Source organism: Pseudomonas sp. DF11, assembly GCF_058148565.1.
Map to the genome: position 1 here is coordinate 115,344 of NZ_JBYVYN010000011.1, position 44,586 is coordinate 159,929.

Consider the following 44,586-nt stretch of genomic DNA (forward strand, 5'->3'; position numbering starts at 1 on the left):
TTCATCGGCCACGACAGCAAAACCACGGCCTTGCTCGCCCGCTCGTGCCGCCTCGATAGCAGCGTTCAGTGCCAGCAGGTTGGTCTGCTCGGCAATGCCGCGGATCACTTCGAGCACCGCACCGATGCTGGAGGTTTCCTGGGCCAAAGCTTCGATGGTGCCCGAAGCGCTCTCCACTTCCTGGGCCAACTGACGGATCGATTCGATGGTGCTGCTAACCACCTCGGTGCCATCGCGAGACTGACTGCTGGCTTGCTGCGCGGCGTCCGACGCGTTCACGGCATTGTGTGCCACCTCATGCACCGCGGCACTCATCTGGGTCGCGGCGGTACTGACTTGGTCGAGCGCCGCGTGTTCGCTGCTGATCAGTTGATCATTGGTCGCCGCCATATTCGCCATGGCGCGCGCCGCGGCATCGACCTCCCCGGTCACCCGGCCCACTTCGGCAATCAGCGGTTGTAGCTTATCGAGGAAGCGGTTGAACGCACTGCCAAGCTGACCCAACTCATCAGCCGAACGCACTTCGAGACGCCCCTTCAGATCGCCACCGCCCTCGGCGATCTGTTCGACACGGTGCAGCAGTCGACGCATTGGACGCAGCACCACCATCGGCAAGGCTACGACCAGCAGGATGCAACCCAGCAGACCGAGCAACAAGATACCGCCCTGCTGCACCCCAACAGCCTGGCCATGATCAATCGCCGCCTGCCCTTCGCGCAGCGACGCTTCGTCTTCCAGCTCACCCAACTTATCGATGGCATCACGCATGGTGTCGAACTTACTTTCGCCGTCACCAAAACTCAGCGCACTGGCCGCCTGCGGATTGCTCGCGGCCTGCTCGACGACCTGCCGCGAAACCTGCGACCACTGTGCAAAACGATCATTGAACTGACTGACCAGCGCCAACGCCTCGGCGCTGGGTTGCATCGCGGCATATTTCTGCACACGATCATAAGCTTGCTTCAGATTATCCCGATGACTGGCCCGCAGTGCCTCGGAATGACTGCCCGCATTCCCCCCAAGCAGGCTGCGCTCGGCGACAAAGGCCTGGTAGAGATCGCGATCGGCGTTGAGCAACAGGCTAATGGCCGGCAGATAGCGCTTGGTCAGTTGCGTGCTGGACTCCGTCACCTGGCCGATGCCCCGCATGCCCGACCACCCCATCAGCACCAACAGCAGCGCCAGGAACGCAATGGGCAGGGTGATTTTCCAGCGGAAGCCTAGATCGGCGAAAAACCGCAACATGGGGTGACACTCCTTTCATGGGATTAGCTTGCCTATCGGCAGCCATGCCTTGAGCTATAGACCATTAGTCCAATTGTTACAAAGCTTTGGGTGTTGGGAAGGCTGTGTCCATACAGATCGCGGAGTGTGTTCGGCGGGATAAAAAGATGGGCTGGACGCAAGCGTACCGGGGGATTTTTCTGATATCGCCCGCGTCACATTTGGCTTCAATTGCTACCAGTGATGCGAACGTTACCTTCCTCATGATATTGGGGGTAATGAGTAATCAATCCCCAGCTTTCGACGCTGTGTTTGCGGCCAAACGCATTCATCGGCGAATCAGGCGTGACGAAGACGGTGAGCGTGTTGTCGGCTGGACCATTGAACGGCTGTACACGCGCATAGATTTGCATCGTTCGTTGTTTTCCAAGCCCCTTTGGCAGCTGACCATGAACAACCGTATTGGGTAACGGACCGGTGCCATAGAACCCCGTTCCAGCCTGAACCCGCTGATGCAGGTTGATGACATATTTGGGATACAGGACGACACAGCGTCGAACATTGTCCCACTCCACCGGAAGATGATCAGGCAAGGTTGTCAGTGACTGAATCGCCAACCGCAAATCGCTATAGGCTTCTGTTCGCTGCGCTTGCGCAAGCCCCCGTTGAACGCCTGCGGCATGAAGGAACAGCGCTTCGGCCTCGGCACAGGCATCCAGGTTAGGTTTGAGCAAGCGACGCGTCTTGGCAAGCGCGCTGGTCATTGCGACATGGACCATCCGCAACGACTCGAAAAACACATCCTCGGAGGCAAAACGCGAACTGACACCGCTGGTTGGAGCCGGCTCACCCTCCGGATCGAGGCCGGTCAACAACCTGTCCATCAGTTGCTGGTCCGTCAGGGATGGATGATGCCGGGCCAGGACATGACCGCTCTCGCCCTGTCGGGCCCGCACGTTGGCACGCACGCGCAACGCCCGGACTTCTCGACTGACGAGGGCCTCCTGCAAGCTGAGGGCAGCCGGAACAACGTTCATGTTCATGACGTTAAGTCCGTTCATGGGCGGCGGAGGCGGAAACGGGACACCGTTGAGCCCCGCATTCTGCGGGGGTATGACAGCATTTTGCTGAATGCCTGGGGCCTGCTGCTGGACATTCAGATGGCCACCACCTTGCACCACTTGGGCACGTACGGGTGCCGCGCCACCGGCATTTTCTGGAGGGGTCATGTTATTGCCCGTCGTCAGCCAGTTATAGAACTGTTGTACGTAGGCCAAAACTCCATAGATCATCGTTGAGCCCCCAGGAAAATCCTTTTAGACCGTCGAAAACACCTTGCCGGGCGGTTGTCCGTTAACGAGTGCGTTACCAATCAGACTGCCCGCTCTACCCCAATGACCATGCGCAAGCCAAGCAGATGACTGGCTTAAACGCAAATAAGGGAGGATTTCTTTGCTTGTCGGCTCGTGCGCCAAATCCTGGGCTACGTGAAAAAACGGGGGTGAGGTAGGAATCCCTCAGGGACGGACCACGACTTTGAGTTCACATAATCGCCCCGTCTCATAATTGTGGTCTGTCTCACTGTTTTCCCGGGGATAAAAAGTGAGGGACGCAATTGCTGCAGCAGGGAATCTTCTTACGCCAACAAATGACATGCAAAGCTACAAGGCAGGCACTCTGGCGTAGTAGACAGCCGGAGCGGGCCTGGAGCGGACTCAGGTACACACGAATCTGCCTTAAAAAAGCCCTAATCAATGTGACGAAAACGAAAAAGCCCCTGAAATGTTCAACCATTTCAGGGGCTTAGTCACACACAATGATGGCGGAGAGATAGGGATTTGAACCCTAGGTACTGTCGCCAGTACAACGGATTTCGAATCCGTCCCGTTCGGCCACTCCGGCATCTCTCCAGTGGCGCGCATCATACCAGCACATTCGCCGGAAGCGAACCCCCGAGCGAAATTTTTTCCGTGCTATCAGATGCTTGCGTCGATTACAGCGGTACACCCAGGCGATGGGCGACTTCTTCGTAGGCTTCGATGACATCACCGAGGCCTTGGCGGAAGCGGTCCTTGTCCATCTTCTTCTTGGTGTCCTTGTCCCAGAGGCGGCAGCCGTCCGGGCTGAATTCATCGCCCAGGACAATGGAGCCATCGCTGAATACGCCGAATTCAAGCTTGAAGTCCACCAGCAGCAGGCCGGCGTCGTCGAACAGCTTGGTCAGCACTTCGTTGACCTTGAGGGACAGCTCCTTCATGCGGGCCAGTTGCTCGACGGTGCCCCAACCGAATGCCACGACGTGGGATTCGTTGATGAACGGGTCGCCCTTGGCGTCGTCCTTCAGGAACAGCTCGAAGGTGTAGGGGTTGAGCTTCATGCCCTCTTCCACGCCCAGGCGCTTGACCAGGCTGCCGGCGGCGTAGTTACGCACGACGCATTCGACCGGGATCATGTCCAGTTTCTTGACCAGGCATTCGTTGTCACCCAGCAGCTTGTCGAACTGGGTCGGCACGCCGGCGGCCTCGAGCTTCTGCATGATGAAGGCGTTGAACTTGTTGTTCACCATGCCCTTGCGGTCGAGCTGTTCGATGCGCTTGCCGTCGAACGCCGAGGTGTCGTTGCGAAACAGCAGGATCAAGCGGTCAGCGTCGTCGGTCTTGTAAACCGACTTGGCTTTGCCGCGGTAGAGTTCTTCACGTTTTTCCATGATGGGCTCCGCTTGCTAAGTAGTGGGCTAGGCGATATGTCGCCAGTCGAGCCCTGAATCTTGATCGGCCAATTGTAGCCAGTCCGGGTCGCACCCGAGGGTGTCGACAAAACATTGCCGGGCCAGCTGCGGCAGGTTGTTCTTGCTGCTCAGATGGGCCAGGACCAGGTGTTGCAGGCCTTGCCAGCCCAACTCGGCCACCAGGAACGCTGCCTGGTGGTTGTTCAAATGTCCGTGCTCCCCGCCTACCCGCTGCTTGAGAAAGTACGGGTAGTAACCACGGGCCAGCATGTCGCGGCAGTGGTTGGACTCGATCATCAATGCATCGAGGTCCCGGTAACTGTCCATGACCCTGTCGCAGTACGAACCCAGGTCGGTCAACAACCCGAAACGTCGCTCACCGTCGCTGAACACATACTGCGTCGGTTCCCGGGCATCGTGTGCCACGCTGACCACACTGATATCCAGGGCGCCAATGCGCAACTGCTCGCCACCGGCCACGAAACCGGCCGGCTCGATGGGTTTGCGCAGGCCCTCCAGCGTTCCACGGCTCAGGTACACCGGCAGATTGTAGCGCCGAGACAGCAAACCCACGCCATGCACATGGTCGGCATGTTCGTGGGTCACGAGTATCGCGCTCAGTTGCGCTGGGTGCACGCCCAGGCGCAACAGGCGCTTCTCGGTTTCCCGCAGGGAGAAACCACAATCGACCAGCACATACGTACCAGCGCTGGCTACCAGCGTGCCGTTCCCTTGGCTACCGCTGCCGAGAACGGCAAAACGCATCGGATCAGCCCAGGTTGTCCTGAATCACACTCAACACCTTGCGGGCCACATCGGCCGGCGCCACGGTGTTGATGTTCTTCTCGACGGTGACCTGGACGTTATCGCCAACCTTGCTCAGGCGAACCTGATAGCGCTCGGCGCGGGCTTCGATTTCTTCCTTGTCCGGCTTGCTACCGAACAGGCTACCGAAGAAGCCAGGCTTCTCGTCTTTCTTCTCGGCTTTCTCGGCCAGGTTGATGTAGTACAGGCCCAGGCTGCGGTTGATGTCTTCAACGCGCCATTCACCCTGTTCCAGGGCACGACCCACGCTCGACCAGGCACGGTCCAGGTCAGAGCCGACGTTGAGCACCGGGTTGCCGCTGCCGTCTTCGCTCAGGCTGACACGGCTCGGCGCATCGAACTCCTTGGATGCCAGCATCGAGACCGAACCACCCTGCTCCGCGGTACGGCTCATGCTGGCAAGCATGTCGTCCACCAACGCAGCGTCCAGGCCGGTATTGACCGAGCGGTTGGTGAAGGCCACGTCGGCGGTGCTGCCGGCAGGACGCTCAGCGCTGACTACGTAGATTTCACTGGTGTTGCGCTGCACGCCCGGCTCGATACGCACCCGCACGCGGGTTTCGCTGTCGGCCGCGACACCGGCGGCGCTCAGGCGCTTGGCCATGGCGGCGGACAGTTCATCGGAACGCTGCCAGGTGGTGGTGAATTCGCCAGTTTGCGGGCGCTGTTCGTCCAGGCGGAAACCGTTGTCCTGGAAGAACTGGATCGCCACGGGCCAGACTTCGGCCGGTGGATGCTGGCCCATGACCCAACTGGAATCGCCACTCTTCTGCAGGGTGTAGTCGCTGGCGTCGGCCACGGCCGACAGCGGCTGTGGACGCGGGACGATGTATTCACCCTTGACGCTGTCGTCGGCTACGTTGCGCGGGATCGGCAGCAGCGGATCCAGGCGCTTGGCGACGTTGACGTCTGGCGGCAGTTGCATCGGTGCAGTCTGTTGCGCTTGCAGGTAATCGCTACCCCGGTCGCGGAAATAACCTTCCGGCCCCCAGATCCATCCGCAGCCGCTGGTGCTGGAGATAATCAAGGCAAGTGCGGAAAGTCCGGCCATTCGCTTCATGCGTTGTACTTCCTCAATTAAACCAGGACGCCGGACTGGCGCATGGCCTGCCGCAGCGGTTCGTGATAAGGGGTGCTCAGCCAGGTCAGTGGCAGGCGGATGCCTTCGTGCATCAGGCCCATTTCAACCAAGGCCCACTTCACCGGGATCGGGTTGGCTTCGAGAAACAGGTTTTTGTGCAGCGGCATCAGTTTTTCGTTGAGTGCCCGCGCAGTCTCGGCGTCGCCCTTGAGCGCGGCCTCGCACAGGTCGGCCATTTCGCGCGGGGCAACGTTGGCCGTGACGGAGATGTTGCCCTTGCCGCCCAGCAGGATCAGCTCGACCGCGGTCGGATCATCGCCGGACAGTACGATGAAGTCCTTGCTCACGCCATCGAGAATGGCCTTGGCGCGCTTCATGTCGCCGGTGGCTTCCTTGATGCCGATGATGTTCGGCACGGTGGACAGGCGGATCACGGTCTCGGCCTGCATGTCGCAGGAGGTGCGGCCGGGAACGTTATAGAGGATCTGCGGGATGTCGACGGCTTCGGCAATGTGCTTGAAGTGCTGGTACAAGCCTTCCTGGGTCGGCTTGTTGTAGTACGGAACGACCAGCAGGCAGGCGTCGGCACCGGCTTCCTTGGCGTTGCGGGTCAGCTCGACGGCCTCGCGGGTCGAGTTGGCGCCGGTGCCGGCGATGACGGGGATGCGACCGTTGACCTGCTTGACCACGGCACGGATGACTTCGATGTGCTCATTGACGTCGAGGGTTGCCGACTCGCCGGTAGTACCGACGGCGACAATGGCATGGGTGCCGTTCTCAAGGTGGAAGTCCACGAGTTTGCTGAGGCTGGCCCAGTCAAGATGCCCTTGTGCATCCATGGGTGTGACCAGTGCCACCATACTGCCCGCAATCATGAAACCGCTCCTGCCGGAAAAAGAGAGCGGTAATGGTACTGGCGCCAAGATGCTTGTACAAGCGAACTACCATTCCCCTTGGCGATGGTTTTCGCTACCCTTCAGGCTTTGATCGGTACTGATAAGCTCATTCACCGGTTCCCAGCCTCCGTTTTCGTCGCCACAAGCCCCGATCCTGCGTTTGTCCTGGTGCATTCCCGCCGTCCTCGGAATGCAGCGCAACCCCAGGCACAGGGCTTGAGCCGTTCGTTTATCCGGGCCTGACGCCGTGTCGAGCTGCAAAAGTACCGACCGCTCATCGCTTTAGGAATGCTGCATGTCCACCCCCACAGTCCGCGAACAATTCCTTGTTATCAGTGCCCTTGGCGCCAACCCCATGGAGCTGACTAACGTCCTGTGCCGCGCCAGCCATGAAAATCGCTGCGCCGTCGTAACTTCACGCCTGACCCGTCATGGCGAATGCAGTGCGCTCGTGCTTGAGATCTCCGGCAGCTGGGACGCCCTGGCTCGCCTGGAAGGCAGCCTGCCGGTGCTGGCCAAGAAGCATGCCTTCACCGTCAACGTGGTGCGTAGCGCCGCGCTGGAGAACCGTCCCCAGGCCCTGCCCTACGTAGCCTATGTGAGCTCGGCCTACCGCCCGGACATCATCAACGAGCTGTGCCAGTTCTTCATGGACCATCACGTCGAGCTGGAAAACCTGACCTGCGACACCTACCAGGCCCCACAGACCGGCGGCACCATGCTCAATGCCACGTTCACCGTGACCCTGCCGGCCGGTACCCAGATCAGTTGGCTGCGCGATCAGTTCCTGGATTTCGCCGATGCGATGAACCTGGATGCCCTGATCGAACCGTGGCGCCCACAAAACCCAATGTAAGGAAGCGTTCATGGCCGTTGCCGTAGACCAGCCGGTTACCGATTTCCAGGCACCCGCCACCAGCGGGCAAACCGTCAGCCTCGCCGCCCTCAAGGGCAAGCAGGTGGTGATCTACTTCTACCCCAAGGACAGTACTCCCGGCTGCACCACCGAGGGCCAGGGGTTTCGCGACCAGTACGCGCAGTTCCAGGCCGCCAACACCGAAGTGTTCGGCGTCTCCCGGGATAGTCTCAAGTCCCACGAGAACTTCAAGTGCAAACAGGAGTTCCCGTTCGAACTCATCAGCGACAAGGACGAAGCCGTCTGCCAGTTGTTCGACGTGATCAAGCTGAAAAAACTCTATGGCAAGGAATACCTGGGCGTTGATCGCAGCACCTTCCTGATCGACAAGAACGGCGTGCTGCGCCAGGAATGGCGCGGCGTGAAGGTACCGGGGCATGTGGATGCGGTGTTGGCGGCGGCCCAGGCCCTCAACAAAGGCTGAAGTTTTCGCTGCCTGGACTGGCGGCTCGCCCCCACAGGGGCTCTATGGTGCGCCATAGCATTTGTGGGAGCGAGCCTGCTCGCGATGAGGCCAGAAGCCCCACCCCATAGCTACAGCAACGGCGCCACCACCGGCTCCTTGCTCGGCCACGCATCCAGCACAGCCTTGAACAGCGTCGCCAGGGGAATCGCAAAGAACACCCCCCAGAACCCCCACAGCCCGCCAAACAGCAGCACCGCACAGATGATCGCCACCGGATGCAGGTTCACCGCCTCGGAGAACAGCAGCGGGACGAGCACGTTACCGTCCAGCGTCTGGATGATCCCGTAGACCGCCATCAGGTAGATGAACTGATCGCTCCAGCCCCACTGGAACAGCGCAATCAAGGCCACCGGCACGGTCACCACCACGGTGCCGACATAAGGCACCACCACCGAAATGCCCACCAGCAGCGCCAGCAGGGCAGCGTAATTGAGTCCCAGGGCGACGAAGCCGATATAGGTCACGCCGCCACAGATGAAAATCTCGATGACTTTGCCGCGGATGTAGTTGGCGATCTGCCGATTCATCTCCTGGGCCACCCGGGTGATCAGCGCCCGCTCGCGCGGCAGGTAGCCACGAACCCAACGCCCGATCATTTCCCGGTCCTTGAGGAAGAAGAACACCAGGATCGGTACCAGCACCAGGTAGATCATGATGTTGACCAGAAGCGGCAGGCTGGACAGCGAAAACGTCAGCGCCCATTGGCCGAACTTGCCGATCTCACCGCGCACCACTTCGATGGTCTGCAGCACTTGTTCATCGGACACCAGGTGCGGATAGCGCTCAGGCAACAGCAACAGCAGGGACTGCCATTTGGCGAGCATCCCTGGCAACTCATTGAACAAGGTCACCAGTTGATGCCAGAGCAGCGGCACGATCACCACGACAAACACCACCAGCCCACCCATGAACAGGGCGAACACCAACCCGACCGCTGCGGTGCCGGGGAGCCGCAGACGCTCCAGCGTCGTGACCAACCCTTGCATCAGGTACGCCAGCACCATCCCCGCCAACACCGGTGCCAACATGCCACCCAGGGTGAGCACGGCAGTAAAGGCCAGGAACAGCAGCACAGCCAGAACCACAGCCTCTTCATCGGAGAAGTAGCGCTGAATCCAGTCGCGTAACACTTTGAACATTAAAAATCCTTAAGAGACGCTGTTGGTTTTTCAAGCCTTTTTCAGCCAGTAACGGTAGACGCCGTTATCGTCCTCTTCACGCAGCAGCGTATGACCGGCCAATCGGGCGAAGGTGCGGAAATCACGCTGAGAGCCCGCATCCGTGGCAATCACCTTGAGCACACTGCCACTGGCCAGGCGATTGAGCTCCAGCTTGGCCTTGAGTAGCGGCAACGGACAGTTCAGGCCGCTGGCGTCCAGTTCGGCATCGTGGGCTACAGCATCAGTCATGGGTTCACTCCGCGGCAGGTCGTTGAGCGGCCTAGAATATCTGGTCCCGGGCCCGGTGTCCGGCTACAGTAAGGTCTTTGTCGACTAAGGCTTCGTGCATGACATTTCTGCGCCCCACCCTGCTGACGCTCGCTTGCCTGCTTGCCTCACCGGGCTTCGCCGACGACCTGCCGTCACTTGGCGACGCCAGTTCTGCCATCGTCTCGCCGGAACAGGAGCACCAACTGGGCCGCGCCTGGCTGGCCCTGCTGCGCAGCCAGGTTTCACAGCTCAACGATCCACAGCTCAAGGACTACGTCGAATCCAGCGTCTATAAGTTGGTGGAGACCAGCCAGGTCAACGACCGGCGCCTGGAATTCATCCTGATCAACAGCCCGCAGCTCAACGCCTTCGCCGCACCGGGCGGCATCGTCGGGGTCAATGGCGGCCTGTTCCTCAACGCACAGACCGAAGGCGAATACGCCTCGGTCATGGCTCACGAACTCGCGCACTTGTCGCAACGCCACTTTGCCCGCGGTGTGGAAGCCCAGCAACGCATGCAGGTACCGATGATGGCCGCACTGCTGGCCGGCATCGTGATTGCCGCCGCCGGTGGCGGTGACGCCGGGATCGCGGCCATTGCCGGGACCCAGGCCGCCGCCATTCAAGAACAACGGCGCTTTTCCCGTCAGAACGAACAGGAAGCCGACCGTATCGGCATCCAGAACCTGGAGAAAGCCGGCTACGATCCGCGCTCCATGCCGACCATGTTCGAGCGCCTGATGCGTCAGTACCGGTTCGACGCCAGGCCGCCGGAATTCCTGCTGACTCACCCGGTGACCGAGTCCCGGATCGCCGACACCCGCAACCGCGCCGAACAGGCCAAGCCGGGCGGCATCGAGGACAGTGTGCGTTATCAACTGATTCGCGCTCGGGTCCAGTTGATCTATGAAGAAACCCCGGGCCTGGGCGCCAAGCGCTTCCGGGCACAGCTGGATGAGAACCCAAAGAACGACGTGGCGCGCTATGGCCTGGCGATCGCGCAGATCAAGGGCGGCCAGTTGAATGAAGCACGGGAGAATCTCAAGCCGTTGCTGGCCAAATCACCCAACGAGATCATCTACAACCTCGCCCAGGTGGACCTGGACATCACCAGTAACAAGCTGGCCGACGCTCAAGCCCGTGTCGACCGGATGCTGAGCCAATACCCGGGCAACTATCCGCTCAACCAGGTGCGCGTCGACCTGCTGCTCAAGCAGAACCGCCCTGCCGATGCCGAGAAAGCCCTGGAAACCTTGCTCAAGACCCGCCCGGACGATCCGGACGTCTGGTACATGGTGGCCGAGACCCGCGGGCTGTCAGGCAACATCATTGGCCTGCACCAGGCCCGTGCCGAGTACTTCGCCCTGGTGGGCGATTACCGTCAGGCCATCCAGCAACTGGACTTCGCCAAACGCCGCGCCGGCACCAACTTCCCCTTGTCGTCACGCATCGATGCCCGTCAACGGGAGCTCATGGAGCAGGAACGCATGGTCAAGGACATGATGGGCTGAGCATTGGCCAGGCAATAAAAAACCGCCTCTCTCGAGGCGGTTTTTTATGAGCCGCTAACCGGTCATTCGGCCAGCTTGAAGGTAATGAAGCTCGCACGTCCCTGGCGCAGGACCCGCATCGACACCGAACGATTCTTCGGCAACGCCTTGGCAATGTCGGTGAATTCCTTGGCGGAACCGATGGCCTGGTTGTTCAGGTGCGTGATGATGTCGCCTGGCTGAAGGCCGATCATCGCGGCAGGACCATCCTGCACTTCCTTGATCAACACGCCGCCCTGCAGTTCCAGGGTGCGTTTCTGCTCTTCGGTCAGTTCGGCCACCGCAACACCCAGACGGTTGCTGCTACGCTCGACGCCAGACTTGGGCAGCGAATCCAGCTCCTTGCCTTCTTCAGGAATGGCCCCAACGGTCAATTCGACGTTCTTGCGCTTGCCTTCGCGAATCACTTCCAGATTGGCCTTGGCACCGGCCTTGAGGGCACCCACCAAGTGCGGCAGGTCGGCGGACATGACGATCGGTTGACCGTTCATGCTCAGGATCACATCACCCACTTGCAGACCGCCCTTGGCAGCCGGGCCACCTTCCTGGATCTGCGCCACCAGTGCACCGGCAGGTTTCTCCAACCCGAACGACTCGGCCAGGTCCTTGTTCACTTCCTGGATCACCACACCCAACCAGCCACGGCTGACCTTGCCTTCGCTTTTCAGTTGGTTGGAGACATCCATGGCAACGTCGATCGGAATCGCGAAAGACACCCCCATGAAGCCGCCCGAGCGGGTATAGATCTGGGAGTTGATGCCGACCACTTCACCCGCGAGGTTGAACAGCGGGCCACCGGAGTTACCCGGGTTGATCGGCACGTCGGTCTGGATGAACGGCACGTAGTTTTCGTTCGGCAGGCTGCGACCGATGGCGCTGACAATCCCCTGGGTCACGGTGTGGTCGAAGCCGAACGGCGAACCGATGGCCACGACCCATTGGCCGGCCTTCAAGTCCTGGGATTTGCCCAGCTTGAGCACTGGCAGGTCCTTGCCCTCGATTTTCAACAGCGCCACGTCGGAACGTGGATCGGTGCCGATCAACTTGGCCTTGAGCTCACTGCGATCGGCCAGGCGCACCAGGATTTCGTCAGCATCGGCGATCACATGGTTGTTGGTCAGGATGTAGCCGTCAGGCGAAATGATGAAACCCGAACCCAGGGATTGCGCTTCACGCTGGCGACCGCCGCCAGGGGAACGTGGCTGCTGCGGCATTCCGCGCTCGAAGAACTCCCGCAGCATCGGCGGCAAGCCTTCCAGGTCCGGCATCTGCTGGTCCGATACACGGCGATCCGGCAGTTTCTGGGTGGTGCTGATGTTCACCACAGCGGGCGACGCCTGCTCGACCAGTTGCGTGAAATCGGGCAATTCGACCGCCACGGCAGGAACGGCCTGGCCGAGCACAAGCACGGTGGCAAAAATGGAGAGATAGGTTTTCAAGCGTGGTATCGACATACGGCTCCCGTTACGACGAGCATGGTTAAGCGATATGGAGCAAGGAATACCAGGGAAAGATACGCCGGTATTTTTGTTCCGGGAACAGACAAGGCCAGGGCCGAGCGGCTCTGACCTATAGAAAAAAAGCTGGGATTTTGCAAATGAAAATGCTGACAGGAAGTTTCGGCATTTCGATCAAGCCCTGGCATCATCAGCCTCTCGCGCAATCGAGCCACCCGTGCAGTCAGCAGGCTATTGGGTCGCCGTGACGTCGGAACGCATGGAAAGCGCGATCCGTTCCGCCGTACCGATAGGAATCTCACCGACCACCGTGACCATCATTTCGCCTTGGGGCGTCGTGAGTCTACGGGAGACGGCAGCCGTCGGGCCGAGTTGAGTGCGGGTATCGGTGGCGTTGGCACCGTTCAACGGCTCCAGGAACACCGAAAAGCGCGCCAGGCCATCATCGTACATCAAGCTGTTGACTTGGATCTGGGTGTCCGGGTCCTTGCGCGCAGCACTGCTAATCAGTTCAAAGCCAGGCGGAAGCCAGTCAGAGTGCCAGGCGGTTTTCACCGCGACGGCCTTGCCCGGATCCTGCGCGACAGCCTTGCATTCGGCGCTGACTTGCAGATCACCGTCTGTCGGTGCGCCAACGTTCAAGCGGGTGAATTGGAAACGTTCGAGCAACTGGCCCTTGTCATTGAGCAACAGGGATTTGAGCGGCAGGCCGGTCTCCTTATCCAGGTGCAGCTCGAAGCCATAGCGATGCTGGTCCTTGGGCGTCAACGCAACAATGACCGCTTGACGCCCGGCCACGCGCGACTTGCCGATGACGGCAAGGTCATACCAATTCTTGAGTTTCTGCGGATCGAGCGTACGTGAGGAGCCATCAGGTGTATTGCCCAGCCCCGCGATCAAGGAGCCGCTGACGCATTGAGTATGCCCATCAATGCGCAGGACTTCCTGTGCCGAGCCGTCGAGCTGGAGTAACCGCTCGCGGACTTTGCCATCCTGGACACGATGCCAGATGTTATGGGTAGAGAAACTACCGTTGCGCTCATAAACAAAAGTGCCCTGGAAGCTCTGCTGTTGCTCGGCTTGACTCAGGCGGTTCAACCAATCCTGCGCCTCATCGGCATAGGCTGGAATCGCACACCAGCCACCAAGCAGAAGCGTGAATAGAGGTATGGCGCGCAATGGTTTTCCTTATTAACGGTTTTCCAGGCTGGCTGCACGGGCGTAAGGCAGCGCGCTTTCAGTACCTTTCAGGGCAGCTTGCTGAGCATGCTGACGCAGGTAGTTGGGCAGACGCTGATCATGCCAGCCAGGTTGGCCTTGCAGGACACCATTGACCATCGGGCCTGCGGTTTCCGAGCTCTCGCTGTAACCGGCCAGTACCGCTGGGCCCTTGACCTGTGGAGCGGCCAGGCTTGGCTGGTTGGACTGCTGCGCCATCTGCACGCCGGCAATCTCATCCTGATTGTACAGGCGCACACCGGCCAGCACGGCCACGGTGACCGAAGCGGCTACCGCCAGGCGACCCAGGCTGCGCCATGGTCCGCGAGAAGCTTTTGCCGGTACGGCTTCGTCAGCCAATGCAGCAGAAACGGCCGCAGCGATGTCCAGGCGTGGAAGCAGCAAGTCCTTGTGCATCACCGCCCGGGCGATCTGGTAACGAGCCCAGGTCTCACGGGTTTCAACATCGTCGAAGGCATTCAATACCCGACGCAATTCCAGTTCGTCCGCTTCGTTATCCATCACCGCGGACAGCGATTCCTGCAGGGCTTCACGACTCATGGCGTTCCTCTCTTGGCTGTCGCCGCTGTCTCTAGTTTTCCTGCAACAAAGGTTGCAGGGCTTTATCAATGGCCTCCCGAGCGCGGAAGATCCGGGAGCGCACGGTGCCTACAGGACATTGCATGACGCTCGCAATGTCTTCGTAACTCAGACCGTCGAACTCACGTAAAGTTAAAGCCGTACGCAAATCTTCGGGCAGTTGCTGGATAGTTCGATGGACAGTGCCTTCGATCTCATCCCGCAGCAACGCACGTTCCGGTGACTCGAGATCCTTGAGGCCATGATCGCCATCATAGAACTCGGCATCCTCAGAACTTACATCGCTATCCGGCGGCCGGCGGCCGCGTGAAACCAGATAGTTTTTCGCCGTGTTGATGGCGATGCGGTAAAGCCACGTGTAAAACGCGCTGTCCCCGCGAAAATTACCAAGTGCGCGGTAGGCCTTGATGAAGGCTTCCTGAGCGACATCCTGCGCTTCATGGGTGTCGTGCACGAAACGCACGATCAACCCGAGAATTTTGTGCTGGTATTTCAGCACTAGCAGATCGAAAGCTCGCTTGTCGCCGCGTTGAACGCGCTCGACCAGCTGCTGATCCTCTTCCTGGGTTAGCATGAACACTCCTCGATAAGCTCGAAGGAGGCTTGCATTACTAATTGTCCGGGCTTGCAAACATAGACTCGGGCTTTTCGCAAAAGTTCTCCCCCTTTCAAGCAAGTTTCCGGCGCGCTCTGATCTCGGCACGCACGAAAAACGCAGCAGGAGATTCCCCGGCTGCGCGAATAATCTGTCACCGGGCCTGTTGGCAGAGATTCCAATCGAAATCTTGCACCAACCCGACGCTGCTCCCTTTTGCAGACAACCGTCTATTGAACGTAGGCGGTTGGCAAAAGTTCCCACTATTTATAGCGTTGTGCACTGAATATCAGGCAACCGTGACGAGATAAACGGTGTTCTGTCCTCGAAACGGCGGCCTCATCGACCTTGCACCAAAACCGGCAATCCGACGAAACGTGTCGCTTTTCTGTCACGCTGGTTTCACATTGCCATGAATGCCCGGCTATTGTGCCGATCCCCCCCTCTATATACTAGTGGGCTGCGTGGCTGCCTGACCCGTTGAAGCGGTGTCTTGCGCCAACCCCGACCCGGGTCGCCTTGAGCGGAAACCATTCGAATGAGCCAACAGTTTCAACACGATGTTCTGGTAATCGGCAGCGGAGCCGCCGGATTGAGCCTTGCCCTGACCTTGCCTGCACATTTGCGCATTGCAGTACTGAGCAAGGGCGACCTGGCCAACGGTTCGACCTTCTGGGCCCAGGGCGGCGTCGCAGCCGTGCTGGACGATACCGACACCATCGAATCCCATGTCGAGGATACCCTCAACGCCGGCGGTGGCCTTTGCAATCGGCAAGCGGTGCGTTTCACCGTGGAACACAGCAGGGAAGCCATCCAGTGGCTGATCGACCAGGGTGTACCGTTTACCCGTGACGAACAATCGGGCACCGAAGACGGCGGCTTCGAGTTCCACCTGACGCGCGAAGGCGGGCATAGCCACCGGCGCATCATTCACGCGGCTGATGCCACCGGCGCGGCGATTTTCAAGACCCTGCTGGCCAAGGCTCGGCAACGGCCGAATATCGAATTGCTGGAGCAGCGCGTCGCGATCGACCTGATCACTGAAAAACGCCTGGGCCTGGATGGTGATCGCTGCCTGGGCGCCTATGTGCTCAATCGCGGCACCGGCGAAGTCGACACCTACGGCGCGCGCTTCGTCATCCTGGCGTCCGGTGGGGCGGCGAAAGTCTACCTTTATACCAGCAACCCCGACGGTGCCTGCGGCGATGGCATCGCCATGGCCTGGCGTTCGGGTTGCCGAGTGGCGAACCTGGAGTTCAACCAGTTCCACCCCACTTGCCTCTATCACCCGTTGGCCAAGAGTTTCCTGGTGACCGAGGCCCTGCGTGGCGAAGGCGCACACTTGAAACTTCCCAACGGCGAACGCTTCATGCAGCGCTTCGATCCGCGCGCCGAGCTGGCGCCAAGGGACATCGTCGCTCGAGCCATCGACCATGAAATGAAGCGCCTGGGTATCGATTGCGTTTACCTGGACATCAGCCACAAGCCCGAAGCCTTTATCAAGAGCCACTTCCCGACGGTATACGAGCGCTGCCTGGAATTTTCCATCGACATCACCAAGCAACCGATCCCGGTGGTGCCGGCGGCGCATTACACCTGCGGTGGCGTGATGGTCGATCAACGGGGGCGTACCGACGTGCCGGGTCTGTATGCCATCGGCGAAACCAGCTTCACCGGCCTGCACGGCGCCAACCGCATGGCCAGCAACTCACTGCTGGAGTGTTTCGTCTATGCCCGCTCGGCGGCGGCAGATATCCTGGAACAATTACCGCAGATCGCCATTCCAGCCGCCCTGCCCTCATGGGACGCCAGCCAGGTCACCGACTCGGACGAAGACGTGATCATCGCCCACAACTGGGACGAACTACGGCGTTTCATGTGGGACTATGTTGGCATCGTGCGCACCAACAAGCGCCTGCAACGGGCGCAGCACCGGGTGCGCTTGCTGCTGGATGAGATCGACGAGTTCTACAGCAACTATAAAGTCAGCCGCGACTTGATCGAGCTGCGCAACCTGGCCCAGGTGGCCGAACTGATGATTCGCTCGGCCATGGAGCGCAAGGAAAGCCGGGGGCTGCATTACACCCTCGACTACCCGAACCTGCTGCCCGAGGCACGGGACACTATCCTGGTGCCGCCCACCTACGCCGACTGAACCTGAGCCGCACGCGCAGGCGCCGATGGATATCCGGCGCCAGCGCGTCGCGCGGTACGCACAACGACCGGACCCGCCGCTCACCCTGCAAGCGAAAACGCAGCACGATGATCATCGGCAGCGCCAGGCTATCGGGGCGCAGTTGCGCCGCCCGCCACCCATCGGCGCGACTCCAGAGCTGCCAGCCAGCGGCATTACGACGCAACCCGCAAAAGGCCCGGCGATGGGTCAGCAACAAATGTCGGGGAATCACCCAGGCGCCATGGGCCAGGCACAATACAACGCCAAGCGCTGCGAACCCGGACGGGACCGACAACAGGAACAACGACCCCAGGGCGAACACCTGGGCCAGCAGATAGGCCGCCAGCAGTTGCCCGGAGGCCTGCCAGCGGCATTCGAAGCGATTACTTGGGCTGGACACGGTCCAGAATCATCCGGACCATGCGCTGCAACTCAGGGTCTTCGGATTCGCTGCGCTCCATGAACCAGCCGAACATGTCCTGATCCTCGCATTCGAGCAGGCGGACATAGCAGGCACGATCCACTTCATTGAGATGGGGATAAACCTCTTTCACGAACGGCACCAGCAACACATCCAGTTCCAGCATGCCGCGGCGGCTGTGCCAGTAGAGGCGATTGAGTTCAACATCTTCGACCATGGAGCGCTCCTCAAATAGTGCGCAAGTATACAGGCCCCGCCGCACTGGAACAGACGGCTTTGGTCGGGCACCACCGATCCTTTGTGAACTACCCATTTCAAGGGCGTCCCCTTATGATGTCTACCAGACTTTTTACCCTGCGATGACCCATGGCTGATTCCGCTTTTTTCTGCACCCTGTCCCACGAAGGCGTTCTCGCGGTCCGCGGCGTGGACGCCGGCAAATTCCTGCAAGGCCAATTGACCTGCAACCTCGACTACCTGAGCGACAGCCGGGCCAGCCTCGGCGCCCGCTGCACCCAGAAAGGCCGGATGCAATCGAGCTTCCGTATCCTGCTCGAAGGCGACGGCGTGTTGATGGCCATGGCCAGCGAATTGCTCGAACCGCAACTGGCCGACCTGAAAAAATATGCCGTGTTCTCCAAATCCAAGCTCACCGACGAAAGCGCAGCCTGGGTTCGCTTCGGCCTGGAAAACGCCGACAAGACGCTGGCCGACCTGGGCCTCGAATTGCCGAGCGAGACCGACAGCGTGGCACGCCACGAAGCCTTGATCGCCATCCGCGTCTCTCCCGGCCGCACCGAACTATGGGCCCCTGCCGAACAGGCACAGACGCTGCAAACCCGCCTGCGGGCAGAACTGACCGAGGCAGACCTGAACCAGTGGCTGCTGGGGCAGATCCGTGCCGGGATCGGCCAGGTCATGCCGGCCACCCGCGAACTGTTCATCCCACAGATGCTCAACCTGCAAGCCGTCGGTGGCGTCAGTTTCAAGAAAGGTTGCTACACCGGCCAGGAAATCGTCGCCCGCATGCAATACCTGGGCAAGCTCAAGCGGCGCCTGTATCGCCTGCAACTGGACGCCAGCCAATTACCGGAACCCGGTACCGCGCTATTCTCCCCCACGCACGGCAGTTCCATCGGCGAAGTGGTGATTGCCGCCCGCAGCGAGGGAAACATTGAACTGCTGGCGGTATTACAGGCCGAAGCAGCAGAAGACGACAATTTGCACCTCGGTACCTTGGAAGGCCCACGCCTCCAAATGTTGGACCTGCCTTACGAACTGGACCGCGACCGCGAAATCCAGCGCTGATCGCAGCATTTGCCGCAATACCCTAGAGAACCGAAATGAGCGATTTGGCGGATAAGGTCCAACGGGATTTGGTGCAGGCCATCGATAACGATGACTTGGTTCTGCCAACATTACCGGAAGTGGCCCTGCAGATTCGCCGGGCCGCCGAAGACCCGGAAATCAGCGTCAGCAACCTGAGCAAAGTGATCGGCCGCGATACAGCTCTCTCGGCACGCCTGATAAAAGTGGTCAACAGTCCACTGCTACGCGCGACCCAGGAAGTCACGGACCTGCACACGGCCATCACTCGACTGGGCGTCAACTACAGCAGCAACCTGGCCATCGGCCTGGTCATGGAGCAGATTTTCCACGCCCGCTCCGAAGTGGTGGAACTGAAGATGCGCGAAGTCTGGCGTAAAAGCCTGGAGATCGCGGGCGTCTGCTATGCCCTGTGTCGCGGTTATACCCAACTCAAGCCCGATCAGGCCGCGCTGGGTGGGCTGGTGCACCAGATCGGCGTGCTGCCGATCCTGACGTATGCCCAAGACAACAATGAATTGCTGTCGGACCCGGTCAGCCTCAACCACGTCATCGAAACGATTCACCCGGTGCTGGGAGACAAACTCCTCAGCGTCTGGGAGTTTCCGGAACGGTTGGTGAAGCTCCCAGGGTTGTATCTGGACTTCACCCGGGACTCGAAGCACATCGATTACGTCGACCTCGTGCAGGTTGCTGCGCTGTATTGCTACAAGGACACCGACCATCCCCTCAGCCATGTCGACCTGTTCTCGGTCCCGGCTTTCAGGAAGCTGGGCATCGACCTGGACAACAAGGCCCGTTGCGCGGATATCGAGGAAGCGCGGTCGATGTTCTATTAAGCAGGTCGGACACCTACGAACTCGTAGTCAGGCCTGAATCTGTGACCTGTGGCAACAGGATTTGTGGGAGCAAAGCTTGCTCGCGAAACAGGCGCCTCGTATAAAGACCATGTCGCCATCATCGCGGGCAAGCCTTGCTCCCACAGGATCAGTCTGAGCCAGGGATGAAACTGACCCGCACCTTCAAGCCACGCTCTTGTCCGTCGTGCAGGGTGATCTGCGCCAGGTGCGCGCGGCAGATTTCGCCGACGATCGCCAATCCCAGCCCGGAACCGGCCACTTGCTGGTTGCGCCGATAGAAGCGCTCGAACACCCGGTCCCGCTCATGCAGCGGAATACCGGGCCCATCGTCTTCGACTTCCAGCACCGCCGGTGCGGTGACCCGCAAGATCACGTTGCCGCCGGAGGGGGTGTGGGCCAGGGCGTTGTCCACCAGGTTGCTCAGCAGCTCATTGAGCAGGGTCGGCTCGCCTCGCAGCCATACCGGCTCATCGGCTTCCAGGGCCAGTGCCACGCCCCGGGCATGGGCCAGCGGGGCCATGGCCATGCCCAATTCCCGGGCCAGTTGGCTCAGGTCCAGCAACTGCGCGCCGCCTTCGGCAATGGCTCGGGCGCCGTTTTCCACGCGAGCCAGGGACAGCAGTTGGTTGGCCAGATGGGTCAGCCGGTCGGTGCCTTGGGCGGCCGTTTCCAGGGTCTCGCGCCAGGTCGCCGGTTCGCTGGCACGCAAACCCAGCTCAAGACGTGCCTTGAGTGCGGCCAAGGGCGTGCGCAGCTCATGGGCGGCATCGGCGATGAACTGCGCCTGCCGCTCGAATTGCCCGCGCAGACGCTCGGTGAAATGATTGAGCGCCCGCACCAGTGGCCATAATTCGTGCTGCACTTCCACCAGCGGCAACGGCCGCAAATCGTCCGGCTGGCGCTCCTCCACCGCCGTGCGCAAGCGCTCCAGAGGGCGCAACGCTGCACTGACCGCGAACCACACCAACAGCAGCGCGCCCACGGCCAGCATGCCCAAGCGCAACAGCGTGTCGGCCATCAGGCTGCGAGCCATGCTGACCCGGGCCTCTTCAGTCTCCGCCACGCGAATTTCCGCCATGCCGTTCATGTTCGGCTCGCTCACCGCCTTGAGCAGGCTCACCACCCGCACGGTCTGCCCCTGGTATTGGGCGTTATAGAAGCGTGCCAGGGCCGGGTAATCGTCTGTGCGGGGCGTCCCGGGTGGCGGACCGGGGAGGTTTTCGTAGCCGGAAATCAACTTCTTGTCGATGTCATTGACCTGGTAATAAATGCGCCCGGCGCTGTCGTAGGCGAAGGTATCCAGGGCCACGTAGGGCACATCCGCGCTGAGGCTGCCATCGCGCTGGGAAAGGCCCGCGGCGATGGTCCGGGCCGAGGCCAGCAGGGTCCGGTCATAGGCGGTGTCTGCCGCTTCGCGACCGTTCCAGTAGGCACTCAAGCCGCTGGCGAGCATCAACACCACCAGCAGCAATGCCAGGTTCCAGAGCAGCCGCCAGCGCAGGCTGTCGGGCTTATGCATTGCGGTTTTCCAGCAGGTAGCCCAGGCCGCGGAACGTCACGATCGCCACCGCGTGACCATCGAGTTTCTTGCGCAGGCGATGCACGTAGATTTCGATGGCGTCGGGGCTGGCCTCTTCGTCCAGGCCGAACACCTGGGCCGCCAGTTGCTCCTTGCTCATCACCCGTCCTGGCCGGGCGATCAATGCCTCCAGCACGGCTTGCTCGCGAGATGTCAGAGTCAACAATTCATCGTCGAGGGTGAAGCGGCGAGTGTCCAGGTCATAGATCAGCCCACCACAGCGCTGCTGGCGTTCGCCGCCCAGTACGCTACGGCGCAACAGCGCCTTGACCCGGGCCTCCAGTTCAGTGAGTTCGAAGGGCTTGGCCAGGTAATCGTCGGCGCCGAGGTTCAGGCCATGGACGCGGTCCTTGACGTCGCTGCGGGCGGTCAGCATCAGTACCGGCAAGGTCTTGCCGCGGGCGCGCAGACGCGCCAGTACCTCGAAACCGTCCATGCGTGGCAGCCCGACATCAAGGACCGCCACGGCGTACTCCTCGCTGCTCAGAGCCAGGTCGGCCGCGACGCCGTCGTGCAGCACGTCCACGGTCAAACCGGTGCTCTTGAGCGCCTGGGCAACGCTTTCGGCGAGCTGCAGATGGTCTTCGACGAGCAGAACACGCATGGGTTATTCCTCGATTCAGGGATGGCCAGCGCCATTCTTTGGCGCGGAGTTTACAGCCGCATCCGTCACTGTGAAGCCAAAAAACACGTTGAAAGCTTTTGAAAGGTTAGCGAAAGGTTGAGGAGCTAGAGTCCTTTCACGGTTAGTTTCGACTAGCCGCCGCGACGTCCTATCGCGAACGAAAAACGCCTCGAAGTGTTTTCGCCCCATAAGAACAATAAAAGCGGAGTATTGACCATGCAGTCCATGCAGCTCCAGGCCCCCGTGCCCACTTGCCCTTCTCGCTTCAATCAGGCCGTCCCGGCCGTACAGTTCAATGACATTGCCCTGAGCGATAACCGTCCCGTGCCGACATACAGTGCCCAAGACTTCGGCATGCCTGCGTTAGCAAGGCGGGGTTGCCCGAACCGTCACCTGTAATGGACTTTTTGTCGCCCTCATCAAGAGCCGGCGACACCTGATGCCGCACCACACACAACAACAATTTCTGTGGAGACAACAATGAACCTATCACTGCGTAAAGTCGCCCTGGCCGCCGGATGCCTGATGTTCGCCGGGCAGTTGCTCGCCGCCGATCCATCCAAAGAACCCAAGCGCCCCGAGTGCATCGCCCCGGCCTCCCCTGGCGGCGGTTTCGACCTGACGTGCAAGCTGGCACAAAGCGCACTGGTCAACCAGAAGCTGCTGACCAAGCCAATGCGCGTCACCTACATGCCCGGCGGTGTCGGCGCGGTGGCCTACAACGCAGTAGTCGCCCAACGCCCGGCCGACGCCGGCACGCTGGTGGCCTGGTCCAGCGGTTCGTTGTTGAACCTGGCCCAGGGCAAGTTCGGTCGTTTCGATGAAAGCGCGGTGCGCTGGCTGGCGGCCGTGGGCACCAGCTATGGCGCCATCGCCGTGAAAAGCGATTCGCCCTACAAGAACCTCGACGATCTGGTACAGGCCCTGAAGAAAGATCCAGGCTCGGTAGTGATCGGTTCCGGCGGCACGGTGGGCAGCCAGGACTGGATGCAGACCGCCCTCATCGCCAAGGCCGCCGGCATCAACCCGCGTGACCTGCGTTACGTGGCCCTCGAAGGCGGCGGCGAGATCGCCACCGCGCTGCTCGGTGGACACATCCAGGTCGGCAGTACGGATATTTCCGACTCCATGCCGCACATCCAGAGCGGCGACATGCGCCTGCTGGCGGTGTTCGCCGAGAAACGCATCGACGAGCCGGAAATGAAAGACATTCCGACCGCCAAGGAACAAGGCTACGACATCGTCTGGCCGGTGGTTCGCGGGTTCTACCTGGGGCCAAAGGTCAGCGACGAAGACTACGCCTGGTGGAAAGACACCTTCGACAAACTGCTGGCTTCGGAAGAGTTCGCCAAGTTGCGCGACCAGCGCGAGCTGTTCCCGTTTGCCATGACCGGCCCGGAACTGGACACCTACGTGAAGAAGCAAGTGGCTGATTACAAGGTGCTGGCCAAAGAGTTCGGCCTGATCCAGTAACCGTCTCTGTTCTCGCGGCGGCGCTGGCAGTGTCGGCGCCGCCCAGGAGTTAGTCATGCTCACCATCCAACGTATTTTTGCCGCGGCGCTGCTACTGGTCTGTATCGGCCTGGCACTGATGGCCTGGCCCTATCAGGCCGCCTTTTCCTACGAACCGGTCGGCCCGCGTGCCTTCCCCTTGCTGATGCTCGGGCTGATGGGGCTGGCATTGCTGTACATGCTGTTTCGCCCTACGCCCATCGTGCACAGCGAGGAAGATCCGCACCTGGACCGCGAAACCTTGCAGAAGATCGGCATCTGTGTGGCGCTGCTACTGGTCTTCGCCGGGACCTTCGAACCCTTGGGCTTCATTCTCGCCAGCATCCTGATCGGCGTGCCGATGGCGCGCCTGTATGGCGGTCGCTGGGTACCGAGCGTGGTGATTATCAGCCTGATGGCCATCGGTCTTTATCTGTTGTTCGACAAGCTGATGGACGTGCCGCTGCCCCTGGGCCTGCTCGACGTCCTGGAGAATTGATATGGATACCCTGAATTATCTCGGCCAGGGTTTTGGCGTTGCACTGACCCCCTACAACCTCGTCACGGCACTGACCGGCACCTTGATCGGCACCGTGGTCGGCCTGCTGCCGGGCCTGGGCCCGATCAACGGCGTGGCGCTGCTGATCCCGATTGCCTTTGCCCTGGGCCTGCCGCCGGAATCGGCGCTGATCCTGCTGGCAGCGGTGTACCTGGGTTGCGAATACGGCGGACGCATCAGCTCGATCCTGCTCAACATCCCCGGTGAAGCTTCCACCGTGATGACCACCCTCGACGGCTACCCGATGGCCCGTCAAGGCCTGGCCGGGGTGGCGTTGTCGCTGTCGGCGTGGAGTTCGTTCATCGGCGCGTTCATCGCCACCTGCGGCATGGTGCTGTTCGCACCGCTGCTGGCCAAATGGGCGATTGCCTTCGGGCCTGCGGAATATTTCGTCCTGATGGTGTTCGCCATTGTCTGCCTCGGCGGCATGGCCGGCGACCGACCGCTCAAGACGTTCATCGCGGCGCTGATCGGCCTGTTCCTGTCCAGCGTCGGGATCGATGCCAACAGCGGTGTGTACCGTTTCACCGGTGACAACATCCACTTGACCGACGGCATTCAGTTCGTCGTGCTGGTGCTGGGCCTGTTCTCCATCAGCGAAATCCTGTTGCTGCTGGAAAAAACCCATCGCGGCCAGGAAGCGGTGAAAGCCACCGGGCGGATGATGTTCAACTTCAAGGAAGCGGCGTCGGTCTTTACGGTGAACCTGCGCTGCGGCGTACTCGGTTTCATCATGGGCGTGCTGCCGGGTGCCGGTGCGACCCTGGCCAGTGCCGTGGCCTACATGACCGAGAAACGCATCGCCGGTACCAGTGGCACGTTCGGCCAGGGTGACAAGCGCGGCCTCGCCGCCCCGGAAACCGCCATCGGCGGCGCGGCCTGCGGTGCACTGGTGCCGATGCTGACCCTCGGCGTACCCGGCTCGGGCACCACGGCGGTGATGATCGGCGCGCTGTCGCTGTACAACATCACCCCCGGTCCCCTGCTGTTCCAGCAGCAACCGGACATCGTCTGGGGCCTGATCGCTTCGTTGTTCATCGCCAACATCATGCTGGTGATCCTCAATATCCCGATGATCCGCATCTTCACCCGCATCCTGGCCGTGCCGAACTGGGCATTGGTGCCGGTCATCGCAATCATCACCGGGATTGGCGTCTATGCGGTGCATGCCACCACGTTCGACCTGTTCCTGATGATCGGCATCGGCATCTTCGGTTACATCCTGCGCAAGTTGGACTTCCCGCTGTCGCCTGTGCTGCTGGGCTTCATCCTCGGTGGCCTGATGGAGCAAAACCTGCGGCGTGCGCTGTCGATTTCCAACGGTGCGCTGGAGATCCTCTGGTCGAGCCCGATCACCTTCGGCTGCTGGGTGCTGACAGCGATCATGTTGTTCATGCCACTGCTGCGGATCTGGCGTCGCCGCGCCGCACAACGTCGCGCCCTGGCCAATGTCTGAAGCGACCTTCAGACAATGGTGGGGAACACCGCTGGTCGGTCTGGCCGGCGGTTACCTGGCCAGCCTGATCGGCTGGCCTTTGCCGTGGATGGTCGGCTCGTTGCTGGCGATCATCCTGGTGCGCTGCCTGACGCCGTGGCAACTGATGGAAATCCCCGGCGGTCGTAAATGCGGCCAATGGGTGGTGGGCATCGGTATCGGCCTGCACTTCACTCCGCTGGTGATGGAGCAGGTCCTGAGCCATTTCGGCCTGATCTTCTTCGGCGCGCTGATCACCAGCGTGTCCAGCGTGGTGAGCGTGTGGCTGATGCGTCGTACCGGTGAAGACCGCGCCACCGCTTTTTTCTCCAGCATGCCGGGCGGTTCCGGCGAAATGGTCAACCTCGGAGCCCGCAACGGTGCGGATCTCAGCCGTGTTGCGGCGGGCCAGAGTTTGCGGGTGCTGGTGGTGGTGCTGTGCGTGCCGGCAGCCTTCAAGTATCTGTTGGGCGAAGGCGAGCCAGTGCAACACGCTACGACGGTGGACTGGCTGTGGCTGGCGATCCTGTTCCCGGCGGGTGCCCTGCTCGCCTGGGTCTGGGAGCGCTTGCGCCAGCCCAATCCCTGGTTGTTCGGGCCGTTGCTCGTGAGTGCAGCGGTCAGCATCGGTTGGGACCTGCACATTGGCCTGCCCAATGGCGCCAGCCAGGTCGGCCAGTGGCTGATCGGCAGCGGGTTGGGTTGTCATTTCAACCGGCAGTTCTTTCGTCGGGCACCGTCGTTCATGGGGCGTACCCTGGTCGGCACGGTATTGACGATGCTGATCGCCACCCTGGCGGCCTTGGGCCTGAGTACCCTGACCCACCTGGATCTGCGTTCGTTGACGCTGGGCATGATGCCCGGTGGCATTGCGGAAATGAGCCTGACGGCCGAGACGTTGCAACTGTCGGTGCCATTGGTGACGGCGTTGCAGGTGATGCGGTTGCTGTTCGTGCTGTTTCTGGCGGAGCCGTTGTTCAGGTATTGGATGCGCAAGCCGGGTGCGGATCTATAGACCGAGTCGCCTTCATCGCGAGCAGGCTCGCTCCCACAGGGGATTTGCGGCGCATGAAAATCTGGTAACCACTGAAGATCAATGAGGGAGCGAGCTTGCTCGCGAAGGCACCGGCACATTCAACACCGCCGCCGCTGGTCCACCGCTTTCGCGAGCAAGCCCGCCCCCACAGGGGATTTGCGGCGTACAAAAATCGGGTGGCCACTGACGATCAATGTGGGGGCGAGTTTGCTCGCGATGGGCCAGCCCGACTAGCGTATCAAACCGGCGGCAATCGCCAGTCGATCGGCTTCTCACCCTGCTGCTGGAGAAACTTGTTGGTCCGGCTGAAATGCCCACAGCCGATGAAGCCTCGGTGGGCCGACAGCGGCGACGGGTGGACCGAGGTCAACACCAGATGCTTGGTCGCATCGATCAACTTCTGCTTGCTCTGGGCATGGGCACCCCACAACAGGAACACCAAGTGCGGCTGGTGTTCGCTGACGACTTCAATGATTCTGTCGGTAAAGTGCTGCCAACCTTTTTTGGCATGGGCGTTGGCATTGGCGCGCTCAACGGTCAGGGTCGTGTTGAGCAGCAACACCCCCTGGTCGGCCCAGCTTTGCAGGTAGCCGTGATTCGGAATGTCGATGTTCAGATCGCGCTTCAATTCCTTGTAGATGTTCACCAGCGATGGCGGGGTCGGCACGCCCGGTTGCACCGAGAAGCACAAGCCATGGGCCTGGCCCGGGCCGTGGTACGGGTCCTGGCCGAGAATCACCACCTTGACCTTATCCAGCGGCGTGGAGTTGAGGGCATTGAAAATCAACGATGCCGGTGGATAAATCTCCTTGCCGGCGGCGTATTCCCGACGCAGGAATTCGCGCAACTCTGCCATGTAGGGCTGGTCGAACTCGGCACGCAGTGCCTGCTTCCAGCTCGGTTCGAGTTTGATACGGTCGTCAGCAGTCATGGTTGCATCCGGTAAAAAACAATGGGCGCACCCTAGGAAAGCCTACATGGCTTGTCAATTGATCTGACGCAGAACCGGCACTTTCCTACGCAGCAGTCATACTGAACATTCAATTTTCTGATCGAGGTCACGATGAATCTGCACTTCGAAGAACTTACCGGCATCGACGGTGCCCGCGTCGGCATCGCTACGCTGGATGCTGAAAAATCACTGAACGCTCTTTCGCTGCCGATGATCAATGCCCTGCGTGATCGTCTCGATGCCTGGGCCAGAGAACCGCAAATCGTTTGTGTGTTATTGCGCGGCAATGGTGCCAAGGCATTTTGCGCTGGCGGTGAAGTACGCAGCCTGGTGGAAGCCTGCCGTGCCCATCCCGGCGAAGTGCCGCCACTGGCTGCGCAATTCTTCGCGGCGGAATACCGCTTGGACTTCAACCTGCACACCTACCCGAAACCTTTGCTGTGTTGGGGCCACGGTTATGTGCTGGGCGGTGGCATGGGCCTGTTGCAAGGCGCGAGTACCCGGATCGTCACACCGAGCAGTCGCCTGGCCATGCCGGAGATCAGCATCGGCCTGTACCCGGATGTCGGCGCCAGCTGGTTCTTGTCGCGCCTGCCCGGCAAGCTCGGGCTGTTTCTCGGCCTGACCGGCGCCCACATGAATGCCCGGGATGCCATCGACCTGGGCCTGGCCGATCGCTTCCTGCTGGATGAACAACAGGACGACCTGATCGAAGGCCTGCTGCAACTCAATTGGCAGGAGCAGACCGAGATGCAGCTCAACAGTCTGCTCAAGGCCCTGCAGCAGGAAGCGGTTAGCCAGTTGCCTGAAGCCCAGTGGCTGCCGCGTCGGCAGAAAATCGATGAATGGCTGGATGTCAGCGATGTGCGCTGCGCCTGGAAAGCCCTCAGCCTGCTGGTGGACCATCCGGATCCGTTGATCGCCCGGGCGGCCCAGACCATGACCCAAGGCTCACCGCTGACCGCTCATCTGGTCTGGGAACAGATCGCCCGGGCCCGGCATTTGTCCTTGGCCGGGGTGTTCAGGATGGAGTACACCCTGAGTCTCAACTGCTGCCGTCATCCGGAGTTCAGCGAAGGTGTGCGGGCGCGGCTGATCGACAAGGATCACAAACCCCATTGGCACTGGCCGGACATCAATCATGTACCCGAAGCGGCGGTCGAGGCGCATTTCCACAAGGCGTGGGAAGGGCGGCATCCGTTGGCGGATTTGTCCAACGAGTAAAGCCCCTGGATGACACTCAGTGGGAGTGATCTGTGGGAGCAAAGCTTGCTCGCGATAGCGGTATGTCAGTCACAGAGAGGCTGACTGACCCTATGTCATCGCGAGCAAGCTTTGCTCCCACAAAAGTTATCTCACCGGATTTATGACAGGCACAAAAAAAGCGGCGCTCAATGCGCCGCTTCTTGTTGCCCAAGGATCAGCGGTGGCCGCCCCGTCCATCGTGATCGCCGCGTCCCCGATGATCACGCCCGCCTCGACCGCCGCCTCGGTCGTCATTCCAGCCACCCCGGTTGTAGCCGTCCCAGCCACCCCGATTCGGATAAGACCGGTACGCCGCTCGCGGTGGCGAGTAGTAGCGCGGCCCTGGTTGGTAGTAGCGCGGCGCCGAGTAATAGCGCGGTGCTGGTTGGTAATACCGCGGGGCGTAATAACCACGCGGCGCCGAATAATAACTCCCGCCACCGTAACCGTAATAGACCGGTGCCGGAGAGGTGTAGACCTCGGAACGGTAGTAGCTCGTGTCTCCGTCGTAGTAAGGCACGCATGCCGAAAGAGTCAAACCGAGAAACGCAATGAGCAGCAGTCGTCGATACATGGCGGCCTCCTGGACCGCGGATGGGCCACATCAGCGACGCTGATGGGCGGCAGTCAACTTTGTGTGACTGACGAATATTCAGACAGCAAATTCGGAATCTGGTGCGATGCGGCAACAACTAGAAACATGTCGTTCGTCGCCCTCTTCCGGTGCGCGATGGCACCACAAGCAAGCACAAATCCGCCCTCAATCACCTCTCTCCAACAGTTGCCCTCTCTGGCCCGGGCCTTTGCCCGAATTGGCACGGCTCTCGCTTTAACAAACGGTGTGCAGGAGTCATCACAGGTTCGCGGCACCACAATTTGCAATGGCTGACTAGGGTTCCGGCTCGCCTCTGGCGAGTGGCTGGTCCGAGAGTTGGCGACCTCCAGTTGAGGTTACACGGCGGGACAAAAGCCCGGGAGACAAGCCACCGTTCGCGGTGCCGCGTTGCTCCTGTCCGCCCTTGATCAACTGGAGAACCACCATGTTCAAGCTTCGTCTGTCCGCCCTGCTCCTCGCCGTACTCTCGGCCCTCATGAGCTTCTCGTCCGCCGCCGCACAAAAAGACCACTTCAGCGTCTGCTGGACCATTTACGCCGGCTGGATGCCCTGGGAATACGCCGGCAGCCAAGGCATTGTCGACAAGTGGGCGAAAAAGTACGGCATCAAGATCGACGTCGTGCAGCTCAACGATTACGTCGAATCCATCAACCAGTACACCGCCGGTCAGTTCGACGGCTGCACCATGACCAACATGGACGCCCTGACCATTCCCGCCGCCGGTGGCGTGGACAGCACCGCGCTGATCGTCAGCGACTTCTCCAACGGCAACGACGGCATCGTCCTCAAGGGCGCGGGCAAGAAAGTCGCTGACCTCAAGGGCATGGACGTCAATCTGGTGGAACTGTCGGTCTCCCACTACCTGCTGGCCCGCGCCCTGGATTCGGTCGGTCTCACCGAGAAAGACCTGAAAGTCGTCAACACGTCCGACGCCGATATTTCCGCCGCCTTCAACACCGACCAAGTCAAGGCCGTCACCACCTGGAACCCGATGCTCTCGGACATCAAGGCCCAGCCCGGCGTGAGCGAAGTGTTCAATTCCAGCCAAGTGCCCGGCGAGATCATGGACATGATGGTGGTCAACACCCAGACCCTGCAGGACAACCCGGCCCTGGGCAAGGCGTTGACCGGTGCCTGGTTTGAAGTGGTGGCCCTGATGAACGCGAAAAACGCCGCGAGCAAGGCAGCACTGGAGCACATGGCCAAGGCCTCGGGCACCGACCTGGCCGGGTTCCAATCGCAACTGGACACCACCAAGCTGTTCGCCACACCCAAGGAGGCCCTGAGCTTCGCCACCAGCGAACAACTACCCGCCACCATGGGCAAGGTGGCCGCGTTCTCGTTCCAGCACGGCTTGCTGGGCGAAGGTGCCAAAAATACCGACGCGGTCGGCATGGCATTCGCCAATGGCGTGACCCGCGGTGACAAGGCCAACCTCAAGCTGCGCTTTGATCCGACCTACGTGCAGTTGGCCGCCGACGCCAAGCTGTAACTGGAGGAGCTGGCATGCGCCTGATCAACCGCTACCCGGATCGTCCCAGCCGCTTGCTACTGGTGATCCTGCCCTTCGCGCTGGTGTTGCTCGCCTACTTCCTGGGCTCGGCCGAACGGTTGACGGATAACCCCAACGACAAGCTACTGCCCAGCGCCGTGCAAATGGCCGATGCGGTGAAACGCCTGGCCTTCACCGCCGACGCCCGCAGTGGCGATTACCTGCTCTGGCAAGACACCGCGTCGAGCCTGCGGCGGTTGGCCATCGGCCTGGGCATCAGCGCCCTGGCCGGACTGTGCCTGGGCATCGCCGCCGGCACGTTGCCGCTGTTGGGCGCGCCGTTATCGCCGCTGCTCACCGTGGTGTCGATGGTGCCGCCACTGGCGATCCTGCCAATCCTGTTCATCGTCTTCGGATTGGGGGAATTATCGAAAGTCATGCTGATCGTGATTGGCATCACGCCGTGCCTGGCCCGGGACCTGGAACAGCGCGCCCGGGAAATTCCGCCCGAGCTGCTGATCAAGGCCCAGACCCTCGGTGCTTCGACCTGGACCCTGATGCTGCGGGTGGTGCTACCGCAGTTGCTGCCGCGCCTGTTGATTTCCCTGCGGCTGATGCTCGGTTCGGCCTGGCTGTTTCTGATCGCCGCCGAAGCCATCGCCTCCACCGATGGCTTGGGCTATCGGATTTTCCTGGTGCGACGTTACCTGGCGATGGACGTGATCTTGCCGTACGTGGTGTGGATCACCCTGCTCGCCTGGCTGATGGACTGGGGGCTCAAGCGCCTGACCCGGCAAGCGTTCCCCTGGTATGAGGGGGCGAAGGCATGAGTTTCATCACAGTAAACAATGTCTGGCAACAGTACGCCGATCAGGTAGTGCTCGAACGCTTGAACCTGAGGGTCGCCGAGGGTGAGTTCTGCACACTCGTGGGCGCGTCCGGTTGCGGCAAATCGACCTTCCTGCGCTTGCTGCTGGGCCAGGAACGCGCCAGTCGCGGGCAGATTCTGTTGGACGGAGAACCCTTGGCCGGTGAACCGGATGCCAGCCGGGGCGTGGTGTTCCAACGCTACTCGGTGTTCCCGCATCTGACCGTGCTGGACAACGTAGTCCTGGGCCTGGAACTGCCGCGCTCGGCGCTGCTGGGACGGCTGTTCGGCAACGCCAAGCGCCAAGCCCGTGAAGAGGCCGCGCAACTGCTGGAAAAGGTCGGCCTCGGCCACGCGCTGCACAAATACCCGGCGCAGTTGTCCGGCGGCATGCAACAACGGCTGGCCATTGCCCAGGCGCTGATCATGAAGCCCCGGGTGTTGCTGCTGGACGAGCCCTTCGGCGCCCTCGACCCGGGCATCCGCAAAGACATGCACGCCCTGTTGCTGGAGCTGTGGCGCGAGACCCGACTGACGGTGTTCATGGTCACCCATGACCTGTCCGAAGGTTTCAGCCTCGGCACGCGCCTGCTGGTGTTCGACAAAGTCCGTGTCGACCCGCACGCCCCCGGCGCCTATGGCGCACGCATCACCTACGACATACCACTCAACAGCGACCGCCGCTGCGCCCGGGCCGCCGTCGACGCCCTGCCCGCCGAACTGGCCGGCACATTGCGTATCGCTTGAAAGGAGTTTTGCCATGACCGATTCAATCTCTATGTTCCCCCCCTTTGCCGAAGAACTGCTGCCCGGTGGCGGCCACCGTTCCTTCGTGCTCAAGCGCGGCCAACTGCTGCGCCTGACCGATCTGCGCGGCGGAGCCAACGTGAGCCTGACGCTGCTCAATGCCAACGAAAAAACCGAACGCCTGAACCTGCCCGACAGCCTCAAATGCCAACACACCGCCAAGCTCACCGCCGGCCATTGCCTGTACTCGGACATGGGCCGGGTACTGGCGGCCATCACCGCCGACACCTGCGGCTGGAGCGATAGCCTGGGCGGCGTGCTCTGCGCCGAGGAAGTCGCCGAAAAATACGGTCAGGGCCGCTACCAGGAACTGCGCAACGGCTTCTTTCGCAACGGCACCGACAACCTGCTAGTGGAATTGGGCAAATGGGGGCTGGGCCTGTCCGACCTGCTGATGACCCTCAATCTGTTCAGCCGGGTCGATGTCGATGAGGCCGGAGGCTTTCATTTCGTTGAAGGCAACTCCCAGGCCGGCGACTACATCGAGCTATACGCGCCGATGGACACCCTGGTGGTGTTGACCGCGCTGCAACATCCGATGGACCCGAATCCGCAATACGCCCCGCAACCGCTCAAACTCAGCTGGATGAACGCTGACCCCAGCGTCGCCGAGCACTGCCGCCAGTCGCGCCCGGAAAACCAGCGCGGCTTTATCAACACCGACCGCCTGTTCGCCTGAGGATCGCTGCCATGTCACTCGCCATCGCCACCGTACAAAAGCAGCCTGAAAGCGCTATCTACCGCGCCACCATTCCCGCCGGGGAGCCCTGGCTGACGGAAGTCAAGAAGGGCCAGACCTTGCGCATCCTCGACCTGGAAGGCAACCAGGCAGTCGATACACTGTTCTACAGCCTGGCCAACCCCAAGGAGCGCTATGACGTACAGCGCACCCTGCGCCGACAAAACAGCGTTTACCTGACTACGGGCAGCGTCCTGTACTCCAACCTTGGCCAGCCGATGCTGACCATCGTCGAAGACACTTGCGGACGCCACGACACCCTCGGCGGCGCCTGCGCCCAGGAAAGCAACACCGTGCGCTACGCCCTGGAAAAACGCTACATGCACAGCTGCCGCGACAACTACCTGCGGGCCTGCGCCCACGACGGGCGCCTGGGCAAGGGCGACATCGGGCCGAACATCAACTTCTTCATGAACGTGCCGGTCACCGCCGACGGCGGCCTGACCTTCGAAGACGGCATCTCGGCACCGGGCAAATACGTCGACCTGCGGGCCGAGATGGATGTGATCGTCCTGATCTCCAACTGCCCGCAATTGAACAACCCTTGCAACGCCTACAACCCCACGCCCGCGGAGCTTTTGATATGGAACTGAAACTCAGCCGATTGCGGCGCTGGCTGTTTGTGTTGTGCCAGAGCCGGTCGGGGCAGTGCATTAAATAAACACAGATTTTATGTACACCACCAATCCCCTGTGGGAGCGAGCCTGCTCGCGATAGCGATCTGTCAGTCACATTGATGTTGGATGTACCACCACTATCGCGAGCAGGCTCGCTCCCACAAGGGGTGCAGTGGTGTTTGGAAGTTTGCCACCAGGGACGACCCCGGCGGCCATCGAAAACTGCGGGACGGCCCGCATCCCAGTTCAGGCAGCGCTCATGCCTGAGGGGGCAATGCCATGTTCGAAAAAATCCTCATCGCCAACCGTGGCGCCATCGCCTGCCGCATCCTGCGGACCTTGCGCGAGCTGAAAGTCGAAGGCGTCGCGGTGTATTCCCAGGCCGACGCCGCCAGCTTGCATATCCTCCAGGCCGATGAAGCCCACTGCCTGGGCGAAGGCGCGGCGGCCGCTACTTACCTGGCGGTGGACAAGCTCCTGGCGATCGCCAAAAGCAGCGGCGCAACGGCGATTCACCCCGGCTACGGTTTCCTCTCGGAAAACGCCGCCTTCGCCGAAGCCTGCGAGGCTGCCGGAATCGCCTTCATCGGTCCGACGCCAGAGCAACTGCGGGTATTCGGCCTCAAGCACACCGCCCGCGACCTGGCCCGCCGCCATGGCGTGCCGTTGCTCGAAGGCACCGAACTGCTCGACAGCCTCGACGCCGCGCTGGTGGCTGGGGAACAGGTCGGCTATCCAGTGATGCTCAAAAGCACCGCCGGCGGCGGTGGTATCGGTATGCGCGTGTGTCGCACTGCCGGCGAGCTGAGCGAATCCTTCGAAGCCGTGAAGCGCCTGGGCCAGAACAACTTCAGCGACGCCGGGGTGTTCATCGAAAAATACATCGAACGCGCCCGGCACCTGGAAGTGCAGGTGTTCGGCGACGGCCAGGGCCAGGTGATCGCCCTGGGCGTGCGCGACTGTTCGGTGCAGCGGCGCAACCAGAAAGTCCTCGAGGAAACGCCAGCGCCGAACCTGCCCGAGGGCATGGCCGACGAGCTCTGCGCAGCGGCGATCCAACTGGCCAAGGCCGTGAACTACCGCAGCGCCGGCACCGTGGAGTTCGTGTTCGACAGCGATGCCGGGCGCTTCTATTTCCTGGAGGTGAACACCCGCCTGCAAGTGGAGCACGGCGTCACCGAGCAGGTGTGGGGCGTAGACCTGGTGCGCTGGATGGTGCAACTGGCGGCCGGTGATCTGCCGCCACTGAGCGAATTGAGCCAGGGTCTGAAGGCCGAGGGCCACGCGATCCAGGCGCGGTTGTATGCCGAAGATCCGGGCCGGGATTTCCAGCCAAGCCCGGGGCTGCTGACCGCTGTGAAGTTCCCCCAGGCCGACGGCAAACAACTGCGCATCGACACTTGGGTCGAGGCCGGGTGCCAGATCCCACCCTACTTCGACCCGATGATCGCCAAGGTCATTCGCTGGGCACCGACCCGCGAGCAGGCGCGCCTGGGCCTCCATCAAGCGCTGGACGAAAGCCTGCTGTACGGCGTGGAAACCAACCGCCAATACCTGCAACAGATTCTCCTCGACGCGCCGTTCGCCAGCGGCCAGCCCTGGACGCGTTGCCTGGAAGCGTTGGTCTATCGCGCCAATACCGTTGAAGTCCTCAGCCCCGGCACCCAGACCAGCGTCCAGGACTATCCTGGCCGGCTCGGTTATTGGGCGGTGGGGGTACCGCCGTCAGGACCGATGGACAGCCGTTCGCTGCGCCTGGGCAATCGCCTGCTGGGCAACGAAGACGGGGCAGCGGCATTGGAAATCACCATGAACGGGCCGCTGCTGCGTTTCAACTGCGCTGCCCGGGTGGCGGTGACTGGTGCGGCGATTGCCCTCACACTCGACGGTGAAGCCGTGCCGATGAACACTCCGTTGTCGATTGGTGCCGGTGCCACCCTCGCAATCGGCAACATCTCTGGCGCCGGGGCGCGCAGCTACCTGTGCCTGCAAGGCGGCGTGCAAGTGCCGGATTACCTGGGCAGTAAGAGCACCTTCACCCTCGGCCAGTTTGGCGGCCACGGCGGACGAGCGCTGTGCACCGGCGACGTGCTGCACCTGGCGCCGCTGGATGAGCACTCGACCTTGCCGCCAACGAGCGCGCCGCTGCTGGACTTGCCGAGCGTGCGGCAGATCCGCGTGATCTACGGCCCGCACGGCGCGCCCGAATACTTCACCGAGCGCTACATCCAGACCTTCTTCGACACGGCCTGGGAAGTGCATTTCAACTCCAGCCGCACCGGTGTCCGCCTGATCGGGCCGAAACCCGAATGGGTACGCGTCGACGGTGGCGAGGCCGGGCTGCATCCTTCCAACATCCATGACAACCCCTATGCCATCGGGGCCGTGGACTTCACCGGCGACATGCCCGTCATCCTCGGCCCCGACGGCCCGAGCCTGGGGGGGTTCGTCTGCCCGGTGACGGTGATCGAGGCCGACCTCTGGCAATTGGGGCAACTCAAGGCGGGGGACAAGGTGCGGTTCGTGCCGGTGGACCTGAAGACCGCCCGCTCACTGGCCTTGGAATGGGATCGATGTGGGAGCGAGCCTGCTCGCGATGAAGTTGATGCGGTATCTGATATGGCCCCATCGCGAGCAGGCTCGCTCCCACAGGGGATGGGCTCGCCTGTGGTATTGGATATTGGGCGAGACGATACCCGCCTCGTGGCGAGATTAGCCGGCGACACCCATCTGCTGCTGGAAATCGGCGCCCCCGAACTGGACCTGGCACTGCGCTTTCGCGGCCACGCCTTGATGCAGGCTTTGGAACACAAGCAATTGCCCGGCGTGATCGACCTCACGCCGGGCATTCGCTCATTGCAAGTGCACTACCAACCCGAGCGAATGCCCCTGGCCGATCTGTTGAGCATCATTGTCGGTGAATGGGACGCGGTCTGCGCCGCACAGGACCTGCAAGTACCCTCGCGCATCGTCCACCTGCCATTGTCCTGGGACGATCCGGCCTGCCAACTGGCCATCGAAAAATACATGACCACGGTGCGCAAGGACGCGCCCTGGTGCCCGAGCAACCTGGAGTTCATCCGACGCATCAACGACCTGCCCAACCTCGACGAAGTGCAACGCACCGTGTTCGACGCCAGCTACCTGGTGATGGGCCTGGGGGACGTCTACCTCGGCGCACCGGTCGCCACGCCGCTGGACCCACGTCATCGGCTGGTGACCACCAAATACAACCCGGCCCGGACCTGGACCGCGGAAAACTCGGTGGGCATCGGCGGTGCCTATATGTGCGTGTACGGCATGGAAGGTCCCGGCGGCTATCAGTTCGTCGGCCGCACGTTGCAGATGTGGAATCGTTATCGGGATGTCGCCGCATTCGACGGCAAGCCCTGGCTGCTGCGGTTTTTCGACCAGATCCGCTTCTACCCGGTCAGCGCCGATGAACTGCTGCGCATTCGCCGGGATTTCCCCCTGGGCCGTTTCGACCTGAACATCGAACACAGCCAGCTCAACCTTGCTGACTATCAGCGTTTCCTGATGCAGGAGGCGGACAGCATCGCCGCGTTCCGACAGCAGCAACAACGCGCTTTCGATGCCGAGCGCGAGCGCTGGATCGCCAGTGGCCAGGCGCACTTCGACAGTGAAGAAGCGGCCATCGCGCCAAGCGAAGATTCGCTGCTGAGCGAGAATCAACTGAGCGTCGACAGCCACATCGCCGGCAACCTCTGGCAGGTTCAGGTGGATGTTGGCGCGCGGGTCGCCGCCGGTGATGTGCTGGTGATTCTGGAGTCGATGAAGATGGAAATCCCGTTGCTTGCGCCCTCGGCCGGCGTGGTGCGCGAAGTGCGCGTCCAGCCCGGTTCGGCGGTGCGCGCCGGACAGCGCGTCGTGGTACTGGACCGTGACTGAACTCAATCAAAGGATTAACACCATGAACCTCTCTCTTCGCTTGGACGACCTGCGCAATACCTACCGCAGCGGCGAACTGACGCCACGCACATTGCTATTGGGCCTGCGGGAAAAAGCCGCGGCGTTGAATCCGGACTATCACCTGTTCATCCACCTGCTCACGGCCGAAGAACTGGAACCCTACCTGGCCGCGTTGGAAAGCCGCGACCTGGAAAGCCTGCCCCTGTACGGAGTACCTTTTGCCATCAAGGACAACATCGACCTGGCCGGCATTCCGACCACGGCCGCCTGCCCGGCGTTTGCCTACGTGCCGGAGCGTTCGGCCACCGTTGTCGAGCAGTTGCTGGCACTGGGCGCGATCCCCCTGGGCAAGACCAACCTCGACCAATTCGCCACCGGGCTCAATGGCACCCGTTCGCCCTACGGCGCCTGCCGCAACAGCGTGCTGCCCGACTACCCGGCAGGCGGTTCGAGCGCCGGCTCGTCGCTGGCCGTGGCCCTGGGCGTGGCGAGCTTTGCCTTGGGCACCGATACCGCCGGCTCCGGTCGGGTGCCTGCGGCACTGAATAACCTGGTGGGATTGAAGGCCACCCTGGGGTTGATTTCCACGGCGGGCGTGGTCCCGGCCTGTCGCACGCTGGACTGCGTCACGACCTTCACGGCGACGGCGAAAGAAGCCAGCCAGCTATTGGCACTGACCGCCCGTCCAGACCCTCGTGACGACTACAGCCGCCAGAACCCGCTGTGGAACGATGGCTCCGCATTCGGCGCCCCCCGGCGCTTTCGCTTCGGCGTGCCGCGCCAGCAGGACTTGGCATTTTTCGGCTGCCCTGAAGGTCCGCAACTCTTTCTGGAAACCATCGAACGACTTGAACGCCTGGGCGGCGAAGCCGTGGAACTGGACTTGTCGCCATTCCTGGAAGCGGCGCGGTTGCTTTATGAAGGACCTTGGGTAGCCGAACGCTACAGCGTTGCCGGCCCATTGATAGAGCGCGAGCCGCAGGCCGTACTGCCGGTCATCCGCGCCGTCCTGGCGAAAGCGCCGACGGTAGATGGCGTACAGACCTTCCGCGCCCGGTACCGTTTGCAAGCGCTCAAAGCCCAATGCGACCGCGCCATCGACGCGCTCGATTGCGTGCTCACACCCACCATCGGCCGTCCGGTGACCCTCGCCGAACTGGCCGCCGAACCCGTGCTGCGCAACTCGGAGCTGGGTTACTACACCAATTTCATGAACCTGCTGGACTACGCTGCCGTCGCCGTTCCCTGTGCGTTCATGGCCAACGGCTTGCCCTGGGGCGTGACGCTGTTCGGTCGAGCCTTTACCGATCAATACCTCTTGAGCGTGGCCGATGCCTTGCAGCGTCAACAGGACAAGGCCTTGCCAGTTCCCGGCAACCCGGCTCGCCATGACCGGGCACGACTGGTGGTGTGCGGCGCGCACCTGGACGGATTGGCGCTCAATTGGCAACTCAAACAACGCGGCGCCCGTCTGATCGAGGTCACCCAAAGCTCAGCGGACTACCGCCTTTATGCCTTGGCCGGCGGCCCACCCTTGCGCCCCGGCATGCTTCGGGTCAGTGAAGGCGGCGTGGCGATCGAGGTCGAGGTCTGGGAACTGCCGAGCAGTGAACTGGGCTCATTCCTGACCGGCATCCCCGCACCGCTGGGGCTGGGCAAGGTGCAACTGGCCGATGGCCGCTGGGAAAGCGGATTCATCTGCGAGTCGTATGGCCTGGAAGGCGCGCAGGACATCAGTCATTTGGGGGGATGGCGGGCTTATCTAATTACCCTGGAGTAAACAGTACTCTGTGGCGAGGGGATTTATCCCCGCGGGGCTGCACAGCAGCCCCAAAACCTGTCAGCGCGGTGTATCAGACAGAATGCATTGGGGCCGCTTCGCGACCCAGCGGGGATAAATCCCCTCGCCACAATCTCGCAAACCTGTAAATCCGAGCACCTTTTCCCACAAGGCCACTAAACTGACTCCATTGGGTCTGCGCCAAGGGAAACGCCATGTCGCTCCGTTCGCCGTTGTATGCCCAGCACAAACCGCTCCTGGCCGTAGCGGCGCTGCTCGGTACAGGTTTCCTGATCATTGCATTACTGGGCTATTACGCAGCCCATGTCTCGGTACACGAGCACACTCTCAAGACGCTATATTTGAACCTGCTGATCGGCGCCCTCGTGACGCTGGTTGTCCTGGCAATCGTTTATCGGCTGATCAACAGCTACCAACAGCGCATCGACGCCCAAGCGACTCTCGACAGCCTGACCGAATTGCCAAACCGCCGTGGCTTCGACCTGCTGGCCGTGCAAGCCCTGCATGAAGCCCGGCGCGAGCCCAAACCCTTGACTGCGTTGCTGCTGGAACTGGACGATTTCAAACGTTTGGATACCCTCCATGGTCATATCGCCACCGATCAACTGCTGACCGGGTTCGCCCGCGACCTGACGCAAAGCCTGCGGCATTCGGACATCGTCTGTCGCTGGAGCGCCGAAGCCTTTGTCGTCTTGCTCAAGGACACCGATGGACAGACCGGTCTGAAAATCGCTGAGAAAATTCGTCAGCACATCGAAAAGCAGCGTTATTTCTGCAGTGGAAAACAACTGCTGGTCACCGTCAGTCTCGGCCTCACCACCTTGCAAGACGAAGACACCTTGCACAACCTGCTGTCACGGACCGATCATGCGCTACAACGCGCCCGGCAGACCGGGCGCAACCGAACCTGCGTGGAAATGCCCCACTCCAGTTATGAATAAACCCGACCTTTGCCCGGCCTGCGGTGGTGCCAATGACTGCACCCTGGCCGACCCACGAACCGTCGACCGGGCCTGCTGGTGTTTCGGCGTGAGCATCGACCCGGCCGTACTCGAGGCATTACCGGCCGAGCTGCGGGATCAGTCCTGCCTGTGTCCGCGTTGCGCCCAGGTCGAAGCCCAGTTGCGCGCCAAGCCTCGGCCAATCGCGTAAGATGCCCGCCCTCCGCTGCCCTGCCTAAACTGCCCATGCGCGTCGACCGTTTCCTCAGTAATCTGCCGCGATTCAATCGCCAACAAGTACGCCTGTTGCTGGTGGAGCGCCGGGTGCGGATCGATGGCCAAGTCGTCAGCGATCCCCATGCCTGCGTACGTGAATTCAGTCGCGTTGAAATCGACGATGAAGTGCTGCAAGCAGGCCGGCCGGCACGCTACTTCATGCTGCACAAACCACCCGGCTGTGTCAGCGCAACCCGCGATCCACAACACCCCACGGTCCTCGACTGGCTGGACGAACCGGACAAGGACGACCTGCACATCGCCGGGCGCCTGGACTTCAACACCACCGGGCTGATGCTGATCACCAATGACGGTGCCTGGTCACGGCGCCTGACCCAACCGCAGACCAAACTGCCCAAGGTCTACTACGTCGAAACCGAGCAAATCATCACCGCCGAATATGCCGACACCTTCGCCCGGGGTCTGTACTTTGCCTTCGAAGACCTTACCACCCAGCCGGCAGAGCTGACGCTGCTGGGGGAAAGATCGGCGCGCCTGAGCATCGTTGAAGGGCGCTACCATCAGGTCAAACGCATGTTCGGCCACTTCAACAACAAGGTGCTGCGCCTGCATCGCGAGCGCATGGGGCCGCTGACGTTGGACGCCCATCTCGAACCGGGCCGATACCGCGCCCTGAGCCCCGAAGAAATCCATCTCATCTGAACCCGCTACCGCTGGGCAGAAGTGTCGAACAATTTTCCAAGAGGTACTTGCGCAACGCTCGCCCCCCTGCTTGAATCAAACCGTCGGCCGAAATGTGACCGATGAGTCACAACATACTTCCAAGAAACTTTTTGCCGGCTGGAACCCTCAGGTTCCGCCTTGTGCCGCCGGCGAACTGCCCGCCTATAACAACACCCGTCGACCATTTTTCTGGATCGACATGGGCCTTATCTTCCAGGCGTATGCCTACCTGTCACATTGCCCGTGCAATCTCATTGCGCGCATACCCGCTTGCCAGGAGTCTTATGACATGAGGCCAGAAATCGCTGTGCTGGATATACAGGGTCAGTATCGGGTTTACACGGAGTTCTATCGCGCAGACGCCGCACAAAAGACCATCATTCTGGTCAACGGCTCAATGGCCACCACTGCGTCGTTTGCACAGACCGCCAAAAACCTCTACCCGCAATTCAACGTCGTGCTGTACGACCAGCCCTACGCGGGAAAGTCCAAGGCCCACAATCGGCACGAGAAAATGCTGACCAAGGAGATCGAAGGGCAGATCCTCCTGGAACTGATCGACCACTTCGCCGCCGAGCACGTGCTGTCGTTTTCCTGGGGTGGCGCCGCTACGCTGAGCGCCTTGGCCCAGAGGCCACGACGCATCGAAAAAGCGGTGATCAGCTCGTTCTCGCCAGTGCTCAATGCGCCGATGCGCGACTATCTGGAACGCGGTGTGGATTACCTGGGCAGCCTGGACGGCGACCGTGTCGGGCATTTGGTCAACAGCACCATCGGCAAGCATTTGCCGCCGCTGTTCAAGCGCTTCAACTATCGCCATGTCAGCAGTCTGGCCGAACATGAATACGGGCAGATGCGCTTCCACATCACCGACGTGCTCAACAGCGACCAGCAGTGCTACATCAACGCGGCCAAGAAAATCAACGTACCGGTGCTGTTCCTGAACGGCGAATGGGACGAATACACCTCGGCCGACGACGCCAGGCTCTTCGCCAACCATGTCGAGCACAGCACCTTCAGCACGCTGCAAGCCACCGGGCACTTCCTGGACATGGAACACAAAGCCGCCTGCCGCGACAGCCGCAACGCCTTGATGGGTTTCCTCACACCGGAACACCACGAAAGCCGACCGCGCTATAGCTATGTGCAGAGCTACCATGCACTGGCCATCTGAAACCGAGTCCTGGCGAGCAAGCCCCATCCTGCGCCTTCAGCAACGGGGCTTGCCCGCCAACGACCGCTCTGGTTTGAGGCTCGCGTAGACGACTGACTGCACGCCATGTGAAGAAAAACTTCAAATCCGTGCCCACATCTGGTACAAAGTCAGCCGCTCTGAGCGGGTGTCGTATAATGGCATTACTCCAGCTTCCCAAGCTGATAACGAGGGTTCGATTCCCTTCACCCGCTCCAATCGAATTCTGGTCCCGCGCTGTGTGTTAGCGAGGGATAAAAAAACCGGCTCTTGGTGGCCGGTTTTTTTTGGTCTGGTGTTTTTGAAGGTTGCGCCCCTGACGGTCGCGCCGAAGTTGAAGTTAGAAAAAAGCCGAGAAACAATAGATAGACCGTACGTTTGAGAGTGGGAGCCGCAAGTCCCCTCTAACGACAAAACAAAAAGCCCCGGCGCTTTTCGCAGCGGGGCTTTTTGTATCTTGGCCGCCTACTTGTGTCGTTCGTTGCTCGGCAAGAACGCTATCTGCCGTTTAGGAAAACAGATCATTGGCAAACTGGTTAACGCCCGACAGAGTGATGAGCTGCATATCAGCCGTCTGGATCTGTTCGATGGTGTTGTAACCTGCATACCAATCCTCGAGGCGCACACCTTCTTGCGGTGTCTGTCCTGGATCGAAGCTTGATCGGTGCAGATAGAGGTCATTACCGATGCGATCAGCCAACAGTTCAGAGCTGCTGATATATGACAAAACCAATTTGTCACCGCTGCTGATGCCGTCATCCTGAATCGTCACTAACGTTGGAGTATTGATGGTGTAGGTATCGCCACCCTCACCACCGTTAGCAAAACCTCCGGCCTGCAATACCAGCCTGTCATCCCCCTGACCTCCTGACAGTGAAAAGCCCACGCCTGTACCGGTCAACAGGTCATTGTCTTCTCCACCATCAGCCATGCCATGTGCCACAGTGATAGTGTCACTTCCGGCCTCACCGTAGGCTTGAGTACCCTCGTCGCTGGCAGCCGTGACGATGCTGTCGTTACCGCCGCCGCCGTACAAGATGTCTGCCTGCGGCCCATTCGCCGAGCCATCGACGTTGAAAGGCCCTATCGACGAAGTCAGCCCACCATAGATGAAATCATTCCCGTCCCCGCCGTCGATGACGTCGTTGCCCAATCCGCCCTCCAGATAGTTAACACCGGTGTTTCCAACCAAGGCATCGTTGAAGTGACTGCCCAACACGTGTTCGATGTTGAGCAATACATCACCTTCTGCATCGCCACCTTGATTGATTTGAGTCTGCAAGTTGATCGAGACGCCTGTTGTGCTTGTAATGTAAAAAGCACTGTCCAGACCGACGCGACCATCGATGACATCTGCCCCGGCTCCACCAATGAAGATGTCCTTCACACCAGAGCCCGATAGCGTGTCGTTAAAATCGCTGCCTTGAAACATTTCAATGTTGGCGTAGGTATGACCAGCAGCCTCCCCTGTGTCAGTGCCGTTGGTCAGGTCGATCGTCACCGCGCTGTCAGACTGCTCATAAGTGACTAGATCCACGCCACCCGCGCCATCCTGCTTCATGGACGAACTACCGCCATAGAAAATGTCGTTAAAATTCGACCCTCTGATCACCTCGATACCGGTATAGGTATCACCTGCCGCGATCCCGGAATACACCCCCGTCTTGAGGTTGATGGTCATGGCTTCTTTGCTGTCGAGATAACCCGCTACGTCAGAGCCGGCACCGCCGATGAACTGGTCCGCGCCCGCGCCACCGTACAGGGTGTCGTTACCCGAACCGCCGGTAATGATGTTGTCGCTGTCGTTGCCGTAACCGGTGTATGCACCAGTGCCGACGAAGGTCAGACGTTCGACGTTTGCCGCCAGGACGGTGCTATTGGGATTGACCACCG

The 44,586-nt window shown here is 61.0% G+C and carries 40 protein-coding genes, 2 tRNA genes, 2 pseudogenes and 1 riboswitch (1 of these 45 cut by a window edge); of the genes and pseudogenes, 23 read left to right on the forward strand and 21 right to left on the reverse strand.

The features are described from left to right. The 8 genes and pseudogenes from AC30D9_RS26105 to dapA all read right to left on the reverse strand — a co-directional run. Positions 1-399, reverse strand: the 5' portion of a protein-coding gene (locus AC30D9_RS26105) for a methyl-accepting chemotaxis protein (RefSeq protein ID WP_373459154.1). It extends 390 nt beyond the left edge of the window; only the first 399 of its 789 coding nucleotides appear in the window; the start codon lies at positions 397-399; its stop codon lies off the left edge, out of view. Between the two features lie 69 nt (positions 400-468). Next, positions 469-1,245, reverse strand: a pseudogene (locus AC30D9_RS26110) (MCP four helix bundle domain-containing protein); the annotation flags it as partial. A gap of 206 nt (positions 1,246-1,451) precedes the next feature. After that, the gene (locus AC30D9_RS26115) at positions 1,452-2,516 is read right to left on the reverse strand and encodes a hypothetical protein (RefSeq protein WP_490145145.1); all 1,065 of its coding nucleotides are present in this window, start codon (positions 2,514-2,516) and stop codon (positions 1,452-1,454) included. A 528-nt stretch (positions 2,517-3,044) separates the two neighbouring features. Beyond that, positions 3,045-3,134: transfer RNA gene (locus tag AC30D9_RS26120), tRNA-Ser, on the reverse strand. An 83-nt stretch (positions 3,135-3,217) separates the two neighbouring features. Next, complete coding sequence (purC, locus tag AC30D9_RS26125; protein WP_490145146.1) at positions 3,218-3,931, reverse strand: phosphoribosylaminoimidazolesuccinocarboxamide synthase; 714 nt, start codon at positions 3,929-3,931, stop codon at positions 3,218-3,220. Positions 3,932-3,958: 27 nt separating this feature from the next. Continuing rightward, a complete protein-coding gene (locus AC30D9_RS26130) occupies positions 3,959-4,717 on the reverse strand; it encodes an MBL fold metallo-hydrolase (RefSeq protein ID WP_134923197.1) in 759 nt (252 codons plus the stop codon). A 4-nt stretch (positions 4,718-4,721) separates the two neighbouring features. Further along, the gene (gene bamC / locus AC30D9_RS26135; RefSeq protein ID WP_134923196.1) at positions 4,722-5,837 is read right to left on the reverse strand and encodes an NlpB/DapX family lipoprotein; all 1,116 of its coding nucleotides are present in this window, start codon (positions 5,835-5,837) and stop codon (positions 4,722-4,724) included. A gap of 17 nt (positions 5,838-5,854) precedes the next feature. Beyond that, positions 5,855-6,733 (reverse strand): 4-hydroxy-tetrahydrodipicolinate synthase, encoded by an 879-nt coding sequence (gene dapA, locus AC30D9_RS26140; RefSeq protein WP_176688484.1) that lies wholly within the window; start codon positions 6,731-6,733, stop codon positions 5,855-5,857. A gap of 316 nt (positions 6,734-7,049) precedes the next feature. On the opposite strand from dapA, the gene AC30D9_RS26145 reads away from it, so the two are divergent. Further along, complete coding sequence (locus tag AC30D9_RS26145; RefSeq protein ID WP_003184325.1) at positions 7,050-7,610, forward strand: glycine cleavage system transcriptional repressor; 561 nt, start codon at positions 7,050-7,052, stop codon at positions 7,608-7,610. A gap of 10 nt (positions 7,611-7,620) precedes the next feature. After that, positions 7,621-8,094 (forward strand): peroxiredoxin, encoded by a 474-nt coding sequence (locus AC30D9_RS26150; RefSeq protein ID WP_046065124.1) that lies wholly within the window; start codon positions 7,621-7,623, stop codon positions 8,092-8,094. 110 nt (positions 8,095-8,204) lie between these two features. On the opposite strand, the gene AC30D9_RS26155 is transcribed toward AC30D9_RS26150, so the two are convergent. Beyond that, positions 8,205-9,275 carry an AI-2E family transporter gene (locus tag AC30D9_RS26155; RefSeq protein ID WP_134923193.1) on the reverse strand — a complete coding sequence of 357 codons (1,071 nt, stop codon included), beginning with the start codon at positions 9,273-9,275 and terminating at the stop codon, positions 8,205-8,207. 30 nt (positions 9,276-9,305) lie between these two features. Then, positions 9,306-9,545, reverse strand: coding sequence for a sulfurtransferase TusA family protein (locus AC30D9_RS26160; RefSeq protein WP_014337032.1), 240 nt, complete (start codon positions 9,543-9,545; stop codon positions 9,306-9,308). Positions 9,546-9,643: 98 nt separating this feature from the next. Between AC30D9_RS26160 and AC30D9_RS26165 the strand changes: the two genes are divergently transcribed. Continuing rightward, the gene (locus AC30D9_RS26165) at positions 9,644-11,077 is read left to right on the forward strand and encodes a M48 family metalloprotease (protein WP_307571595.1); all 1,434 of its coding nucleotides are present in this window, start codon (positions 9,644-9,646) and stop codon (positions 11,075-11,077) included. Between the two features lie 62 nt (positions 11,078-11,139). Here the strand turns inward: AC30D9_RS26165 and AC30D9_RS26170 are convergent, their stop codons facing one another. The 4 genes from AC30D9_RS26170 to rpoE all read right to left on the reverse strand — a co-directional run bounded on the left by AC30D9_RS26170 (position 11,140) and on the right by rpoE (position 14,965). Further along, positions 11,140-12,570 carry a DegQ family serine endoprotease gene (locus tag AC30D9_RS26170; protein WP_490145147.1) on the reverse strand — a complete coding sequence of 477 codons (1,431 nt, stop codon included), beginning with the start codon at positions 12,568-12,570 and terminating at the stop codon, positions 11,140-11,142. A gap of 234 nt (positions 12,571-12,804) precedes the next feature. Further along, the gene (locus AC30D9_RS26175) at positions 12,805-13,752 is read right to left on the reverse strand and encodes a MucB/RseB C-terminal domain-containing protein (RefSeq protein ID WP_134923189.1); all 948 of its coding nucleotides are present in this window, start codon (positions 13,750-13,752) and stop codon (positions 12,805-12,807) included. A 12-nt stretch (positions 13,753-13,764) separates the two neighbouring features. Beyond that, a complete protein-coding gene (locus AC30D9_RS26180; RefSeq protein WP_109755889.1) occupies positions 13,765-14,352 on the reverse strand; it encodes a sigma-E factor negative regulatory protein in 588 nt (195 codons plus the stop codon). Positions 14,353-14,383: 31 nt separating this feature from the next. Beyond that, positions 14,384-14,965: an RNA polymerase sigma factor RpoE/AlgU gene (gene rpoE / locus AC30D9_RS26185; RefSeq protein WP_003172477.1), complete on the reverse strand. Its 582-nt coding sequence runs from the start codon at positions 14,963-14,965 to the stop codon at positions 14,384-14,386. A 559-nt stretch (positions 14,966-15,524) separates the two neighbouring features. Here rpoE and nadB point away from each other — a divergent pair. Then, positions 15,525-17,141, forward strand: a complete 1,617-nt coding sequence (nadB, locus tag AC30D9_RS26190) for an L-aspartate oxidase (RefSeq protein WP_134923188.1) — start codon at positions 15,525-15,527, stop codon at positions 17,139-17,141. On the opposite strand, the gene AC30D9_RS26195 is transcribed toward nadB, so the two are convergent. Both AC30D9_RS26195 and AC30D9_RS26200 read right to left on the reverse strand, forming a co-directional pair. Then, positions 17,110-17,562 carry a protein YgfX gene (locus AC30D9_RS26195; protein ID WP_134923187.1) on the reverse strand — a complete coding sequence of 151 codons (453 nt, stop codon included), beginning with the start codon at positions 17,560-17,562 and terminating at the stop codon, positions 17,110-17,112. The genes nadB and AC30D9_RS26195 overlap by 32 nt on opposite strands. Further along, entirely contained in the window at positions 17,546-17,800 is a 255-nt protein-coding gene (locus AC30D9_RS26200; RefSeq protein WP_003184348.1) for an FAD assembly factor SdhE, read from the reverse strand. The genes AC30D9_RS26195 and AC30D9_RS26200 overlap by 17 nt, the downstream gene beginning before the upstream one ends. 149 nt (positions 17,801-17,949) lie before the next feature. On the opposite strand from AC30D9_RS26200, the gene ygfZ reads away from it, so the two are divergent. Both ygfZ and AC30D9_RS26210 read left to right on the forward strand, forming a co-directional pair. Next, the gene (gene ygfZ / locus AC30D9_RS26205; protein WP_134923186.1) at positions 17,950-18,891 is read left to right on the forward strand and encodes a CAF17-like 4Fe-4S cluster assembly/insertion protein YgfZ; all 942 of its coding nucleotides are present in this window, start codon (positions 17,950-17,952) and stop codon (positions 18,889-18,891) included. A 35-nt stretch (positions 18,892-18,926) separates the two neighbouring features. Continuing rightward, complete coding sequence (locus AC30D9_RS26210; RefSeq protein WP_134923185.1) at positions 18,927-19,748, forward strand: HDOD domain-containing protein; 822 nt, start codon at positions 18,927-18,929, stop codon at positions 19,746-19,748. 148 nt (positions 19,749-19,896) lie between these two features. Here the strand turns inward: AC30D9_RS26210 and AC30D9_RS26215 are convergent, their stop codons facing one another. Next, complete coding sequence (locus tag AC30D9_RS26215; RefSeq protein WP_109755894.1) at positions 19,897-21,288, reverse strand: sensor histidine kinase; 1,392 nt, start codon at positions 21,286-21,288, stop codon at positions 19,897-19,899. Beyond that, entirely contained in the window at positions 21,281-21,952 is a 672-nt protein-coding gene (locus tag AC30D9_RS26220; RefSeq protein ID WP_046065134.1) for a response regulator, read from the reverse strand. The genes AC30D9_RS26215 and AC30D9_RS26220 overlap by 8 nt, the downstream gene beginning before the upstream one ends. A 501-nt stretch (positions 21,953-22,453) precedes the next feature. On the opposite strand from AC30D9_RS26220, the gene AC30D9_RS26225 reads away from it, so the two are divergent. From AC30D9_RS26225 to AC30D9_RS26240, 4 genes are read left to right on the forward strand one after another with little or no spacing between them, the layout of a single operon-like run. Then, positions 22,454-23,446, forward strand: coding sequence for a Bug family tripartite tricarboxylate transporter substrate binding protein (locus tag AC30D9_RS26225; RefSeq protein ID WP_134923184.1), 993 nt, complete (start codon positions 22,454-22,456; stop codon positions 23,444-23,446). 55 nt (positions 23,447-23,501) lie between these two features. Further along, the gene (locus AC30D9_RS26230; RefSeq protein ID WP_134923183.1) at positions 23,502-23,963 is read left to right on the forward strand and encodes a tripartite tricarboxylate transporter TctB family protein; all 462 of its coding nucleotides are present in this window, start codon (positions 23,502-23,504) and stop codon (positions 23,961-23,963) included. Between the two features lies 1 nt (position 23,964). Continuing rightward, on the forward strand, positions 23,965-25,479 hold the full coding sequence (locus AC30D9_RS26235) for a tripartite tricarboxylate transporter permease (RefSeq protein ID WP_134923182.1): 1,515 nt from the start codon (positions 23,965-23,967) through the stop codon (positions 25,477-25,479). Continuing rightward, positions 25,472-26,512, forward strand: a complete 1,041-nt coding sequence (locus AC30D9_RS26240) for an AbrB family transcriptional regulator (RefSeq protein WP_134923181.1) — start codon at positions 25,472-25,474, stop codon at positions 26,510-26,512. Before AC30D9_RS26235 ends, AC30D9_RS26240 begins: the two co-directional genes overlap by 8 nt. A gap of 259 nt (positions 26,513-26,771) precedes the next feature. On the opposite strand, the gene ung is transcribed toward AC30D9_RS26240, so the two are convergent. After that, positions 26,772-27,464, reverse strand: coding sequence for a uracil-DNA glycosylase (gene ung / locus AC30D9_RS26245; protein WP_109755900.1), 693 nt, complete (start codon positions 27,462-27,464; stop codon positions 26,772-26,774). A gap of 132 nt (positions 27,465-27,596) precedes the next feature. On the opposite strand from ung, the gene dspII reads away from it, so the two are divergent. Beyond that, the gene (dspII, locus tag AC30D9_RS26250) at positions 27,597-28,709 is read left to right on the forward strand and encodes an enoyl-CoA hydratase/isomerase DspII (RefSeq protein WP_490145148.1); all 1,113 of its coding nucleotides are present in this window, start codon (positions 27,597-27,599) and stop codon (positions 28,707-28,709) included. A 196-nt stretch (positions 28,710-28,905) separates the two neighbouring features. Here the strand turns inward: dspII and AC30D9_RS26255 are convergent, their stop codons facing one another. Then, positions 28,906-29,304, reverse strand: a complete 399-nt coding sequence (locus tag AC30D9_RS26255; protein WP_134923179.1) for a hypothetical protein — start codon at positions 29,302-29,304, stop codon at positions 28,906-28,908. Between the two features lie 304 nt (positions 29,305-29,608). Beyond that, a riboswitch (guanidine-I (ykkC/yxkD leader) is annotated at positions 29,609-29,710 on the forward strand. 60 nt (positions 29,711-29,770) lie between these two features. Here AC30D9_RS26255 and AC30D9_RS26260 point away from each other — a divergent pair. The 12 genes and pseudogenes from AC30D9_RS26260 to AC30D9_RS26315 all read left to right on the forward strand — a co-directional run bounded on the left by AC30D9_RS26260 (position 29,771) and on the right by AC30D9_RS26315 (position 42,911). Continuing rightward, positions 29,771-30,838, forward strand: a complete 1,068-nt coding sequence (locus tag AC30D9_RS26260; RefSeq protein ID WP_134923178.1) for a putative urea ABC transporter substrate-binding protein — start codon at positions 29,771-29,773, stop codon at positions 30,836-30,838. Positions 30,839-30,852: 14 nt separating this feature from the next. Beyond that, a complete protein-coding gene (locus tag AC30D9_RS26265; RefSeq protein ID WP_134923177.1) occupies positions 30,853-31,668 on the forward strand; it encodes an ABC transporter permease in 816 nt (271 codons plus the stop codon). Further along, positions 31,665-32,453 (forward strand): ABC transporter ATP-binding protein, encoded by a 789-nt coding sequence (locus AC30D9_RS26270; RefSeq protein WP_134923176.1) that lies wholly within the window; start codon positions 31,665-31,667, stop codon positions 32,451-32,453. The genes AC30D9_RS26265 and AC30D9_RS26270 overlap by 4 nt, the downstream gene beginning before the upstream one ends. Positions 32,454-32,466: 13 nt before the next feature. Beyond that, positions 32,467-33,192 carry an urea amidolyase associated protein UAAP1 gene (locus AC30D9_RS26275; RefSeq protein ID WP_176688490.1) on the forward strand — a complete coding sequence of 242 codons (726 nt, stop codon included), beginning with the start codon at positions 32,467-32,469 and terminating at the stop codon, positions 33,190-33,192. Positions 33,193-33,203: 11 nt separating this feature from the next. After that, on the forward strand, positions 33,204-33,845 hold the full coding sequence (locus tag AC30D9_RS26280; RefSeq protein WP_134923174.1) for an urea amidolyase associated protein UAAP2: 642 nt from the start codon (positions 33,204-33,206) through the stop codon (positions 33,843-33,845). Positions 33,846-34,148: 303 nt separating this feature from the next. Next, on the forward strand, positions 34,149-37,778 hold the full coding sequence (gene uca, locus AC30D9_RS26285) for an urea carboxylase (protein ID WP_490145149.1): 3,630 nt from the start codon (positions 34,149-34,151) through the stop codon (positions 37,776-37,778). Between the two features lie 22 nt (positions 37,779-37,800). Then, positions 37,801-39,579 (forward strand): allophanate hydrolase, encoded by a 1,779-nt coding sequence (gene atzF / locus AC30D9_RS26290; protein ID WP_490145150.1) that lies wholly within the window; start codon positions 37,801-37,803, stop codon positions 39,577-39,579. Between the two features lie 350 nt (positions 39,580-39,929). After that, positions 39,930-40,541 (forward strand): annotated as a pseudogene (locus AC30D9_RS26295) (GGDEF domain-containing protein); the annotation flags it as partial. Beyond that, positions 40,534-40,752, forward strand: coding sequence for a cysteine-rich CWC family protein (locus AC30D9_RS26300; protein WP_134923170.1), 219 nt, complete (start codon positions 40,534-40,536; stop codon positions 40,750-40,752). The pseudogene AC30D9_RS26295 and the gene AC30D9_RS26300, both read left to right, overlap by 8 nt. 35 nt (positions 40,753-40,787) lie before the next feature. After that, positions 40,788-41,480, forward strand: a complete 693-nt coding sequence (locus AC30D9_RS26305; RefSeq protein WP_490145151.1) for a pseudouridine synthase — start codon at positions 40,788-40,790, stop codon at positions 41,478-41,480. Between the two features lie 310 nt (positions 41,481-41,790). Continuing rightward, on the forward strand, positions 41,791-42,675 hold the full coding sequence (locus AC30D9_RS26310; RefSeq protein WP_134923168.1) for an alpha/beta fold hydrolase: 885 nt from the start codon (positions 41,791-41,793) through the stop codon (positions 42,673-42,675). 162 nt (positions 42,676-42,837) lie between these two features. Beyond that, positions 42,838-42,911 (forward strand) — tRNA-Gly (locus AC30D9_RS26315). Positions 42,912-43,201: 290 nt separating this feature from the next. Here the strand turns inward: AC30D9_RS26315 and AC30D9_RS26320 are convergent. Continuing rightward, a partial coding sequence (locus AC30D9_RS26320; RefSeq protein WP_490145152.1) for a calcium-binding protein occupies positions 43,202-44,586 on the reverse strand: 1,385 nt, incomplete at its 5' end.

What these genes read in the sequence shown, in the direction of transcription:
- AC30D9_RS26265 (WP_134923177.1), top strand. Translation starts at nt 30,853, where the DNA reads ATGCGCCTGATCAACCGCTACCCGGATCGTCCCAGCCGCTTGCTACTG.
- AC30D9_RS26145 (WP_003184325.1), top strand. Translation starts at nt 7,050, where the DNA reads ATGTCCACCCCCACAGTCCGCGAACAATTCCTTGTTATCAGTGCCCTT.
- AC30D9_RS26200 (WP_003184348.1), bottom strand. Translation starts at nt 17,800, where the DNA reads ATGGTCGAAGATGTTGAACTCAATCGCCTCTACTGGCACAGCCGCCGC.
- AC30D9_RS26255 (WP_134923179.1), bottom strand. Translation starts at nt 29,304, where the DNA reads ATGTATCGACGACTGCTGCTCATTGCGTTTCTCGGTTTGACTCTTTCG.
- AC30D9_RS26230 (WP_134923183.1), top strand. Translation starts at nt 23,502, where the DNA reads ATGCTCACCATCCAACGTATTTTTGCCGCGGCGCTGCTACTGGTCTGT.
- AC30D9_RS26310 (WP_134923168.1), top strand. Translation starts at nt 41,791, where the DNA reads ATGAGGCCAGAAATCGCTGTGCTGGATATACAGGGTCAGTATCGGGTT.
- nadB (WP_134923188.1), top strand. Translation starts at nt 15,525, where the DNA reads ATGAGCCAACAGTTTCAACACGATGTTCTGGTAATCGGCAGCGGAGCC.
- AC30D9_RS26225 (WP_134923184.1), top strand. Translation starts at nt 22,454, where the DNA reads ATGAACCTATCACTGCGTAAAGTCGCCCTGGCCGCCGGATGCCTGATG.
- AC30D9_RS26165 (WP_307571595.1), top strand. Translation starts at nt 9,644, where the DNA reads ATGACATTTCTGCGCCCCACCCTGCTGACGCTCGCTTGCCTGCTTGCC.
- rpoE (WP_003172477.1), bottom strand. Translation starts at nt 14,965, where the DNA reads ATGCTAACCCAGGAAGAGGATCAGCAGCTGGTCGAGCGCGTTCAACGC.
- uca (WP_490145149.1), top strand. Translation starts at nt 34,149, where the DNA reads ATGTTCGAAAAAATCCTCATCGCCAACCGTGGCGCCATCGCCTGCCGC.
- AC30D9_RS26155 (WP_134923193.1), bottom strand. Translation starts at nt 9,275, where the DNA reads ATGTTCAAAGTGTTACGCGACTGGATTCAGCGCTACTTCTCCGATGAA.
- AC30D9_RS26150 (WP_046065124.1), top strand. Translation starts at nt 7,621, where the DNA reads ATGGCCGTTGCCGTAGACCAGCCGGTTACCGATTTCCAGGCACCCGCC.
- AC30D9_RS26275 (WP_176688490.1), top strand. Translation starts at nt 32,467, where the DNA reads ATGACCGATTCAATCTCTATGTTCCCCCCCTTTGCCGAAGAACTGCTG.
- ung (WP_109755900.1), bottom strand. Translation starts at nt 27,464, where the DNA reads ATGACTGCTGACGACCGTATCAAACTCGAACCGAGCTGGAAGCAGGCA.
- AC30D9_RS26300 (WP_134923170.1), top strand. Translation starts at nt 40,534, where the DNA reads ATGAATAAACCCGACCTTTGCCCGGCCTGCGGTGGTGCCAATGACTGC.
- AC30D9_RS26260 (WP_134923178.1), top strand. Translation starts at nt 29,771, where the DNA reads ATGTTCAAGCTTCGTCTGTCCGCCCTGCTCCTCGCCGTACTCTCGGCC.
- atzF (WP_490145150.1), top strand. Translation starts at nt 37,801, where the DNA reads ATGAACCTCTCTCTTCGCTTGGACGACCTGCGCAATACCTACCGCAGC.
- AC30D9_RS26215 (WP_109755894.1), bottom strand. Translation starts at nt 21,288, where the DNA reads ATGCATAAGCCCGACAGCCTGCGCTGGCGGCTGCTCTGGAACCTGGCA.
- purC (WP_490145146.1), bottom strand. Translation starts at nt 3,931, where the DNA reads ATGGAAAAACGTGAAGAACTCTACCGCGGCAAAGCCAAGTCGGTTTAC.
- bamC (WP_134923196.1), bottom strand. Translation starts at nt 5,837, where the DNA reads ATGAAGCGAATGGCCGGACTTTCCGCACTTGCCTTGATTATCTCCAGC.
- AC30D9_RS26130 (WP_134923197.1), bottom strand. Translation starts at nt 4,717, where the DNA reads ATGCGTTTTGCCGTTCTCGGCAGCGGTAGCCAAGGGAACGGCACGCTG.
- AC30D9_RS26235 (WP_134923182.1), top strand. Translation starts at nt 23,965, where the DNA reads ATGGATACCCTGAATTATCTCGGCCAGGGTTTTGGCGTTGCACTGACC.
- dapA (WP_176688484.1), bottom strand. Translation starts at nt 6,733, where the DNA reads ATGATTGCGGGCAGTATGGTGGCACTGGTCACACCCATGGATGCACAA.
- AC30D9_RS26280 (WP_134923174.1), top strand. Translation starts at nt 33,204, where the DNA reads ATGTCACTCGCCATCGCCACCGTACAAAAGCAGCCTGAAAGCGCTATC.
- AC30D9_RS26170 (WP_490145147.1), bottom strand. Translation starts at nt 12,570, where the DNA reads ATGTCGATACCACGCTTGAAAACCTATCTCTCCATTTTTGCCACCGTG.
- AC30D9_RS26210 (WP_134923185.1), top strand. Translation starts at nt 18,927, where the DNA reads ATGAGCGATTTGGCGGATAAGGTCCAACGGGATTTGGTGCAGGCCATC.
- AC30D9_RS26220 (WP_046065134.1), bottom strand. Translation starts at nt 21,952, where the DNA reads ATGCGTGTTCTGCTCGTCGAAGACCATCTGCAGCTCGCCGAAAGCGTT.
- AC30D9_RS26115 (WP_490145145.1), bottom strand. Translation starts at nt 2,516, where the DNA reads ATGATCTATGGAGTTTTGGCCTACGTACAACAGTTCTATAACTGGCTG.
- dspII (WP_490145148.1), top strand. Translation starts at nt 27,597, where the DNA reads ATGAATCTGCACTTCGAAGAACTTACCGGCATCGACGGTGCCCGCGTC.
- AC30D9_RS26270 (WP_134923176.1), top strand. Translation starts at nt 31,665, where the DNA reads ATGAGTTTCATCACAGTAAACAATGTCTGGCAACAGTACGCCGATCAG.
- AC30D9_RS26160 (WP_014337032.1), bottom strand. Translation starts at nt 9,545, where the DNA reads ATGACTGATGCTGTAGCCCACGATGCCGAACTGGACGCCAGCGGCCTG.
- ygfZ (WP_134923186.1), top strand. Translation starts at nt 17,950, where the DNA reads ATGGCTGATTCCGCTTTTTTCTGCACCCTGTCCCACGAAGGCGTTCTC.
- AC30D9_RS26305 (WP_490145151.1), top strand. Translation starts at nt 40,788, where the DNA reads ATGCGCGTCGACCGTTTCCTCAGTAATCTGCCGCGATTCAATCGCCAA.
- AC30D9_RS26180 (WP_109755889.1), bottom strand. Translation starts at nt 14,352, where the DNA reads ATGAGTCGTGAAGCCCTGCAGGAATCGCTGTCCGCGGTGATGGATAAC.
- AC30D9_RS26240 (WP_134923181.1), top strand. Translation starts at nt 25,472, where the DNA reads ATGTCTGAAGCGACCTTCAGACAATGGTGGGGAACACCGCTGGTCGGT.